This window comes from Planctomycetaceae bacterium (assembly GCA_041398825.1).
Lineage (GTDB): Bacteria > Planctomycetota > Planctomycetia > Planctomycetales > Planctomycetaceae > F1-80-MAGs062.
Genome location: JAWKTX010000004.1, coordinates 1 through 57,671, shown reverse-complemented (window position 1 = coordinate 57,671; position 57,671 = coordinate 1). Strand labels below are relative to the sequence as shown.

The 57,671-nt window shown below is 53.8% G+C and carries 47 protein-coding genes (1 of these 47 running past the window's edge); 22 read left to right on the top strand and 25 right to left on the bottom strand.

Going from position 1 to position 57,671, the window contains the following annotated elements:
* The 4 genes from R3C20_08645 to asnS form a co-directional block, all read left to right on the top strand.
* Positions 1 to 60, top strand: the 3' portion of a protein-coding gene (locus R3C20_08645; GenBank protein MEZ6040561.1) for a hypothetical protein. The gene continues 951 nt to the left of window position 1, outside the view; the window shows 60 of its 1,011 coding nt (coding positions 952–1,011); the start codon falls outside the window, past its left edge; its stop codon occupies positions 58 to 60.
* Between the two features lie 292 nt (positions 61 to 352).
* Positions 353 to 1,615 carry a GTP cyclohydrolase II gene (ribA, locus tag R3C20_08640; GenBank protein MEZ6040560.1) on the top strand — a complete coding sequence of 421 codons (1,263 nt, stop codon included), beginning with the start codon at positions 353 to 355 and terminating at the stop codon, positions 1,613 to 1,615.
* Positions 1,616 to 1,989: 374 nt separating this feature from the next.
* Positions 1,990 to 3,939 carry a sulfatase-like hydrolase/transferase gene (locus R3C20_08635; protein MEZ6040559.1) on the top strand — a complete coding sequence of 650 codons (1,950 nt, stop codon included), beginning with the start codon at positions 1,990 to 1,992 and terminating at the stop codon, positions 3,937 to 3,939.
* A gap of 209 nt (positions 3,940 to 4,148) precedes the next feature.
* Positions 4,149 to 5,540 (top strand): asparagine--tRNA ligase, encoded by a 1,392-nt coding sequence (asnS, locus tag R3C20_08630; GenBank protein ID MEZ6040558.1) that lies wholly within the window; start codon positions 4,149 to 4,151, stop codon positions 5,538 to 5,540.
* Positions 5,541 to 5,576: 36 nt separating this feature from the next.
* On the opposite strand, the gene R3C20_08625 is transcribed toward asnS, so the two are convergent.
* The 5 genes from R3C20_08625 to R3C20_08605 form a co-directional block, all read right to left on the bottom strand.
* Entirely contained in the window at positions 5,577 to 6,155 is a 579-nt protein-coding gene (locus R3C20_08625; protein ID MEZ6040557.1) for a signal peptidase II, read from the bottom strand.
* Positions 6,155 to 6,544 carry a TraR/DksA family transcriptional regulator gene (locus R3C20_08620; protein MEZ6040556.1) on the bottom strand — a complete coding sequence of 130 codons (390 nt, stop codon included), beginning with the start codon at positions 6,542 to 6,544 and terminating at the stop codon, positions 6,155 to 6,157. The genes R3C20_08625 and R3C20_08620 overlap by 1 nt, the downstream gene beginning before the upstream one ends.
* 290 nt (positions 6,545 to 6,834) lie before the next feature.
* Entirely contained in the window at positions 6,835 to 9,528 is a 2,694-nt protein-coding gene (locus R3C20_08615; protein ID MEZ6040555.1) for a hypothetical protein, read from the bottom strand.
* Positions 9,525 to 10,550 carry a YdjY domain-containing protein gene (locus R3C20_08610; GenBank protein MEZ6040554.1) on the bottom strand — a complete coding sequence of 342 codons (1,026 nt, stop codon included), beginning with the start codon at positions 10,548 to 10,550 and terminating at the stop codon, positions 9,525 to 9,527. The genes R3C20_08615 and R3C20_08610 overlap by 4 nt, the downstream gene beginning before the upstream one ends.
* Positions 10,547 to 11,149, bottom strand: a complete 603-nt coding sequence (locus tag R3C20_08605) for an RsmD family RNA methyltransferase (GenBank protein MEZ6040553.1) — start codon at positions 11,147 to 11,149, stop codon at positions 10,547 to 10,549. The genes R3C20_08610 and R3C20_08605 overlap by 4 nt, the downstream gene beginning before the upstream one ends.
* Positions 11,150 to 11,600: 451 nt before the next feature.
* Between R3C20_08605 and R3C20_08600 the strand changes: the two genes are divergently transcribed.
* Positions 11,601 to 11,915 (top strand): HU family DNA-binding protein, encoded by a 315-nt coding sequence (locus R3C20_08600; GenBank protein MEZ6040552.1) that lies wholly within the window; start codon positions 11,601 to 11,603, stop codon positions 11,913 to 11,915.
* Between the two features lie 320 nt (positions 11,916 to 12,235).
* Here R3C20_08600 and R3C20_08595 read toward each other — a convergent pair whose 3' ends face one another.
* From R3C20_08595 to R3C20_08580, 4 genes are all read right to left on the bottom strand, one after another.
* Positions 12,236 to 13,642 carry a DUF6605 domain-containing protein gene (locus R3C20_08595; protein MEZ6040551.1) on the bottom strand — a complete coding sequence of 469 codons (1,407 nt, stop codon included), beginning with the start codon at positions 13,640 to 13,642 and terminating at the stop codon, positions 12,236 to 12,238.
* A 135-nt stretch (positions 13,643 to 13,777) separates the two neighbouring features.
* Positions 13,778 to 15,211, bottom strand: a complete 1,434-nt coding sequence (locus R3C20_08590) for an ABC transporter permease (GenBank protein MEZ6040550.1) — start codon at positions 15,209 to 15,211, stop codon at positions 13,778 to 13,780.
* Positions 15,204 to 15,464, bottom strand: a complete 261-nt coding sequence (locus R3C20_08585; protein MEZ6040549.1) for a DUF4162 domain-containing protein — start codon at positions 15,462 to 15,464, stop codon at positions 15,204 to 15,206. Before R3C20_08585 ends, R3C20_08590 begins: the two co-directional genes overlap by 8 nt.
* A 31-nt stretch (positions 15,465 to 15,495) precedes the next feature.
* Positions 15,496 to 16,116, bottom strand: a complete 621-nt coding sequence (locus tag R3C20_08580; GenBank protein MEZ6040548.1) for an ATP-binding cassette domain-containing protein — start codon at positions 16,114 to 16,116, stop codon at positions 15,496 to 15,498.
* A 637-nt stretch (positions 16,117 to 16,753) separates the two neighbouring features.
* Between R3C20_08580 and csrA the strand changes: the two genes are divergently transcribed.
* On the top strand, positions 16,754 to 16,942 hold the full coding sequence (gene csrA / locus R3C20_08575) for a carbon storage regulator CsrA (protein MEZ6040547.1): 189 nt from the start codon (positions 16,754 to 16,756) through the stop codon (positions 16,940 to 16,942).
* A 360-nt stretch (positions 16,943 to 17,302) separates the two neighbouring features.
* The gene (locus R3C20_08570) at positions 17,303 to 19,690 is read left to right on the top strand and encodes a M1 family metallopeptidase (GenBank protein ID MEZ6040546.1); all 2,388 of its coding nucleotides are present in this window, start codon (positions 17,303 to 17,305) and stop codon (positions 19,688 to 19,690) included.
* A 234-nt stretch (positions 19,691 to 19,924) separates the two neighbouring features.
* On the opposite strand, the gene R3C20_08565 is transcribed toward R3C20_08570, so the two are convergent.
* The 4 genes from R3C20_08565 to R3C20_08550 form a co-directional block, all read right to left on the bottom strand.
* The gene (locus tag R3C20_08565; protein ID MEZ6040545.1) at positions 19,925 to 21,457 is read right to left on the bottom strand and encodes a DUF1501 domain-containing protein; all 1,533 of its coding nucleotides are present in this window, start codon (positions 21,455 to 21,457) and stop codon (positions 19,925 to 19,927) included.
* 100 nt (positions 21,458 to 21,557) lie between these two features.
* The gene (locus tag R3C20_08560) at positions 21,558 to 24,488 is read right to left on the bottom strand and encodes a PSD1 and planctomycete cytochrome C domain-containing protein (protein ID MEZ6040544.1); all 2,931 of its coding nucleotides are present in this window, start codon (positions 24,486 to 24,488) and stop codon (positions 21,558 to 21,560) included.
* Positions 24,485 to 26,137, bottom strand: a complete 1,653-nt coding sequence (locus R3C20_08555; protein ID MEZ6040543.1) for a LamG-like jellyroll fold domain-containing protein — start codon at positions 26,135 to 26,137, stop codon at positions 24,485 to 24,487. Before R3C20_08555 ends, R3C20_08560 begins: the two co-directional genes overlap by 4 nt.
* A 118-nt stretch (positions 26,138 to 26,255) precedes the next feature.
* Complete coding sequence (locus tag R3C20_08550; GenBank protein ID MEZ6040542.1) at positions 26,256 to 26,777, bottom strand: sigma-70 family RNA polymerase sigma factor; 522 nt, start codon at positions 26,775 to 26,777, stop codon at positions 26,256 to 26,258.
* Between the two features lie 298 nt (positions 26,778 to 27,075).
* Here R3C20_08550 and R3C20_08545 point away from each other — a divergent pair, with 298 nt between their 5' ends.
* From R3C20_08545 to R3C20_08515, 7 genes are all read left to right on the top strand, one after another.
* Entirely contained in the window at positions 27,076 to 28,116 is a 1,041-nt protein-coding gene (locus R3C20_08545) for a DUF1559 domain-containing protein (GenBank protein ID MEZ6040541.1), read from the top strand.
* A gap of 127 nt (positions 28,117 to 28,243) precedes the next feature.
* Entirely contained in the window at positions 28,244 to 28,711 is a 468-nt protein-coding gene (locus tag R3C20_08540) for a hypothetical protein (GenBank protein ID MEZ6040540.1), read from the top strand.
* 437 nt (positions 28,712 to 29,148) lie between these two features.
* On the top strand, positions 29,149 to 29,502 hold the full coding sequence (locus tag R3C20_08535) for a metalloregulator ArsR/SmtB family transcription factor (protein ID MEZ6040539.1): 354 nt from the start codon (positions 29,149 to 29,151) through the stop codon (positions 29,500 to 29,502).
* A gap of 55 nt (positions 29,503 to 29,557) precedes the next feature.
* Positions 29,558 to 30,223 carry a carbonic anhydrase gene (locus R3C20_08530; GenBank protein ID MEZ6040538.1) on the top strand — a complete coding sequence of 222 codons (666 nt, stop codon included), beginning with the start codon at positions 29,558 to 29,560 and terminating at the stop codon, positions 30,221 to 30,223.
* 110 nt (positions 30,224 to 30,333) lie between these two features.
* Entirely contained in the window at positions 30,334 to 32,490 is a 2,157-nt protein-coding gene (locus tag R3C20_08525; GenBank protein ID MEZ6040537.1) for an ABC transporter ATP-binding protein, read from the top strand.
* Positions 32,487 to 33,953 (top strand): toxin secretion protein, encoded by a 1,467-nt coding sequence (locus R3C20_08520; GenBank protein MEZ6040536.1) that lies wholly within the window; start codon positions 32,487 to 32,489, stop codon positions 33,951 to 33,953. Before R3C20_08525 ends, R3C20_08520 begins: the two co-directional genes overlap by 4 nt.
* Positions 33,954 to 34,123: 170 nt before the next feature.
* Positions 34,124 to 35,983, top strand: coding sequence for a TolC family protein (locus tag R3C20_08515; GenBank protein MEZ6040535.1), 1,860 nt, complete (start codon positions 34,124 to 34,126; stop codon positions 35,981 to 35,983).
* A 47-nt stretch (positions 35,984 to 36,030) separates the two neighbouring features.
* Here the strand turns inward: R3C20_08515 and R3C20_08510 are convergent, their stop codons facing one another.
* Both R3C20_08510 and R3C20_08505 read right to left on the bottom strand, forming a co-directional pair.
* Positions 36,031 to 38,379, bottom strand: coding sequence for a penicillin-binding transpeptidase domain-containing protein (locus R3C20_08510; GenBank protein MEZ6040534.1), 2,349 nt, complete (start codon positions 38,377 to 38,379; stop codon positions 36,031 to 36,033).
* A gap of 75 nt (positions 38,380 to 38,454) precedes the next feature.
* Entirely contained in the window at positions 38,455 to 39,159 is a 705-nt protein-coding gene (locus R3C20_08505) for a hypothetical protein (GenBank protein MEZ6040533.1), read from the bottom strand.
* A gap of 1,414 nt (positions 39,160 to 40,573) precedes the next feature.
* Between R3C20_08505 and groL (R3C20_08500) the strand changes: the two genes are divergently transcribed.
* The 7 genes from groL (R3C20_08500) (at position 40,574) to R3C20_08470 (ending at position 47,677) form a co-directional block, all read left to right on the top strand.
* Positions 40,574 to 42,265, top strand: coding sequence for a chaperonin GroEL (gene groL / locus R3C20_08500; GenBank protein ID MEZ6040532.1), 1,692 nt, complete (start codon positions 40,574 to 40,576; stop codon positions 42,263 to 42,265).
* A 132-nt stretch (positions 42,266 to 42,397) separates the two neighbouring features.
* Positions 42,398 to 42,685, top strand: coding sequence for a co-chaperone GroES (groES, locus tag R3C20_08495; protein MEZ6040531.1), 288 nt, complete (start codon positions 42,398 to 42,400; stop codon positions 42,683 to 42,685).
* Between the two features lie 63 nt (positions 42,686 to 42,748).
* Entirely contained in the window at positions 42,749 to 44,365 is a 1,617-nt protein-coding gene (gene groL / locus R3C20_08490) for a chaperonin GroEL (protein ID MEZ6040530.1), read from the top strand.
* A gap of 254 nt (positions 44,366 to 44,619) precedes the next feature.
* Positions 44,620 to 45,774, top strand: coding sequence for a molecular chaperone DnaJ (gene dnaJ / locus R3C20_08485; GenBank protein ID MEZ6040529.1), 1,155 nt, complete (start codon positions 44,620 to 44,622; stop codon positions 45,772 to 45,774).
* Positions 45,775 to 45,777: 3 nt separating this feature from the next.
* Entirely contained in the window at positions 45,778 to 46,341 is a 564-nt protein-coding gene (gene grpE / locus R3C20_08480; protein ID MEZ6040528.1) for a nucleotide exchange factor GrpE, read from the top strand.
* A gap of 118 nt (positions 46,342 to 46,459) precedes the next feature.
* A complete protein-coding gene (locus tag R3C20_08475; GenBank protein MEZ6040527.1) occupies positions 46,460 to 46,753 on the top strand; it encodes a zinc ribbon domain-containing protein in 294 nt (97 codons plus the stop codon).
* Positions 46,754 to 46,774: 21 nt separating this feature from the next.
* Positions 46,775 to 47,677: a triphosphoribosyl-dephospho-CoA synthase gene (locus R3C20_08470; protein MEZ6040526.1), complete on the top strand. Its 903-nt coding sequence runs from the start codon at positions 46,775 to 46,777 to the stop codon at positions 47,675 to 47,677.
* A gap of 21 nt (positions 47,678 to 47,698) precedes the next feature.
* On the opposite strand, the gene R3C20_08465 is transcribed toward R3C20_08470, so the two are convergent.
* The 10 genes from R3C20_08465 to R3C20_08420 form a co-directional block, all read right to left on the bottom strand.
* Positions 47,699 to 49,102: a hypothetical protein gene (locus R3C20_08465; protein MEZ6040525.1), complete on the bottom strand. Its 1,404-nt coding sequence runs from the start codon at positions 49,100 to 49,102 to the stop codon at positions 47,699 to 47,701.
* Complete coding sequence (locus R3C20_08460) at positions 49,099 to 50,454, bottom strand: ATP-binding protein (GenBank protein ID MEZ6040524.1); 1,356 nt, start codon at positions 50,452 to 50,454, stop codon at positions 49,099 to 49,101. Before R3C20_08460 ends, R3C20_08465 begins: the two co-directional genes overlap by 4 nt.
* A gap of 610 nt (positions 50,455 to 51,064) precedes the next feature.
* Positions 51,065 to 52,663, bottom strand: a complete 1,599-nt coding sequence (pckA, locus tag R3C20_08455; GenBank protein MEZ6040523.1) for a phosphoenolpyruvate carboxykinase (ATP) — start codon at positions 52,661 to 52,663, stop codon at positions 51,065 to 51,067.
* A 296-nt stretch (positions 52,664 to 52,959) separates the two neighbouring features.
* The gene (locus tag R3C20_08450) at positions 52,960 to 53,373 is read right to left on the bottom strand and encodes a heavy metal-associated domain-containing protein (GenBank protein MEZ6040522.1); all 414 of its coding nucleotides are present in this window, start codon (positions 53,371 to 53,373) and stop codon (positions 52,960 to 52,962) included.
* 256 nt (positions 53,374 to 53,629) lie between these two features.
* On the bottom strand, positions 53,630 to 54,691 hold the full coding sequence (locus tag R3C20_08445; GenBank protein MEZ6040521.1) for a M42 family metallopeptidase: 1,062 nt from the start codon (positions 54,689 to 54,691) through the stop codon (positions 53,630 to 53,632).
* A 138-nt stretch (positions 54,692 to 54,829) separates the two neighbouring features.
* The gene (locus tag R3C20_08440) at positions 54,830 to 54,970 is read right to left on the bottom strand and encodes a hypothetical protein (GenBank protein MEZ6040520.1); all 141 of its coding nucleotides are present in this window, start codon (positions 54,968 to 54,970) and stop codon (positions 54,830 to 54,832) included.
* Positions 54,971 to 54,973: 3 nt separating this feature from the next.
* On the bottom strand, positions 54,974 to 55,198 hold the full coding sequence (locus R3C20_08435) for a hypothetical protein (protein MEZ6040519.1): 225 nt from the start codon (positions 55,196 to 55,198) through the stop codon (positions 54,974 to 54,976).
* Positions 55,149 to 55,379 (bottom strand): hypothetical protein, encoded by a 231-nt coding sequence (locus tag R3C20_08430; GenBank protein ID MEZ6040518.1) that lies wholly within the window; start codon positions 55,377 to 55,379, stop codon positions 55,149 to 55,151. The genes R3C20_08435 and R3C20_08430 overlap by 50 nt, the downstream gene beginning before the upstream one ends.
* The gene (locus R3C20_08425) at positions 55,376 to 55,834 is read right to left on the bottom strand and encodes an MBL fold metallo-hydrolase (protein MEZ6040517.1); all 459 of its coding nucleotides are present in this window, start codon (positions 55,832 to 55,834) and stop codon (positions 55,376 to 55,378) included. Before R3C20_08425 ends, R3C20_08430 begins: the two co-directional genes overlap by 4 nt.
* A gap of 5 nt (positions 55,835 to 55,839) precedes the next feature.
* Positions 55,840 to 56,223, bottom strand: a complete 384-nt coding sequence (locus R3C20_08420) for an MBL fold metallo-hydrolase (GenBank protein ID MEZ6040516.1) — start codon at positions 56,221 to 56,223, stop codon at positions 55,840 to 55,842.
* 305 nt (positions 56,224 to 56,528) lie between these two features.
* Between R3C20_08420 and R3C20_08415 the strand changes: the two genes are divergently transcribed.
* Positions 56,529 to 57,671 (top strand): DUF1549 domain-containing protein (locus R3C20_08415; GenBank protein ID MEZ6040515.1); only part of this gene is annotated, 1,143 nt, incomplete at its 3' end.

Here is a 57,671-nt window from a genome sequence, read left to right as displayed (position 1 = left end):
GAAACCCCGAGTCAACTGGACCTGTCCCAGCTCAAAATCCGGATGGAATCACTCAAATAGGCGGCATCAGAGAAAATGGAACTCAGGTGCCGTTCAGTCAAGGCTCGGTGATTGCTTTCGGTCGGTCGTTGCACTGGGGATCAAACTCTGCACGTATTGAAATTCCAGGAACTGACTACGATTGTCGATACTTTGGGGCGTTTCTGATGTGGCATGGCTACCGTGTTGGATCGCTCTCGGATCACGCGTAGAATTCTGCTGCGACCGCGAACCCGTGGCGGTTTCGTCCCTCTGGTACTGTTTATCGATGGATCTCCAACGATTACCTTGAATCGAGTCAGGAATTTCAGCCTTGCCACTCCAACCAATCGAAACAGCCATCGCTGCCTTGCAGCGAGGCGAGATGATCATCGTCGTTGATGACGAAGACCGCGAGAACGAAGGTGACTTTATTTGTGCGGCAGAATGCATCACGCCGGCGCAGGTGGACTTCATGCTGCGCGTTGGAAGAGGAACTTTGTGCGTTCCGCTGACGGGTGAAGAAGCAACCCGACTGAAACTGCGTCCCGTTGTAGATGAGTCCTTCAATACCGCCCCTAACAAGACCGCTTTTCTTCGCGCTGTCGACCACGTGACGGCGGGAACTGGGGTCAGTGCTGAAAACCGCGCCCGAACCATTCGAGCGCTGGCGGATGCTTCTGCCAATGCCGAAGACTTTTTGCAGCCCGGCCACGTCAACCCTCTGCTGGCAATGGATGGCGGAGTGCTTCGGCGTGCAGGGCATACAGAGGCCACCATCGATTTACTTCGCTTCGCCGGCAGGACTCCCGTCGGTGCGCTGATCGAGATTTGCAGCCAGCATGGCCATGGTATGGCGGACTATGCCGAACTGCAGCAGATTGCGGAAGAATACAAGATTCCCATGATTTCGATCGAAGAACTCATTCGCTATCGACGCACCCGCGAACAGCTGGTATCACGCGTTGTTGCAGTGCAGATTCCAACAGCTCACTACGGTGTCCCCACGATGGTTGGTTATCAGGTGGCCCACGAAGCACAGGAACCCCTGGCAATCGTCTGGGGCGACCTCAGCAAGGTTGACGCACCACTGGTTCGTATGCATTCGTCCTGCTTCACAGGTGACGTTCTGGATTCGCTGCGCTGTGACTGTGGAGACCAGTTGCATCTTGCCATGCAAATGATTCATCACGAGGGCGCTGGTGTTGTTGTGTACCTGCCGCAGGAAGGTCGAGGGATTGGACTTCTCGCGAAACTGAAGGCCTATCGTCTTCAGGATGAAGGGTTGGACACCGTTGAAGCTAATCACAAGCTGGGTTTCAAGGCCGACATGCGCGACTACATGGTTGGTCTACAGATTCTGAAAGATCTCGGGCTGACTCGGGTTCGTCTCCTTACCAACAATCCCAAGAAGACAGAATCGTTTGTTTATGCGGGAGTCGACCTGCAGGTCGTCGAACAGGTCCCGATCATTGCCCCGGCCCAGCAGGCACGACAACAGTACATGGCCACGAAACGCGAAAAGATGGGGCACATTCTGCCAGATGAGGCCGTGACACCGCCCATCGGATGCCGAGATGGCGAGATGCACCATTGACTCTGATTGTCTGCCCTGATTTGGGCATGCCATCGAAATCGCTCAAGTCCCTGTCCCTCGGAAATGCAGCGGGATTCTCACGAGTTTTGACACGAGTCGTGGTGCCAGATCCAGGACGTCTCCGGTTGTATCGGCTTACCGGCGGACGCTAAAATTTTCCGGGGGCGGGAGGCGGCGGCTCCAACGTACGGATGGAAAACGTTCATCGTTGTCGCACAGTAGCTGGAACTGGAATTCAGTTGGCAGCCTGCCTTTTCATCTGCGTTACGCCAATTCATCTCGTGTCGTTTTGACACCTGTTTTCATCTGCGTTTTTTCATGTGCAGGCAGCAGGGCAACGACCAGACCATTCGATTCTTATAAGCCCAAACTCAATGTTGCGATCTGGAACGATTCCCTTGCAAATCTCCACGACAGCGCTCCTGCTGCAGTTTCTTTTGCCCGTTGCTGCCGTTGCAACGACACCCTCCAGTGATGTCAGTCCCATCACTCGACCAAACATTGTCATGATCATGGTGGACGAACTGGGGTACTACGAACCCGGTTTCAATGGTGGCCGCAATATCAGGACGCCGCATCTGGATCGGATGGCTGCAGAAGGAATGATATTCCGCAATATGCTGGCGGGATCATCGGTTTGCGCACCAACTCGTTGCTGTTTCCTGACCGGAAAACACAGTGGTCATACTTCGGTGCGAGTCAACGGTGGGGGGACGCCACTGCGAGCAGACGAAGTAACGGTTGCATCCATGCTGAAACCGCTTGGCTATGCGACCGGCGGATTTGGCAAATGGGGAAACGGTGGCCGCGATTCATCCGGAGTGCCTGAGAAACATGGCTTTGATGTTTTCTTTGGGTATTACGATCAGGTTCATGCGCACAGCTATTATCCGCCGTATCTGATTCGCAACAGCGAAGAAGTCCCCCTCGAAGGTAACAATGGCGGGTCTGCCGGAAAGACGTATTCGCATTATCTGATCCACGAAGCAGCGATGGACTTTATCCGTCAGCACCACGATCAGCCTTTCTTTGCCTATCTGCCTTACACGCCACCGCATGGCATTTTCAGTATCCCCGACGAAGACCCTGCGTGGCCGCTCTACAAGGATGAGCCATGGCCCGAAGATGCTCGCCGCTATGCCGCCATGGTCAGTATGGTCGATCGTCAGGTGGGTGAAGTCCTTGGGCTGCTCAGGGAACTGGGGCTTGAGGAGAATACTCTGGTTATCTTCAGCGGTGATAACGGGGGAGCTGATTATTTTTCGTCGAAGGAGTATCCGAGGGGCGTGCACTCGGCAAATAAGAACCCTGAGACCGGTGTTGAATATCGGGGAAAGAAGGGCACGCTCTACGAAGGCGGACTACGGATCCCGTTCATTGCCCGATGGCCTGGCCGAATCAAAGCCGGCACGGTATCGGATTTTCTGGGATACTTTCCGGACTTGATGCCTACATTCGCAGACTTGGCCAGGACCAGTCCCCCGGCAGATACCGATGGTGTTTCCATCGTGCCAACGCTGTTCGGTGAACAGTCGGACAAGGCTCAGAAACAACACGAGTATCTGTACTGGGAAATGGGAAATGCCGCTGCAATTCGACAGGGCGACTGGCGCGCGGTCAGAAGTGGCAAACAATGGGAACTGTTCGATCTGAGCAGTGATCCTTCTGAATCGATCAACCAAGCCGAATCGAATCCGAAAGTCCTCGAAAAACTGAAGCAGCTTGCCGCGGCCGCCCATGAAGACGCCGTTGAGGGGACGTTTGAGCGGACCGATCGCCACCAGCGAGATCGTCGGGCCAAAGTTGGGACGCATGATGATCCGTCAGCCCCGGATCCATTGGCTCCAGCACGACGACGAGCAAAGCGGGCTGCATGGGCGCCCTCTGACGGGATGATTCCAAACAGAAACTTCAGCATTGTCCGGGTGAGCAGCGAGAATGCAGGCAATGGAAAATTCGCAACGAACATCATTGATGGGGATGCAAATTCTCACTGGCACAGCCGGTTTGCTCCTCAAAAGGACGAGTTTCCTCATGAAATTATCGTTGATTTGGGGGCCGAGCATTCCGTCCGGGGCTTTGTCTGTCTGTCTCGACAGGACGGAAGCTGGAATGGAGCCATTCGGGATATTGAGATCTCGGTGAGCCAGGTGCCGGACAAGTTCGATTTGATTTCTGCAGGGACAACTCTTGAAAAATCACGAGAGCTTCAAACGATTCCATGCCGTGGGACAAAAGGTCGATATATTCGAATCAAGGTCCTGTCCGGCTACAGCGAATCCGGACTGGCCTCTTTGGCAGAGTTTGGTGTCATCGGAGAATAGCGGCAAGTGGGAAAAGGCCAGCCAGGCCGTGTCACGTAAGCTCAATGCCTCTGTTGATCGAAGCTGGTGCTGATCGAAGCCACCGTTGATCAATCTTTGTCAGTCATGTTTGATTCAGCGGGTGTCCACCAGGGTCAGCCGCTCCTTCAAGAAAACTCAGTCTTAAGCTTCTGCGTTCATCGTTTCATTCATCCGGAAAGCATTTCACCATGCCCGTTGTTCGTATCGCATCGTTACTTGCTGAGGGTCAGCCGGAAGCAACAGTTGTTGCCAAGGGCTGGGTACGAACACGCCGTGATTCGAAGAACGGATTCTCGTTTATCGAACTCAACGACGGCAGTTGTATGAAGAACCTGCAGATTGTCGTTGATTCTGCGGTTCCGGGGTATCAGGCGATCATCAAAGATATCACGACCGGTGCCAGTATTTCTGTCGAGGGGACTCTGAAGGAATCGCCGGGTAAGGGGCAACGGATTGAACTGCATGCGACTTCACTGGATCTGCTGGGCATTGCCGATCCAGCCTCATTTCCGCTGCAGAAGAAGGGACACAGTATGGAGTTCCTTCGAGAGATCGCTCACCTTCGACCACGCACCAATACTTTTGGAGCCGTTGCACGCGTGCGTAATCGCATCAGTCGCTCGATTCATGACTTTTTTCAGTCGCGCGGTTTCCTTTACATCAATACTCCAATCATTACGGCCAGTGACTGCGAAGGCGCAGGGGAGATGTTTCAGGTTACAACGCTCGACCTGGTAAAGCTCGCACAGTTGAAGACGGAGATTGACTGGAAGCAGGACTTCTTCGGCAAACCCGCTTCGCTAACGGTAAGCGGTCAGCTGGAAGCGGAGATTTACGCGACATCGGTGGGTGACTGTTATACCTTCGGTCCCACGTTTCGGGCTGAAAACAGCAACACGACGCGACATCTGGCCGAATTCTGGATGGTGGAGCCGGAGATGCCGTTCTACGAATTGCCCGACAATATGGATCTGGCAGAGTCCTTCATCAAAACCATGATCAATGATGTTCTGAACGACTGCGGCGACGACATGCAGTTCTTCAACGATCGAATCAACAATACTGTCCTTTCCACACTCGAAAACATTCGCAGCAACCAGTTCGTTCGACTGCCCTACACAGAGGCTATCGAGCTGTTGAAGACATCGGGTCGTCAGTTCGATTACGCTGTGGAATGGGGCTGTGACCTTCAGACGGAACACGAACGATTTCTGACGGAAGAACACTTCAGGCAGCCTGTGATCCTTTTTGATTATCCCAGGACACTCAAGCCATTTTACATGCGTTGCAACGAGGATGGCAAAACGGTTCGTGCCATGGACGTTCTTGTGCCGGGAGTCGGCGAAATCATTGGTGGCAGCCAGCGTGAAGAGCGACTGGATGTACTGCTCGCGAGAATCGAAGAATGTGGCATGAATCCAGCCGATTACTGGTGGTACATCGAATTGCGAAAGTTCGGTAGCGTGCCCCATTCAGGATTTGGTCTTGGGCTCGAACGCGCGGTCCTGATGATCACCGGCATGACCAACATACGCGACGTGATTCCGTTTCCACGGACACCTGGCCACGCAGATTTCTGACACCTGCAAAGGGGGATGTCTCGTTATGCCGACCAGTCAGGCGATTCGGTCCGCAAGCGGTGGCTGTGCATTCTCACTGACAGCTTCGCTGGCCGTATTGGGCTGAAGCATGGATTGGATCATGAGCATGATCGCGCCGGTGACGAGACAGATGTCTGCGACATTAAAAATGGCCCAGTCGAACGAACCCAGCTGGAAATGGAAAAAATCACGAACCGCTCTGGCTGGCACATCCTGTCCAGGCAGGCACACATCGTGCATGCCGAGGCGATCGTAAAGATTGCCGAGCGTTCCTCCGGTGACGAACGACAGCGCTACGGTAAGCCACAGGCTGACAGCGGCTTTTCGGATGAAGAGATAGTAGATGATGCCGACAAAGGCTACGACGCTCAATGCTGCAAATACGCCGGCAAACCCCTGCCCCATTCCCCAAAGCGCGCCCATGTTCAGGTTTGTGTGCAGTTCGAACTTCACCCAACCGTCCAGCAGCCACCCGGTTCGATTGAATAGTCCCAGTTCCGCGAAGACGCGATCTTTCGACCAGAGATCCAGCCAAAGGCTGCCACTCGAAAGAAATCCAAAAATGAAATAGCGGTTTCGCGGGAGACGATCCATCAGAATCCTTCTTCTCGCAACCTCTCACACTCAACACAATTGCGAGCATAGGGGATTGCCTGAAGTCGAGCTTTTGGGATGCGCGCTTTCGCTTCGCTCACCCCTTTTTCGAGACATCCTTCACACAGACCAAATGTACCAGCATCCAAACGCTTGAGCGCTGCTGAGATCTCTTTCATGACTTCCTGATCGTTTTCGACCAGGTGGAGTGAGAAGTCGAGATCCCAGGCATCAGAGCCCATTTCCGCCATGTGATTTGAGGAACGCTGATCATTGCCCGAATTAGAACCAGAAAGGGCCTCCTCCTGCAACTGCTCTACGTCACCGCGCAGGCGAGCCTGAAGCACATTCAGCAGAGTACGGAATTCCGCAGTATTGTCAGATTTCATGGACTGGTCTCATTTCTGGATGGTTGCATTGCGGGCGTTGATCAACCCGCGGCGGGGGTGGGATTATGGAACCCGTGATGGACACCGTCAAGATTCCCGAACGCCTTGATACCAATCTCGGATACGCATAATTGAGCAAATTTGCCTGAAAACTAAGATTCGGATTCAGAACTTCGATCAAAGAATCGATTTCATCGTTCATCTCCCCGCCGGGAAAGACAATGCACTGGCCAGACGAACAGTATTGTGGGTGTGTACGTATTGCCATGTCTGCTGCTCACTCTGCGCATTTATCGCAGCGATTCATTTCGCAATGCGACTTCAGTGGCAGTCTGTCCGCGACTTGCAAGCTCGATCGGCGAGCCCTGAGAAACGATTTGACCTCCGCCGCCACCACTTTCGGGGCCAACATCAATAATCCAGTCCGCAGACCGCATCAGATCGGTTTGATGTTCGACAACCAGCACGCTGTGACCATCTGTCACCAAACGCTTCAGAATGGCAATCAGCCGATGGACGTCTGCCGGATGCAGTCCCGATGTGGGTTCATCGAAGATATACAGAGTGGCCGCTGATTGTTTGGTGGCAAGTTCTGTGGCCAGGCGAACTCGTTGTGATTCGCCTCCCGAGAACGTGCTGGAGGGCTGTCCCAGTTTCAGGTATCCCAGTCCCGCATCCTGAAGCGACTGGAGCACTGTCACGATGCGATTGAACTCAGAGAAAAACTGACAGGCTTCGTCGACGCGAAGGTTCAGTACATCAGCCACATTCCTGCTGTTGAAGCAGATGGATAACGTGGCTCGGTTGAATCGCTGTCCCCGACACGTGGGGCATGGAACGGTTGTTTCCGGCAGGAAGCTCATGTGAAGATTTTGAACACCTGTTCCTTTGCAATCGCCACAACGCCCGTCGCCGGAATTGAAGCTGAATCGATTGGAGGCATAACCACGAGATCTTGCCTCGCGGGTCTTCGTAAACAGCTGCCGAATGATGTTCCAGACGCCCGTAATCGTCGCAATGCACGACCGTGAACTTCGACCAATCGGACTGCTGTCCAGCGAAACCACTCGGTCGATACGATCCAACCCTGTAATGGCTTCGCACTTCACGTCCGAAAGGATCTGCGCCAGCGTCTGGAGGTGTTTCCCGGAGGTGGCCCCTCCCTTGATATCGCAACAGGCCGCAGCGTAAGGCAGCAGCGTCTCCATGATCAGCGAGCTCTTTCCGCTGCCGCTGACTCCTGTGACACAAACGAGCTGCCGGAGCGGAATTTCAACAGACACGTTTTGCAGATTGTTCAACGCAGCATTGTTGATACGGATGACGCCGAAATCTCCTGGACCCTCGACAGGAAACAGGCTTCGTCGATTCGAATTTTCTGCGTGGGTTCTGAATTCCGGCTGGCCTGACGGGACGTTCTTCAGTCTGCCGGCGAGAAAATCTCCTGTCGGGGAGTCGACGGATACGGCGTCGGCCGGTCGGCCCGAGAACAACAAATGCCCGCCATCAATACCGGCCCCGGGCCCCAGATCAACGAGCCAGTCGGCATCCCGCATGATGCCCCCATCATGCTCGACGACAACAACTGTGGCACCAGAATCTCGAAGTCGATTCAGCGTATTCAGCAGGCAAGCCGTATCGCGAGGATGCAGCCCGGCCGTCGGTTCATCGAGTACAAAACATGCACCATTCAGACCGATACCGAGGCACGCAGCGAGGCGCGCTCGCTGAAATTCGCCACCGGATAAAGTTCGTGTGGCTCGATCAAGGGACAGATAATCCAGACCGACATCCAGCAGGCATTGTAGTCGCCGCTGAATATCCGGCAGTGTCCGCGATGCGACCAGTCGTGATTCCTGCGAAAGGTTTTCGAACGCACGCTCATCTTTCGGCGAATCCGCACTGGCCAGACATGCGCTCCATTTTTCGATCGTGGCAAAGGCGCTGGCAATGGATTGACCTGTGAATTCCGAAATGGTCACGCCGAAGAAGGTGACGGCGGCAGGAAACTTCTTTAGTCGACTCCCGTGGCAGTCCGAACAGGCCTCACGCAGAAAGCGAATATTGGCACCATCCTCTTCGATGGCCCCTCGCGCTCCATGGCCTTCACATTTCGGACAGGCTCCCCAGGCAGAGTTAAAACTGAACGAACGGGGTTCGGGGGTCGGAAAACTGAGGTCGCATTTTGCACAGCTGAATCTGGTGCTGTAGAAGGCCTCATCCCAGTGGTCATCTCTTTGAAAGCAAACGATGCACGTGCCGTCACTTTCGCGACACGCCAGTTCAACCGATTCACGGATTCGTTGCTCAATACCCTCTTTGATAATGATTCGATCAATTACAGCTTCGATTGTGTGGTTGCGTGTTTGAGCGAGATCCTGAATGTCAGCAAGATCCACGAGTTCTCCATCGACTCTGGCCCTTACAAATCCATTGCGGGCAATGCGCTCAAGAATTTCTTTGTGTGCTCCCCGACGGTCTCGAACCATCGGAGACAGGATCATCAGTTTCGTGCGGTCGGGAAGTTGCAGTGTGCGCTGGACGATTTGATCAATCGTCTGGCTGCTGACAGGTTGTCCGCATTCCGTACAGTGAGCGGTTCCTGCACGTGCATAGAGGACGCGAAGGAAATCATAGATCTCGGTTGTAATCGCCAGGGTTGTACGAACCGGAACGCTGTTGGTCCGTTGGTCGACGCACACTGTGGGAGGCAGTCCGGAAATGTCATCGACATCAGGGCGAGGCAGTTGTGAAATGAAGGATCGTGTCTGTGCTGAGACGCTTTCCAGATAGCGACGTTGTCCTTCAGCAAATAAAGTGTCGAATGCGAGACTGCTCTTTCCGGAGCCGCTGACTCCTGTCATCACGATCAGCTTACCGCAGGGCAGATCGACATCGATGTTCTGAAGATTGTGCGTTCTCGCGCCGCGAATACGGATGATCGATCGACTCTCCCGGCTGCCGTTGGCTTCTTCTGAAATCATTTTGCGGGAACAATTTCAAGCAGGACGGGCGTGTTCTCAGCCGGGATGTGTTCTGTCCAGGCTTCATAAGCCTGAGCACCGTCACTGGCCGAACTTTCCTCACGAACATCGATCATGGAATCACCAAAATTGGCAACACAAATCAGGTAGCCTCCTTCCGCCTGATAGGTCCTCAGATTTGTCTCCGGATCCGTATAAAACTGACTTCCGGCAAAGACAAAGTCAGCTTCCATTCGGCGACTCTTTGAATCAGCATGAAACGACCGAATGGCATCCTGAAACTTAACGTTGTCCCATTTGCTCAGCAGATCGTCTCGATCAGTATCTGACAGGGGGCCGTACCACAGAATTTCGTTATTGAATTTATCCCAACGCAGTTCCTTGTAGGGCAGCTTCAGACCTGGTGGGGGCGAAGATAACGGGGCTGAATAGTAACGATGGATGTTATGACGAACCCAATCTCGAACATCTTTTCGCTGGAGTTTCCCGTCCTCATCGACCCACGCAGCGTAAATACTGAGCTTCGTACCGCTTGGCGGTTCAAACTGTGGAGAAAACCGCGCAGGTCTGCCGGGCTCTGCCCCCAAAGCGACGAGCCCGGTATGAATCACGTAAGCTTTCGTTTTGACTCTAAGAATGGTTTCATGCTCCTTGATCCCTTCGGGCACGCAAAGCATCTCAAGAATACAGTTTCGGCAGGCAACCTCGGTCTTCACAATCAGCCGTCCGCCTTTCAGGTCAAGCATGACGGTCTTCTCTGGATTTAACGCAGTCGCTGATTGCGTGAGCTTCAGCAATTCGGCTGGCAACTCTGTTTTTTTCTGTTCAGCCTTCTCCGGTTTCGGAGCCGGAACCTCCTGAGAATCCGACTGCGTCGTTGTCTGCTCAACGATTTCGGATGCGGAGGGAACTGTGTTTTCATCTGCCCTGGCCGCGATGTGCATGACGAGAATGGCTGCCATTGCTACTGCCATCGCGGTTGCAAGTTTTCCTGGGCGGCGGCCGAATCGTTGGCTTCTCATGGCGAGGTTTCCGCTGTTGATGGTTTGCGAAGCTTCCAGATAATCATCGTGGAGATATCCCACCGTTCATCCAGTTCCCAGCCTTCGAAGATTTCGAGATCTGTCTTTGCCGGGGTACGCAGTATGAGAACGGCATCGGGGGAGCTGATCGATTCTTTTGATAGTCGTCGAAGGCTCTGGCTAAGAGGCTTGCCCGGCAACAGTTGATTGACGTCAGCATAAGGCGGATCAAAGAAAATCAAAGAATACGGAAGGCAGTCTTCTCCTCCGTTCGGTCGAAATGAAGTCCGGCGAATATCCGTTCGCCAGCAGATCGACCTTTCATCCGGCGCAATGGCCTCGAGGTTTTCTTTCAGTGATGCATGGACATCCTGGTCACCTTCGAAGAATACGCACGATGAAGCCCCTCGACTGAGTGCTTCCATCCCCATCGTGCCGACGCCCGAGAACACATCCGCCACACGAGCAAACTCCACAATGTCGGATATCCGGTCGAAGACAACCTGTCGAACGCGATCCGTGTATGGGCGAGTTGACAGGCCGTGCGGAGTTCTCAACAAACGTCGTCGATATTTTCCAGCGATCACTCGAAGTGCCATAAACAGCCGCATCCAGAAAGAAAACCTGCAACACCGAAAGTTGTGTCCGATTTGAATCGATGTGTGAATTGTAGCTATCCGCTTCGACAAAGCCGAGTGCATGCATGGGATGGCAGGGCGAAGAAGCAAACGCGATGCTCGCAATTCGCCTGTGCTGCGCTTTCAGATCCCTGACCTGGCGCGACATCTCCGACCACGGCGGTCGCACTTTTGGTGTGCAACATCAACGCGTGAGATTCTCTGAACTCCGTCGACATCGACGAAAGACGTAAAAAACCTGAAAAACTCAGGGAATTGAGCATTTTCAATACGACGAACGATTGACAGTTTTTACGAACAGATCTTTACTCCGTGCAAAAAACACAGGGGATTTCCGGCACTGCCGGTGCTTCCCTGCCAAACGGGATGACTTGAAGTATTACAAACCAAACTAACAGGGAGCGAATTGAAGATGGCAAAGAAAGCTGCAAAGCCGATCTCAAAGACGGAGATTCTGAATGCACTGGCAGAAGCAACCGGCCAGAACAAGAAGGATGTCAATGCAGTTCTGGAGGCTCTGGAAGCTCTGATCGAATCCAACCTTAAGAAGGGTCCTGGCATCATCAATCTGCCCGGCCTGATGAAGATCTATGTGCACGAACGCCCTGCCACCAAGGAACGCATGGGCAAGAATCCAAAAGATGGCACACCGATGCTGATCGCTGCAAAGCCAAAGACGAAGGTTGTCAAAGTACGACCACTGAAGAAGCTGAAGGAAATGATTTAATCATACCGCTGGCATCCAGCGTGCCAGCATCATTTTCAAAGTCGAGCTACCGCTCGAATTTGTTGTGTCGGTCCCGTTAGGCGTTCGCCAACACCCACAGCTCGTTCGGTACAAATAGCAGCGGCTTTTGCCTGAAATCGGCGAAGGGAAACCTCCGCCGATTTTTTGTTTCGCTGTCAATCCGCTCCAACAGGGTCAAACTGCTCCAACACGCTCAATCCGCCCGTACAAGGCCAAACTGCTGGAACAAGACAGTATCCCCCAACTGCTGAAGCGGTTACTTCAAGGACAGCAAACAGGTACTCACAGATTCGTAGAGCCTATCTTGACAGGCGATTCAGAACATTTCGTGTGATCTGCACAACAGCAGGATCATTTCCTCGAAGTCCATGTGACCAATCTGTTGCACCACATGTGAAAACCGTGCCGCCTCGCGTGTAGATCCCCATGACGGCGGCTCCGACGCGGTCTTCGGGAAATCGTTCATAGAATAAGCTGTCGCCGGGATGCCACTTTGCCGGGCAGGTTCCGAGAATCGTAAACGATTCAGGCGTTCCATCTGAATGCGTTGGAAACGGTAGTCCATCTTTCCAGACCATTTCGCAACCGTCACATTCGTAACCGACAATCGTGTCCTTCCCCCCGAAACGGTCATCGCGTGCAAGATTCGTCCCTTCATAAACCCAGTGATCCGGGCGATGGACGATATAGGATGCCGGGCCGTCCATGAACTGACCATGGCTGCGGTGGTAGCCTCCCCAGAGAAACCCGACGCCAGTGAGTTCATTTTCCGGACGGCCGATAAGATGGTGGCTCCACAACGTCGCCAGCAGTTTTTGATCACCAACGCGATACATCGGATCGACATTGTACCACTGTTTCCAGCAGGTCAGTGAGCGGCCGTTCGAATCACTGCGAACCTGCCAGCAGCAGGTGTTTCCACTGAAGAACGCTGCATTGCCGCCCTCCGCGATGAATGCCTCCAGATGATCCCGCATCGGCGATGACCAGTATTCGTCGTGTCCGACACTCAGCACCAGCTTGTAGTGTCTCAGTATTTCCGGATGAAACTCCAGATCGCTGTTGGCTGCATAGTCGATGGAGTACCCATTTGATTCGGCCCAGGCCACAAATGGGCGTTCCCAATTATTGAATTGTGAAGTCACGGGACGATCAAACGACACCTGATGTCCCTGGAGTCCATCACGATCGTGGTACGCATAAAGGCTGTGGCCGCCCCAGTTGGTGTAGGCGTTATAGGTATTGGTGGCCAGCTGAATCAGGATCGACGTGTCTCTGCCGGGAGCTGCCGAACGAACGATGAAGAACAACGTTGAGGTCGCCGTTTCATCCTCTTTTCTACCGCTGAGCGTCACCTGGTAATATCCGCTCTTCCAGTCTTTCGAAACGAGAAACGTTGTCGATGCTGGCCAGCCGCAGCCGTCCGATGATGCGCGATCCGGGATTCGCTGTTCGGTAACGACAACATCCTGCTCTTCAAGGACCGTTGTTGCCTCCTTTGCAATCCGCTGGACGAGTATCGATGCCGACCCGCAGTTGGATGAAAGATGCAGATGGACTGTTTCACCGGCCACATAGCTGACTTTGTCTGAATACCCGGCCACGTAAGGTTTGGCGGGAGGAATCTGGTCGGCTGTCAACTCACAGCAGCTTCCAGCAGAAACCGTGCAAAACACCAGAATTCCAAAGTGCAATCTCGCGTGCATCTGTTTAACTCCCACAGCAATTCCCTGGTTGTCTCAGCCGATGAGGGCGTTGAAGAACCAGAAGAATAACTTCAGATGACTGGCGGGAGAAGCAGCGCTGGGGAGCAGGACTGATTGAAGTGGCGGTCCCGGAGATTATTTTGTCGGATCTCTCACAATCCAGCCTAACATGTCGCTGACTCGGGGCGTCTTGCCCTGCCAGAGAATACCAACACGATAAATTCGGCTGGCGAATGTCACTCCGATCCATGTGGCCGCGATCATCAGGAACACGCTTGTAACAATCTGCCAAATGGGTATCGTCGCTCCCGTAGCCAGCCTCAGTGTCATCATCAATGGCGTGGATGGCGGAAAAAATGATAACGTGGTGGCAAGCGTACTATTGGGCTCTCGCACCACGTTAAACCAGACCATCATCGGAAGCAGCATAACCATCCAGACGGGCAGTAACAAACTTTGAGCTTCTCGCAACTGTGAGACCGAAGCGCCGATGGCCATAAAGACCGAGCTGAACATCAATACGGCCAATAACTGATAGACAGTGAACCAGGGCAGGATATGAAATGGAATCCGATCGCTCTGTCCGTTCAGATTGGCGACGGCGTAACCTCCAGCCGCATAAAGGGCGAAAACCGTCAATGATCCGCCCACGTTACCGAGCAGTTTGCCGGTCATCAACTGCCTCGCATTGGCTGATCCCAGGAGCACTTCCGAAATCCGCTGCGTCTTTTCTTCCAGAACACTTTCAAGCATGGGCTGAGCTGACATCATTACAATCATGAACATCAGCATCATGATGCCCATCGGCAGTAACATTTGTGTAATCTCATCGGGCTTATCTTCGCTGACGATATCGCCAGCATCATTTCGTTCGAATAACCCGGAAGCCTTCAGTGGCGTCTTCCTTTCGAGTTCCAGCAGTACAACAGGAGACACACCTGCATCTGCCATTCTCCGCGCCTTGACAAGTTGATTGATTGCTGAGCCAAGCCAGCGTTTCGCATCAGACAATGCGGCGTCCTGCGCGCAGTACGTCACAGCGGGCAACGATGATGATTCAGGATGGGCTGGATCCATCGCAGGGGCAGTCAACAGATCGGCGGGGATCTCCAGGAATGCATAGAGCTTTCCGTTCCTGATTTCTTCAGACAGTTCCAGTCGCTGCTCGTCCCCAAATCCTTCCGTCGGATGCGATTTCAGGACGTAAGTATTGATGTCGTTTAAACCCATTGATTCCAGGGCCTCACGTCTGTCCCGGCTTTCCTTCGATTCCCTGGCGGTCACGGCATCATCGGTTGACTCACTGCTTTCGCTGTCTCCTGCGCTGACAGCAGGTTTGACAATCGCGTTCCGTTCATCAGTAATCTTCTGAAGCAGCGGCAGCATTTCGCCACTGTGGTCGATGACGGCAATCGTGCGTTCGCGCGATTTCTCCAGCCCTTTCAGCATCTTCGGCAACCACATTCCGCCAAGCATCAGGACGGGCATCATGGCCATCCCCAGAACGAATGCTTTGGTTGCGACCATTGCCTGATATTCGCGGCGAGCGATTGTCAGAATCTTATTCATTGGAAGGCCCCGCGATGCGAACAAAAATGTTATGCAAAGATGGTCGCACCAATTCAAAGTGTTCAACGCGACAGGAATTCACAAGGGTTTGCAGCAATTCGTCGAGATTTGCATCGGGCGACAGCTTCAGCAGAGAAAACGACCCCTGTTTCTCACGTGAAATCACACCTCGCATCTGGCCGGGCAATTCAGAATCGCTCGAAAGCCTCAGCTTCACCTGATCGGCCGGATACTGAGCCTGAATTGAAGCCACCGTACCGTCCAGACCTTATCGCCGTTGTGAATCATAAACACGGTGTCACACAGTCGCTCTGCGTCCTTTTCGTGGGTGGAAAAGATGATCGTCGTGCCTGCTGACGCACCTCAAGAATAGCGTCTCGCAATGTTTCCAGATTGACCGGGTCGAGTCCGCTGAACGGCTCGTCCAGTATCAGCAGCTGCGGTTTCGCGATGACGGCGGAAATGAATGAGATCTTCTGAGCCATTCCTTTGGATAGTCCCTCAATCTTCTTCTCTCCCCAGTCACCTGCACCGAGACGTTCCAGCCACCGTGTAATCTCGTCATCGCAGTCTCGAAAGCCTTTGAGGCGGGCGTAGTATCGAAGGAGTTCGCGAACTTTCATTCGGCGATACAGACCACGTTCTTCGGGCAGGTAGCCCACACGATCATCTGCACAGTCCCCGACCTGCTCTCCGAGCACGCTCACCAGACCTTCATCCGGTCGAAAGATTCGCAGAATCATCCGGATGGTGGTTGTCTTGCCGGAACCGTTAGGCCCAATGAAGCCGTAAATCGAATTCTTTGGAATGCGCAAGTCGAGATTTCGAACCGCAGTGTGCTTTCCAAAACGCTTGGTGACATTCGTGAGCTCCACAGCCCAAGAATCCGCTTCACCAGATGTCATTGTGATTTACCTTCGTAGACAGGATGCCGTGTAGTCCTGAGCGATGCTGCCGCAATCAGAGTCTGATTCGTTGTCGAGCTTAATTTCCTGGGGACTGTTCCGAAAACACCGCAGTGTCTCCTTCAGGGGTCGCCTGTGCCAATGGTCGAACTGCGAGTCGCCCCCGACCTGCTCAGGTGATGTCATCGATTGAGTGCCTTTTCAGTCGCACAAAAGACTCAAGTTCAGTTGCACAAAAGACTCCCGAGACACAACGCCAGACAGCTTTGGTCAACTCAATTCGTGCTTTTTCACGTCACTGCACGGGGCGAATTGAACTGCGAATCGTGGGACAGTTCCACCGTGGAGCAACGCATTCATGCAGAAAAATCGGAACAAACGAACCCGTTACTACGCTCCCCGCCCATACAAACCGGCAACATCTGCTGCCCAGTCGCCACACGAGCGGCAATTCTTGCAGATTTTTGGTGACTCCAGTCGAAACTGTTCTACGTTCGATTGCCGAAGGACGCACGGCGTCAACGGAAACGTGTATTTACAGCTACCCGGACGCATCTGCCCTTTGTGGGGCGGGGCATTTTAGAAGAGTGAATCGGGTCGCAATCATTCACGATGAAAGATTGACCAGGGACTGGACATGTTAGTACTCAGCCGAAAAAAAGATGAGAAGATCGTAATTGGGGACTCCATCACTCTGATGGTCATTGAGATCCGCGGCGACAAGGTGCGTCTGGGCATCGAAGCTCCTCGCGACGTCACTGTTCATCGTGAAGAAGTCTACGAAGCGATCAAACGCGAAAATACCGACGAGAAAAAGAACGCCTGAGAGTTCTTTTCTTTACCGAAGAAACATGGGCCTGAATCATCTGTTCTGGCCCCGGCGTGGTCGGGCGCGCCTACCGCGGGAAATGATCGATTTTTCTTCGACTGTGTGATCGCCTCTCGAAACGGGATGGCTTGATCCACTTTTGCTTCCTCTCATCTTCCCCCCTATTCCTCCCGTGCGGAATTCCTCATTCTCGGATTTCCTGCTTTTCGAGCATTGCGCACTTTGACGGTGTATACGCCCGCTGAGGGTCGCTATCTTTTGCACTTTGGCCAGGCGAGTTTTTCCTGCCATTCTGCCGTTTTGACGATCAGAGTTATCTGGATCGATTGAAACACCAGCCCTCGAGAGATCCTGCCCATGCATCGTGCAAACTGTCACCCCGTGGCATTGATTGCTTTCGCAGCTGTTATGAACGTCGGTCCGTTGTTGATCGCGCAATCGGTCGTCAATACGAAATATGCTCAGCCGGATAAGTTTCGGCAGCTGGAAGAAATTCTTCCGACACCGAATGACTATCGCACCGCTTCAGGAGCCCCTGGTCACAGGTATTGGCAACAGAAGGCGGACTACGATATCAACGTCGAACTGGACGACGAAAAGCAGCGGATCGTTGGCAGCGAAGTCATCACGTACCAGAACAATTCTCCCGATTCGCTTCGGTATGTTTGGTTGCAGCTGGATGCAAATCGGTTTCATCCTCAATCAGCCGCCAATCGATCACAAACCGCGCCGCGTCTGTCTCCATCCATGTCGTTCAAGGACATGGATTCCCTGGTACTGGCATCCCGATTTCCCGGAGGCACGAAGATCAGGGATTGTCGCGACGACAAGTCCAATCGTGTTCTGCGCCACACTGTTGTTGGAAGCAACATGCGCATCGATTTGAATGACGAGTTATCTCCCGGGCAATCTACGTCCATCAGGATTGCGTGGGAATACAATATTCCTGAGGTGAATCGTCTGCGAGCTCGCGGTGGTTGCGAGCATTTCCCAAAGGACGACAACTATATCTATGAGATCGCTCAGTGGTTTCCTCGCATGTGTGTCTACAGCGATGTCACTGGCTGGCAGAATAAGGAGTTTCTGGGCAAAGGTGAGTTCACGCTGGAGTTTGGTGACTATGTCGTACGGATCACGGTACCGGAAGACCACGTGGTAGCGTCCACCGGCGTGCTGCTGAATCCAACGGAAGTGTTGTCAGAAGCCCAGCGTAAACGCCTTCTGGACGCGAAGACCTCGAAGAAGCCGGTATTCGTGATTACACCTGAGGAAGCAATGGCGAATCAGGCAGAGAAAGCTGAAGGGAAGCGAACCTGGGTGTTTAAAGCAACCAATGTCCGTGACTTTGCCTTCGCGTCTTCACGCAAATTCATCTGGGACGCGATGGGGCACGATTCCGACGGCAATCAGGTAATGGCGATGTCGTTTTATCCGAATGAGGCTGAGCCGCTGTGGAGTCGTTATTCAACACACGCCATCGTTCATACCCTGCAAGTCTATTCCCGTTACACATTTCAATATCCTTACCCCACGGCCATATCGGTAAACGGTCCTGTTGGGGGTATGGAATATCCCATGATCTGCTTCAATGGTCCTCGCCCAGAGGAAGACGGAACATATACCGCGCGAACCAAGTACGGATTAATTTCCGTCGTGATTCATGAAGTTGGCCACAACTACTTCCCCATGATCGTGAACTCGGATGAGCGACAGTGGACATGGATGGATGAAGGACTGAACACATTCCTTCAGTATCTGGCCGAAGTTGAATGGGAGGAAGATTATCCATCCCGACGCGGCGAACCGAAGGATATTGTGGAGTACATGCGAAGCACTAACCAGGTGCCGGTGATGACGAATTCAGAATCGCTGCTGCAGTTCGGCCCCAACGCCTATTCAAAGCCTGCCACTGCTTTGAATATTCTTCGTGAGACGATTCTTGGACGCGAACTGTTTGACTTCGCGTTTCGCGAATACGCACAACGATGGAAAAATAAGCGTCCTTACCCCGCCGACTTCTTTCGCACAATGGAGGATGCCAGTGGAGTCGATCTGGATTGGTTCTGGCGAGGCTGGTTTTACAGTACTGATCACGTAGACATCGGCATCTCCAATGTTCGGCACTACACCATTAATGACGGCAACCCTGCAAAAGACAGCGAGTTCAAACGGGCTGAACGGGATGCAAAACCCGAGACAATGTCACAACAACGCAACGAAGGAATTCATAAGCGGACCGACGATTTCCCGGAGCTGAAAGACTTCTACAATTCGTTTGACGACCTCGAGGTGACTGACGCAGAGAAAAAGAAGTTCGATAAATACCTGAAAGACCTGCCAGAGGATGAACGGCGACTGCTTGGGCAGAAGACGAATTTCTACATCGTTGACCTGGAAAACATCGGCGGCCTGGTGATGCCCGTTATTCTGAAGCTTCACTACGCCGACGGGACAACTTCGGAAGTGCGGCTGCCTGCCGAAATCTGGGCTCAAAACTGCGAGGAGACATCCAAACTGATCATGAGTCCGAAAGAGATCGAATCGATCGAGCTGGATCCACATCTGGAAACAGCGGATACAGTTCTCTCGAACAACGTATTTCCGCCCCGAATTACGAAAAGTCGTTTCAAGTTGTATCAGCAACGCAAGGAAACGAATGAAATGCAAAAGGCAGGTCTGGGCAGCAAGAAAGAAGCTAACGCAAAAGGTGATGATTCAGAGAAGAAGGAAAAGGCGTCTGAATAGCATTCATTGGGCAGCCGTCATCCAGGACGGTGACAGGCGGCAGGCAGCCTGAATTCCTGCCCGCCGGGCATTCGATTTGAGCTGACAGATCGCCAGCAGTCCGCATGGCGATTGTTGCGACCTGCTTACCTAACGAACCGACCGTTGAAAAACCGGGACAGGCATGCTGGACGGCTGGAAACCGTGGTGTTTTAAGGTCTCCTGCTCGAGCCGGTCCCGTTCTTCAGCAGGCTGCTAACTCATGATTTCCTGAATCACCCGTGTCGGCTTGACGCCGATCAATTTTTGATCGAGCCCCTGAAAAGGGATGCTCAGCCGCTGGTGGTCAAGACCCAGCAGGTGCAGGACGGTCGCGTGGAAATCTCGCAACGGAACGGGATCGATGGCGGCTGAATATCCAACCGGGTCTGTTTCACCGAATGTCATTCCCCCTCTGACACCGCCTCCGGCCAGCCACATAGTAAAGGCTTCCGGATTGTGGTCGCGTCCCACAAATTTCATTTCGGTACCACCTCGGTTTTCGCGCATTGGGGTTCGACCAAATTCACCGCTCCAGACAACCAGCGTGTCCTGAAGGAGTCCACGTTCTTTCAGATCCGACAGTAAGGCGGATATCGGCTGATCGATCTGCTGACACTTTTTCCTGAACCCTTCGTTCAGAGCTTCGTTCTTGTCAGCTCCGTGTGAATCCCAGCCCCAGTCAAACAATTGAATAAAACGAACATCGCGTTCTGCAAGTCGCCGTGCGAGCAGGCAGTTGTTTGCAAACGATTGTTTTCCGGGTTCGGTGCCGTATTTGCTGTGGATGTGCTCGGGCTCATCGGAGAGGTTCATCGCATCAGGCACGGCAGACTGCATCCGGAACGCCATTTCGTACTGCGCAATTCGCGTCAGCGTTTCCGGGTCCCCGAATTCTTCGTAGGACTTCTGATTCAGGCTGCTGAGCGTATCGAGCATTGCTCGACGATCTTCACGAGAGACGCCCTCCGGATTAGAGATGTTCAGGATAGGGTCTCCCTGAGATCGGCATTGCACACCCTGATAAACGGATGGCAGAAATCCAGCGTTCCAGAGCGCATTGCCGGCTCGAGGCGGTCGGCCACCAGACAGGAGGACAATGAATCCCGGCAGTTCCGAATTCTCCGTTCCCAGTCCCCATGTGACCCACGATCCGACAGATGGATATCCCATGCGGGCCTGGCCGGTATGAACCATCAACTGGGCTGGACCGTGATTGAACTGATCTGTCTGCATTGTCTTAATGAAGCACAGGTCATCCACATGCCGGGCCAGTTTTGGAAGTCGATCCGAAACCCAGGCTCCGCACTCTCCATGTTGTCGAAATGGATACTGCGGCCCAAGCATCAGAGCTGTTCCCTGAATGAAGGCAAATCGTTTGCCTTCCAGAAATGATTGCGGGCACGGCTTCCCGTTGAGTTCTTTCAGGTCCGGCTTGAAGTCGAACAATTCCAGTTGGCTGGGAGCGCCCACCATGTGCAGATAGATCACACGTTTCGCTCGCGCCGGCAGCGGCGGCTGAATGACGCTTAACGGATTGGAAGCTTCGTGAAGCGGTAGCGCCCGATCAGCAGCCCCGGCACCATTCATTGCCAGCCAGATCGCCCCCATGCCTGTTGTGCAGTGACGAAGAAAATGCCGCCGCGTGGACTGCCGCAACGCAGTTAGATGGATTTCGTCGCGAAGATTCAATGGATGACGCAAGCTGTTTCGCCAGTCGTTTCGGAACTTCTGTTCTGAACGTTTCATGTCATTCTCGTCTGGATTCAATTTTCAATTTGGACGCGTGCCATTCATAACAGCGGGATATCCGGTGTGGCACATCTGAAAGCATACGTGTCGTCAAATCCTATTTTGTCTGGACTTCATCCAGATTCAGAATCACTGCTGCAACGGCCTGTAAGTCGCTTTGAGGATTCTTTGAACCAGAAGACTCACAGAGCTTCATCAATTCCTTCAGTTCAGTCGGACGAATGTTGCGACAGGTTGCCAGCAGGAAGCCGTGTTGGATTTGTTCCTGTGGCGAAGGATGGAATGACGCCATGCGTCTTGCCAGAGCCGAGGTGCATTCGACGAATACAGCGTCATTCAGCGTCATCAGAGCCTGCACCGGTGTATTCGACGGCAGGCGTCTTGGCGTGCAGAATTCTCGTGATGGTGCGTCGAAGGCGGCAAACATCGGGTACTGAATGCTGCGTTTGGTGTATGTGTAAATGGAGCGACGGTAACGGTCTTCATTGCCGGGTTCAGGCGTTACCCATTTGTCTCCGCCTGAAAACGGCATCCAGACACCGTCCGGGATTGGCGGATGAACCGGCGGGCCGAACTGTTTGTGCGAGAGGAGCCCGGAAATGGCGAGAGCCTGATCACGGATGAGTTCGGCCGACAACCTCTGCCTCGGCCCGCGCGCCAGCAATCGGTTTTGAGCATCTCTTTCCTGCAGCTCCGGACGAATGGCTGAGCTTTGCCGATACGTTCTGGATAATGCGATTTCACGAACAACACTCTTGAGTCGCCATTCGTAATCACCCTGAAATCGAATCGCCAGTGAATCCAGCAGCCTGGGATGAGACGGAGCTTCGCCGGATGAACCGAAGTCTTCTTCAGTGGCTACGATACCCACACCGAACATTCGAGCCCAGACTCGATTCACAGCGACGCGCGCGGTTAGTGGGTTCTGCGGGCTGGCCATCCAGTATGCGAGTGTTAATCGATCGACAGGCTTGTCGGCAGACAACGGAGGAAATGATTCTGGAGTGGCAGCTTTGACTTCTTTGCCTTTCGTCAGGAACAATCCGCGATCAAAAACATGCATCGGCCGAACCAGCGATTTCGGGCGTTCGGCCAACACTGGCACGGACGTCGACGGGATTCCGCCGCGTTGTTTCTCCAGAATGGCAAGCTGTCTGCGTTGTTCCTTCAGGTCCGCGTTGGTGAGTAATGCGGTGAACTCCGGAGCATCGGAAACCGCCAGATGCCCTCGCCTCGCAATCAGGCTAAACGCTGCCAGAATGAAAACCCGATGTTTGAGGGTCACCCGGATCGACGCTCCTTCGGGAACATCCATTGGCGACTGGAGAATGAACGCTGCCTGCCGCGGATAATTAATGCGAGTGTATGCCGCAAATCCACTGTTCGACTTAGGGTTGAGACTCTCTTGCGGATCATAAAACGGATTGGGTTCATCGATCACAACGCGTTCAAATTCAATCGCCTTCGTCGCCTTTTCATTTGGCACAACGACGGCGGCTTCAAACTGCGACAGGACAAATCCCCATTCGGAATCAGAAACCGCCTTTTCCGGTTCCAGAGGCATTCCCGTGAATCGAATGGCTGTCAACCTTCGGATCCCCGGGGGCAACGGGGCTTCCAGGGTCAGGTCTGCATCGCGGCTGACCGTTCCAACGGTATGAAATTCGTCATGACCTCCCTGAGGTTCGACCGCCAGCTGAGTCGCATTGTTGCTGGACGCTTTTAATCCCTTTAAAGGCTTCCAGAAAGACGATTCCTGCAGTGCACGGAACTCCTGCTGCCAAATGGCATCCCGCAGGGATCCTATCTGCTGGTCCAGTTCCGATGCCTCAGCATACTTCGACGGATCAATCGGAGCCTGCACGATTGGCCAGTCCTGGTCGAGGTCGCAGTCCTTCGTGTTATTGAAGAATGCCGCAAACTTGTAGTATTCCGAATGCTGGATGGGATCGTACGGATGATTGTGACATTGGGCACACCCAAACGTTAACCCCTGCCATGCCTGCCAGGTTGTATTCACTCGATCCAGGACGGCTGCGACGCGAAACTCTTCGTCGTCCGTTCCGCCTTCCTCATTGGTCTGTGTGACCCGATGAGCCGCAGTCGCAATAAGATCTTCGATGGAAGCGTTCGGCAGCAGGTCGCCGGCAATTTGCCGAATGGTAAACTGATCATAAGGCAGGTCGCGGTTGAACGCATCGATCACCCAATCGCGGTATTTCCAGATGTTGCGTTTTCCATCGAGTCCCAGTCCTTTGGAATCGGCATATCGGATCTGGTCCAGCCAGACAGTTGCCCAACGCTCACCAAAGTGCGGTGACATCAGAAGTCGATCCACCACCTTTTCGTAGGCCGCTTCTGTTTCTGCCGACGACTTGCGTGTGTGCGCTGACTCAGAATCGGGGGCCGTGTGGGACTGGCCGAGATCTTTCAGGAAATCTGCCCGTTCTTCGAGTGTAGGAGGCAGACCGACCAGGTCGAGAGAAACGCGACGCAGCCATCGTTCAGGATCGGCATCCGGTGCAGGTTGAAGGTTCAGCTTCTCGAGCTTCGAAAGGACAAACGTATCCAGCGGCTTTCTGGCCCAGTCTCGGTCCTGCAACTCTGGCTCAGACGGCAGGATGGGAGCCGTCAGAGCCCAATGCTCATCCCACGGCGCCCCCTGACGAATCCATTCCGTCAGCAGAGCGACGTCCTGTTTCGACAGAGCTTTCCCGTGGTCCGGCGGAGGCATGCGAAGTTCGGGATCATCAGACGTGACACGTTCCAGTAAGACAGATTCTTCCGGCTTTCCTGGTTCCACTACCCAGCCATCCGGAGGGAGTACCTGATGGCGATACACAAAAGAAAGATCACCTGCCTGTTTCACGCCTCCGTGACATGCAGTGCAGTGTTCGGTAAAGATGGGACGAATTTGCTCACCAAATGAAATATTCTCCGGTGCCTCCTGTGCCTCTGCAGACATCGAGGTCACAACGATGAAAGCGACGAAGATCCCGGGGCGAATCAATAGAGTCAGGGATTTCATTGGCCATCTCCCGGGAGTGTGGTTTGTTGCGTCGTGTCTGGATTCTGGGTTCGAATCAGTTCGAAATGTCGTTGAACGTCATCAGACGTCAGAGCACGTCGGTAAAGTGCCACTTCATCCAATGCACCAGAGAATGGGCGATGCGTGTTTGTTGACATGCGCAGTTGTCCGAGAATTACGTGAAATCTGCCCTCGCAGTTTTCCTGCTCAACTTCGACGTGCCCGGCAGCCATTCCATTGAAGTACAGCTGAATCTTTCCGGTATCCCAGACTGCGACGACATGCTGCCATTGCCCGGGAGTGACCAGACCAGGTGTGAAGGCATTGACTCCGAGAGCAAAATCATGTGCGGGTGGAGATCTCACGAGAAATCGAATCGCCCCTGGTTCATGTACCAGAAATGTGTCCGTAGCAACCTCCAGCACGCTCAAATGGTTTCTACCCGGATCGGGGTCATCGTGAATGAGACCCAAACAGGTGGAATGCTGCAAATCGTCCGGGCGCATCCAGAGCTCCAGAGTCATTGGGCCTCGACCGAGTCCGTCGATGGGCCGATCTGTCAGGACGTACCGGGAGCGGCGCTGGTCGCGGCGGAAGCGAATGTTACCATCGCGGATGACAAGCGATTCCGGTTCTGATTTGTTGGTCACGGTCGCCTGGACCCCGCCATCGATTTCATTCAATACGGTTAAAGCGTCCTGTTGCTCGAATCGCCAGTAGATTTCCGGCCCCAGTGAAATCACGTCATTCACATATTGCAGACTGACATGGAGTGGCGGTTCCGGCAGGTAGCGAGCCTGCAGCGCAGTGTGGCTCTTATCGAAGGAAATATTCTGCACTTCACCATTCAGCCCGTTCAAACGAACGGCACCGGATTCAACTAATCGCTGACTGACCAGTGTGTTGCCATCGTCACCCAGCATCGACAGCTCAATTTCGCCGTTCGAGACGGCCACTTCCGTGACGCTGTGGTCGTTTACATTGATCTCGAACTCCGTACCCAGATCAACGATGGCAGCACCGGGGGCATTCAGTACAAATCCACGCGCACGTGGCGGCACATACGTCGCAACTCGACCGAAAAGCAGCGTCGCTTTCTGAGATGATTCAACTCGTAAATTCGCAGGACCTTCAATCGCCACCCTCGCACCATTGAAAAATTCAAGGTGAACAACCCCCGTGTCAAATTCAAGGATGCCCGGCCCAATGCGCTGGCCGGTCCGGAGGCTGGGATGCACGTCACCACTCACGCTGACAACCACTGCCACGGACGGGGCATCGAATCGATCTGGTTTGTAAAACGGTGGCTCATCCGGGATGGTTCCGACCGTGTCGTGGTCCGCCCGATTCAAACGAACGTTCTGCGCTTGCAGGATCAGAAGCAACGCAATACATGCGGAAAGCACTATGATTGTCATCAGGGGCCAGTTACGGCCGGAAACATGGACTGGTTTTGCCTGCGGGGCAGTTCCGCAATGTTCGTAAAGCTGCGATTCCATGTGCGACAATTTGACGTAACGCACCCGAAAGGCCGGGTCATTCTTCAGCCGGGCATTGAATGCGCAGAACTCTTCCTTCGACAGCTGATCATCCAGTTGTCGCCTGATAAGGCGGTCGTCTTCAGGTTCATTCCCGCATTGAATTGACATCGTTCGACTTTCCCCCATCGATTTGCAGCCCCGATCAGCCCCAGTGCAGAAGCGCCCTCCTCAGATCGAACAAGCGATCCCGCTCCCATCAAGTGCCCAACCGTTGCGAGGCCTGGCTTCAGAACTGCCCCGAGGCCTGTGTCTTTCGATCAATACACGTTGCCAGCAATTCCCGAATCCTGTCCAGACGCCGGTACAAAGATTTGACCGTACGTCCTGTTTCTTCGGATAGAGATTTGATTGTCGCCTCCTCACTGTAGCGACGTTGTAACAACAGGTGATCTTCCGATCCCAACTCCGAAAGACATTCCTGCAGAATTGACTCTCGAAACTGTAGTTCGACAGAAAGTTCCCTTTGAGTATCCGCCAGGGCCTGCATCACGTCCTCCGAGTAGAAGACTCGGCTTCGAGCCCGTTCCTTTCGATAATTCAACACCTCAAAGTAGGCAAACCGAGTTGCCCACGGCAGGAACTCCCGACTGGTATCGAATTCATCAAATTTTTCCCAAAGTGCTGCCGCCGTCTGCTGAAGCACTTCCTCCACATCTGCTCGGCGTGGAAGGAATAACGCGATGTACTGCCGAAGACTGCGGTCGTGTGCCACGAGTAATCGTGCGAAAGTTTTTCCATGATCCTGCATAGACAGTGTGCCTGAACGCCTGGTGAGACCGCTTCCGAAATCCGGCCTTTCAACAATCTCCACAGGAGACGGCAATTCCCCCGCGAAGTTACCTGAAAATATCTCATTCGATTTTTTGAGACGATGTCAGGGCTGTGCCGTGACCTGCCTGAAAACCGATGATGCTGGGCAGATTTCGATTTGTCCGCAGTCGGTTCTCTAAATCGTTGGGAATTCTTTGATATTTCGAGGGGAATTTTGCTTTCCGACGGAGAGAACACCGAGTTCGTCCTGTGTCTTAATTCTTTCGGAGCAGCAAATGAGAACTCAACCGTCGGCCCGTTCACGCGGCTTTACACTGATCGAACTGCTTGTCGTCATCGCGATTATCGCCATTTTGATTGCCTTGCTGCTGCCAGCAGTTCAACAGGCTCGCGAAGCTGCACGTCGGACTCAGTGCAAGAACAACCTCAAGCAACTTGGGTTGGCGATGCACAACTACCACGACGTATTCAGCACATTCCCGCCAGGGGCGGTGCATTCCAGCGTGCCAAGGTCTGGTTCCGGAAACACGAGCTTCGGACCAAGTTTTTACGGAATGCTGTTGCCATATGTTGAAAGGGCCACGCTTTACCAATCGATGGTTTGGGTTGGGCGATCACCGGGTTATATCAATGAAAGTTCTCCCAGTGCGGGGGCGACAAATCATGATATTGTCCTTCAGGCGGGGCCCATGTCGTTCATGCGTTGTCCTTCTTCGCCGGGACCAGTCAACGATCCGACATTTTCAGCCGGCCGCGATCCATTCGCCCATTATGCCGGAATCGGCGGTGCTGTCGACCCAGTCTCGTTTACAGAGACTCGCTTGTATGACGATGGAGTGCTGGGTTTGATTTCGGGGGGAGGTATGGCCGTAGCAAACAAACCTATCCGAATTCGAGACGTCACTGACGGGACCACCAACACAATTCATCTGGGTGAAATGTCCGGGAATCTGCTTCGACTCGACGGAACATACTCCTGGGTGGCGGGGTCCGGCACTGTCCACGGATGGCTCATGGGTACGCGAAACGCGGGTACACCGCCAAATCTGGATACTGGTACCTCAGGCGGTGATCAGCGTTGCTTCAATATGGTTTCCATTCGATATAGTCCCAATCAGGAACCGTTTGCCAATCAGCTGTTTCCTGGCATGGGAAGTAATCAGGGCGCGAATAATCCCCTGAATTCTGAACACGTTGGGGGAGTGCAGATTCTGCTCGCCGATGGCTCTGCACGATTCCTTTCCGAGAATATTGACCTGGAGACTCTGAAGAAGCTGTCGACTCGTGACGACGGGCAGGTGATTGGAGAGTTCTGATTGGCGGCACTCCCAACGAATTCTGCATCACGTGACTGTCCGGAAGTCAGCTTTCGGAGCTCACAGGCTTTTGCTTTTCTACATCCCATTCTGTCCACCGAATCCGCTCGGTTTTCCAGAGGATCGTATGCGTTTCCAATTATTCTGCGTCGGCATCATTGCGTTTTCTACCTCGATCATTGGCTGTGGCGGGACAGATTTCGGTCCCATGGGCAGCGTATCCGGTCGATTGACCATGGACGGGCAACCTTTGGCTGAAGGTACACAACTGCTGTTCATGCAAATGGAGAAGGGATATGCCGCGTTTGCCAGGACAGACGCTGAAGGTAATTACAAACTTCAGTGGATGCGGGAAGGTAAGACCTGGGATGAAGTGCCAACGGGCATGTACAAGATTCTGGTGCAGCCGCCAGAAGTAAAGAATGTGGAAGAGCTCGACGCTGAAGCAATGCTTGCCGGAGCCGACCAGGATATTCAGCCCGCCGCCGCTGTATTTCCCCGGAAATACCAGCAACATTCCACCAGTGGCCTGCAATTCGATGTGAAGGAAGGCACGAATACCAGCGACATCAACCTGGATTCAAAGTTCAAATAAGACGTCTGGATATCAGATCGCGGAGACCTGCGACAGTTTGGACATTTCAGCCGAAGACTCTCATACGCCGCTTCCGGTCATCCGGAAGCGGCTTTTTTTGATGCCCGAAGCCTGAAGAATCAGGAGAATTTTAAGCAGGCTTCGATCCGGGTACGACGAGTTCGCTTGCTCGCCCACTACCGGTTTCTGTTCATTTGACCACGCAATGGTGAGATTCCGTCGGGAAATCGTTCCTGACAGCAACTTTTAATTGTAATGTTCAAATGTTTGAATACGACAATTACTAGATCCTGCTGACGCCTGACCATGAAACCGTTCTCTTCGTTTGCCTGGTGGTTCAAACGGAGATTGCTTTCGTTGGTTCCCAGTCAAACAGACGGAAAACGAAACCCATCGCGCGATCGCTGAATCCGGGATGTTTTTTGAAGGGGCTGAGTATGCCGCACCGTGATTTAGTAACGAAGGAGCTTGCCGATTTCCTGAAATCGCTTTCACACGCGCATCGGATTCGAATTATCGAAGAACTCAGAGACGGAGAACACGATGTGAATTCACTCCAGGATGCACTCGGAATCAGTCATTCCGGGGTTTCACAGCATTTGATGGTGTTGAGAGCCAATCGAATTGTTGCCGAACGACGTGAGGGACGTCAGGTTTTCTATCACCTGCGGCAGCCGGAGATTTCGGCATGGCTGCTCGAAGCGACAAAACTTCTTGAGCGAGGCGCAGCAGAAGCAACTGCACTCCGAAAGGCCATTGGAAAAACCAGAAAAGAGTGGTCCGGAAGCTGATTCGGGGCATTCATCGCAGACATTCATCCAGAACTTCCAGAGGCACCACGCACCAATGCAGAAACTCATTCAGGGAATTCATAAGTTTCAGAATGAAGACTTCCGTCCACTACAGAATCTATTTGAGCAACTCTCGAAAGGACAGAAGCCTGAAACGCTGTTTATCACGTGTTCCGATTCTCGTATTGATCCCAGCTTACTGACGCGGACTCAGCCGGGCGAACTGTTCATTCTTCGGAATGCCGGAAACATCATTCCTGCCCATGGGGAGGCCAATGGGGGTGAGGCGGCGACAGTTGAATTCGCCGTGGCAGCTCTCGGGGTCAAAGACGTGATCGTTTGTGGGCATTCTCACTGCGGCGCAATGAAGGGGTTACTTGATCCGGATTCCGTCAAATCTCTTCCCGCGGTTTCATCCTGGTTATCGCATGCAGAAACCACCCGGCGGATCGTTCTGGACAATTACTCGCATCTCAGCGGCGCAGAGTTGGTTGCAGCGACTGTTGAGGAGAATGTTCTGGTACAGCTGGAGAATCTCAAGACTCTGCCAGCAGTGGCGTCACGGATTGAAGGGGACGACCTGCATCTGCACGGCTGGGTCTACATGATCGAAACAGGCGAGGTTTTTGCCTACGACGCAGACGTTGAGCAGTTCGTGAATGTTGCGCAGTGTCAGTCTCCCGGTGCCGCATCATCCCGGCAGACAAATGTGTCGATCTGATTGCTTCAGCATCAGAAGAACGTCCTGCCGGTGTCTATAACGTTAACTCCCAGTGATTTCTTCCCGTTTGACTACCAAAAGAGGCTGTCCAGATTCTGGGCATGGGATCCATGACCGTAAATGAATTAAGAAGCGTCGACGATGGTTCATGGGTGCTGGAGCAGCTTTCGCTGTTGATACCGGACGTCGAGATGGCGGCCGCCAGACGGGCATGGCATGAAGCGAGGCTCGCTCAGCCGGGTGAACCTGCTGGCTGCTGGTGGAAATGGTTGTCGGTGGCTGCACACAGCATTGGCATGCGAACGCTGGCCATTGAATGCACAGTAAAGGACGCTGTGCGACTCGCAATGGAAGGTGCGCGAGTCATCTGCTTCGACGTTTCGGCAGATGGCGGGTGGCTGATGGCATCGCCATCAAAACATGGCCGCGTGCAGGTGATCCGCTCCGAGCATTCTGCGGAAGTCCGGGTGCTTGCGAAGCGACCGTTTGAAAAACTTCTGAACCAGTACATGGATGACGGTCGCCTTCGATGCGTTGTCGTGCGATCAGATTTCAGTTCTGGGCTTGCTCAGTCCGTCTCCCGCCAGCCATTCGCTCGCCTGATGGCTTTGCTTAAACCGGAATGGTCAGACATCTGGATCGTGATGGTCTTTGCGTTTGTGGTTGGTCTGCTGACACTGACGACCCCAATTGCGGTGGAAGCGCTTGTCAACACTGTGGCGTTTGGCAGGTTCCTGCAGCCGGTGTTTGTTCTGGCTTTGATCCTTTTAACGTTTCTGGCATTCGCGGCTGCAATGCGAGGCCTGCAGACTTACGTGGCGGAACTGGTTCAACGACGACTCTTCGCGAGGATCGCCGGGGATCTTGCGTTTCGATTGCCCCGGGCTCTGACAGAAGCGACTGACTCCGTCTATCTGCCGGAATTGACGAATCGCTTCTTTGACGTTGTCACGGTTCAGAAGGTTTCAGCTCAACTCCTTCTGGACGGCATTGCGCTGGTGCTGAGTGCTGTGATTGGGATGCTCGTCCTGGCGTTTTACCACCCGTGGTTACTGGGCTTCGATGTTGTCATGATCATGGCCATCGCGTTCATCATCGTGGTTCTTGGACGTGGTGCCATCAGCACAGCCATCAAAGAGTCGAAGAACAAATACTACATGGCGTCGTGGCTTGAGGACATCGCGCGCTGCCCGACGCTTTTCCGCACCAACGGCGGGGCCGACCTGGCCCTGGAACGAACAGATCGCCTGATTCATGAATACCTTGAAGCACGCCAGAAACACTTCCGTATTCTGATGCGTCAAGTGCTTTTCGCACTGGGGCTGCAGGCCGTCGCAAGTACCGCATTGCTGGGAATTGGGGGATGGCTGGTGATTGACGGTCAGCTGACACTGGGGCAACTGGTGGCAGCCGAGTTGATTGTGACCGTCATCGTGGGTGCGTTTGCAAAACTCGGTAAACATATGGAAAGCTTTTACGACCTGCTGGCGTCGGTCGACAAGCTCGGCAATCTATTCGATCTGCCGATTGAACCGCAGGATGGACTGCTGAGCCTTCCCACTGCGAAGGCCGCACAGGTCGTTGTGAATGAACTGCGTTACGAAAAAAACAACTCGGCCATGGGCCACCCGGAAATCAGTTTCAATGCCGAACCGGGGCAATCGACTGCCCTGCTTGGTGGCTCGGGGAGTGGATCTGATACTGTTCTGGATTTGATTGACGGTCTTCGCGTGCCAACGTCCGGCTACGTAACAATCGATGGCTTCGATCCTCAGGACATCCGCACGGATGTTCTGAGAAAGCACGTGGCTCTTGTTCGGCGGGAAGATGTCTTTCATGGAACCATCGAAGAAAACGTCCACCTGCATCGTGTCGATGTGACGTCCGCGGATGTTCGAAGATCCCTGGCGGAGGTGGGTTTGTATGATCGAATCGTGTCATTGTCTGATGGGTTTGAAACCAAACTCCTCGGCAACGGACGACCGTTGTGTGATTCCGAACTGACACTTCTGTCTCTCGCACGAGCCATTGCCGGAAACCCCAGACTGCTCCTGATTGATCGTTCCCTGGATGGCCTACCGGACGCAGATCTCGATCGGGTCATGAATGTTCTGGTTTCCACACAGCGTCCATGGACGCTGATCGTTGCGACAGGAAAGAAAGTCATCGCGCAGCAGTGCGATCAAACCGTTGAACTTAATCGTGCCACAAGAAGCGTGGGCTTACCTGCATCTGACACAGGATCATCAATCGGAGAAGGCCAGTGATTTCCAGAGATGAAATGATCAGACTATCCGTGTCAACTTCTCCACGAATGCTTGGCCCGACAGCTTACAGAGAATCTTTGTTGCCTTCGCTTCGACTGGCCCGTTCATCACGTGTCGCTCGGCGACTTGGCAAAGCTCTGCTTTTGCTGCTCGTGATGGCCTTTATCCTCGTGGCTTTCGCGCCGTGGCAACAGTCGGTGACGGGAAGTGGAAATGTCGTGGCGTTCGCTCCCATTGATCGACAACAGACAATCGAGGTGCCTATTAAAGGTCGCATTCTCCGATGGGGAGACGGAGTCTTCGAGAATGCCTATGTGCGGGCCGGTGATTTGATTGCGGAAATTCAGGACATCGATCCGCTCTTGATGCAGCGGCTTGAAGACCAGGTCACGGCTTCACTGAACCAGGTCCTGGCGATGGAAGAACTGGTTGAGGCCAATCGGCGCAATCAGGATGCTGCGAAAACGGTTGTGCATTCGTTCGAATCCCAGCTGGCAGCCTACAACTCAGTTAAGCAGCAGATCGTCGCGAGTGCAGACGCCGCGATTGCCAGTGCAAACAACAAGGTAGAAGCCGAGCGGCGGCAACTGCAGGAATACGAAGCCACGTTGTCACAGGCGGAGGCTGATTTTCTGCGTCAAAAACAACTACAGGAAGAGGACATCATCGGCCTGGGTAAGTTTCAACAGGCTGAGCAGAAATATCTGGAGGCAAAAGCGAAAGTTGAACGAGCGAAAGCCTACGTCGATGCAGCCCTCAATGACCTGAAGGGCAAGCAACGAGATCGAGATGCCAAAGAGCAGAAGGCGAATGTTGACATCGACTATGCCACCGCATCCTTCCGGAAAGCCGGCGCTGATGTAGCGAAGGCAGAGAGTGAGGTCGCGAAAGCTCAGTCAGAATTAACAAAAGCTCGCAAGACCCTGCTGGAAGCGGAGACAAAACTATCTCGACAGCAAAGCCAGATGGTGATGGCTCCCTTTGATGGCTTCCTGACTCAGATTCTTCCGAATCAGGGCAGCCAGATTCTGAAAGAAGGGGACACTTTGTGCGTTATTGTCCCTGATACTGCGGACCGAGCGGTTCAGATCTGGCTGGATGGAAACGACGCATCACTCGTCTGGCCAGGTCGACATGTCCGGCTGCAGTTTGAAGGTTGGCCTGCGGTTCAGTTTGCCGGATGGCCGTCGGTAGCTGTAGGGACTTTTGGAGGAACCATCGTTTCTGTCGATGCTACCGATGACGGCAAAGGGAAGTTTCGAGCGTTGATTCAACCAGACGATGATGTGCATGAATGGCCCGAGGATCGATATCTGCGTCAGGGGGTTCGGGCGAACGCATGGGTGCTTCTGGAACGGGTTCCGCTTTGGTACGAAATCTGGCGAAGCATGAATGGCTTTCCGCCAAACGTTGATCCGTCAGATGGCAAGGATAAGACGAAGAAGCCGAAACTGCCGAAGTAGTCGTACCCGAAAAGCTTCGTTAATCGGACCACCCCGCAAAGGTGGTCCGCGCTTCATGCATACCGTGCGTCAGTTGGTTGATGGCAAAAACATGCGCATCCTGGCGATCCGAAGATTAGAGCAGGAGACGTTCTCGACACGAGACAAAAAGCCAAAGGAATGGCGCAGCCGTGCAAGTACCCACGTATCATTCAAATGCCCCGGAACACCCACCGGCAGAGCAGAGCAGACCTTCCATCTGCCGCCTGATGGCTATGCTGTTGCTTGTCGTCGGGACCTCAGGCTGTCACGCGACGAAGCGTTCGGTTACCAAACTCGATTGGCGAGCCGACTCTGAAGTCTCACGGCTTCACACGAACGACTCCATCGATTCGGGTGATGTGCAACCCGGGGCCGGTCATCAGATTCGCTCACCAGAAGTCGCGGTGACGGCCAACATTGCCAATCCGGACACGCCGGACCCAAGCATCCCCAATTCGGATGTCGAATCATCTTCGGATGTCGAATCATCACTGTCAGTCATTCGAGTTGTCAGCGCATCCTCAAGTGAAGTCGCTGGGTCGCCGTCGGTCGTTGCCGATACGGCAGATTCCGTTTCGGATCCGGAATCTGTGGCTCTGATGACCGAATTGCAAACGTCATTCACAGAGTCCACAGACGCGAACGGAGTACCATCACCGATCACTCTGGAGCAGGTAATTACATCGCTGCATCAGTCATATCCTCTGGTCGCAGCCGCCTATATGGAACGACAGATTGCCAACGGAAATCAACTCTCTGCCTGGGGAGAATTCGATACGAAATTGAAAGCGTCCTCCGAGAATCAACCGACTGGTTTCTACCAAACCTACCGAAATAGTGCCGGCATCTACAAACCGTTGTATGGTGGTGGCGAAGTTTTTGGCGCGTATCGCTACGGAGACGGAAGCTTTGAACCGTGGTACAAGGAACGCGAAACGGACGAAGGAGGAGAGTTCAAGGCGGGTGTTCAGTTGCCACTGATTCGAAATCGTGAAATCGATGCGCGTCGTGCGCAGCTTTGGAGAGCGACCTACGATCAACAACTGGCCAACCCTGTCATCCAGGCCAGCCTGATTCAGTTTTCACGGGATGCCGCAATGGCGTACTGGAAGTGGGTTGCGGCAGGGCAGAAAGTTCGACTGGGAGAACAATGGCTCGAAATCGCGGCCAGCCGCAACGAAGCGATTGAGCGACGTGTTGAGCTGGGGGATCTGGATCCGCCGGAACTTGTCGACAATAATCGCGCTGTCGCGAAGCGGCAGGCAAAGCTGGCCGATTCCACTCGGGAATTTCAGCAGGCAGCCGTCAAACTCTCTTTGTTTCTTCGAGACGGAAGTGGTGTTCCACTGGTCCCATCGATTGATCAGTTGCCGGTCTTTCCGGAGTTGCGAAATATCGCTGAGAACCAGGTGAATGCAGATATTCAAAGAGCCCTTCAGAATCGGCCCGAACTGACTGCACTCGACGTTCAGTATCAGCAGTTGCAGGTGGACTACTCGGAAGCCTGCAACATGACACTACCGGCACTGGATGCTCGTCTGACGGCCGGCCAGGATGTGGGAGCACCTGCAAGTTCCAAGCGGGATAAGTCACAGTTTGAAATGGAAGCAGCCGTGTTCTTCGACGTTCCGGTTGAGCGGCGTAAAGGCCGCGGAAAAATGCACGCTGTGCAGACAAAAATGGCCCAGGTCGCTGCAAAACGCAGAATGACGCGGGACAAAATCACGGCAGAAGTTGGGACAGCCTATGCAGGCATGATTCAGTCCCGTCAGGAAGCATTGAATGCCCGAAAAGCCGTTGAACTGGCGACACGGATGGCGGAGATTGAACGACGCAAGTTTGAAGTGGGTGACAGCGATCTGCTGAAGGTCGCACTGCGCGAGCAGTATGCACTGGAAGCAGCTGAAGAAGAAATCACTGCCACCTGGAATCACTTTGTCGCCTATACAGATTACATGGCAACACTCGCAATTGATCGCCCGTCAGAAGCAGTTCTGGATCACGACTAAACAACCGCGCTGTACCTTTGGCCTGGCCTTCGCTCTCAGGCAATTCATCATTGGAAGCCGACTGCAGATGATTGTTCCGGAATGAGGAAACGGACCACTTCTCTTGCCAGCGGACCGGCCGCGTGACTTCCTGATCCGCCGTGCTCCAGGACGATTGCAAAAGCAAATCGGGGCGCATCCGCCGGTGCGTATCCCGCAAACCAGGCATGGTCGGGCTTGTCTGGAGCTGATTCTGCCGTGCCCGTTTTTCCGGCGATGCTGACGTGGTCCAGGTGCACAGATTTGTAGCCCGTCCCCCAAGTCTCTTCGCAGACCGCAACCAAACCGCGGTGCACGGCTTCAATGGACTCAGGGGTGAGGCTTTCAATCCGCATTCGAGGGAAACCGGGACGTCTGGAACTCACGTCGTCGGCGCGCCTGGCAAATCCTTCCTCGCTGACAACATGCGGCGTCACCAGCCATCCTCCATTCGCTATTGCCGCCATCATTCGAACAAGTTGAAGCGGAGTCACCGTAAGTCGTGACTGTCCAATCGCATACCCCAGCGCCTCTCGCTGAAAGCGACGCAGTGTCGTCTGACTGACCATTTGTTGAGCTGATCCATCATCAGATTCCCCGACACCGCCATTCGCGGTTGCTGCCATCGCCAGCCGGACAGTATCGGCTCGGACTGGCAGCGTCCCCGACTTCTCGAACGGAAGGTCAATCCCCGTCTTTTCGCCGAATCCAAATCGCTCCGCCCATTCAGCAATCGGCAAAATGCCCATTCTTTGTGCGGCATCAAAGAAATAAACATTGCACGATTGTGCCATGGCCGCGGTGAGCCCGACATTCCCATGCCCTTGTCCGAATTGCCGAAAGATAAGGCAGCGATGTTCGTTTGGACTGGTCAGAAATCCCTGACAGAAAAACGTTTGTCGGCTTGTAAACGTACCTGTTTCCAGCGTTGCGATCGCACTGAGTGGTTTGAACGTGGAACCCGGCGCCAGCGCCATCGCGCTGAATCTTGAAACAAATGGACGTCGCTGATCATTGTTGGCGGCAGTCCATGCGTCTGCAGACCCGCCGGTAAACAACTGAAGGTCAAATCCTGGCCCACTACTGGCGGCGAGCAATGCGCCTGTTTCGACATCAATAACGACGATGCTGCCACCCGTCGGGACAACTCGAGTACCATCATCTGCTGTCGATTCCTCCGTATCGGTATTATCACGGAGGGCATTCTCTCGCCCGGCCGTAAGTTGTGCCGGACGATCGGTGAGAGCCTCAGCAAGGAGCTGCTCGCAGAAACGCTGCAGACTAACATCAATGGTCAGCACCACATCCAAGCCGCTCACTGGATTGCGGGTGACTTCTGAGCGGACGATCTGCTGCCGTCGATTTCGTTCAATCTGACGCAGGCCGAATGTTCCCTTGATTCGATCGCTGTAACTGAGCTCGACTCCGAATCGACCGTGTCGAGGTTGCTCTGGCAGTTCAGCAAGGACAGTCTGCGGAATTCCATTCTTCTGTGCCAGGGATTTCAATTCTTCGTCGGACAGTGTTGTTTGTGCGCCCACAATATGGGCGGCCAGCTGGTGTTCCGGGTAAGTCCGTCGAGTTACAGTGACGGCACGGGCACCAGAGAAACGTTCCGGCTGTTCCGCAATCTGTCCGGCAATCACCAGGGGCAATTCCGAAGCGATCGTGTGCCATGTTTCTTCTTCACGAACGATAATTCGTTGACGTGTCTCACGGCGTGGAGGAGTCGTGAGTGCATTTCGAATGGCGGATGCGATATGCATGGCCCATCCAACGTTTCCTTCCGTGTCGTCGCTTCCTTCGTTCAATTGCCGGTTCATTGGCGAAAAATGGCGACGATTGACAGAATCCGCAATCCGTTGCACACGCGTTTCGATGGCCTCACAGGCCTTTTCGAAATCTTCGTTCGTCATGCCACAAAGACTGGCAAGTTGTCGCCGGGTTTGAGTTCGTTCGAGAAGGATCTGCTCCCGGGTTCGTTCGACCAGCGCAATGTCACGGCGTTCCTCGCGAGTAAGACGCGAACGAATCTGCCGAGTGAGCCAGTCCTTGTCGGCGTCTTTCTGAATCCATCGGTAGTGCAGCTGAACAGCGTATTGTTCCACATCAGCCGCAAGGACGAGTCCCCCGGAAAGAATTCGCCCATCCCGGGACGGTAGGATTTCGGTTTCTGTTGTTGTTGCTTTCAATGCAACCAGATAGCGTCCCGGCAGAATCACCTGAACGTGGGCAAGTCTTGCGAAAACAACAACCAGCCCAATCGTAAATCCAATGCCTATCAGGCGTATTCTCCATACGCTGGCCGCCGGGATCAGATCGTCATCTGAATCCGCTGCATCCTGAGAAAACAATGAAGTCAGAGGGGCGTTGCGCATCCTTGAGTTCTGATCCTCGGTTACGTCTGTCGACGTTTCAGAAAATCAATCCATCCGTGTATCAAACAGGCTTGGTCAAAGGAGATAGATAAGTCGGCCGCATTCTCGACAGGCAATCAGCACGTCGGTGTTGATACGGACAACGTCCTGTGAGGTGATCCGGTTGTTACAGGCGGTACAGCATTGATCTTCAACCGATGCCAGTGCGGCCGCTCCATGAGCACCTCGGAGACGGGCATATGCGGCGGAATGTTCGCCCCACTTAATCGTCTTCTCTGCGGCGGCGACTTTTTCGCGAAGTTCATCCAGCTGCTGGCGCAGACCTGATTCTGCAGCAGCGACTTCCTTTTGCACCGTTTCAAGGTGCTTCTGGGCGTCAATCACACCGGATTCGACTGTCTTCAGATGCGCCTGGCTGACGTCAAGGGCTTCCATTGCAGCCAGAGCGGCATCTTCCAGCGTTGCCAAGTCCTGTTTCGCGCTGGCGATCTGGCCTTTGAAGATATCGTATTCTTTGTTCGACGAAGCCTGATTCAGTTGTCCTTCAATCTTCCGCAAGTCGGCTTCGCGGGTTCGCAATTTCAGGTTGCCTTCATCGGCAGTTTTCCGGCAGTCTTTAATTGTCTGTTTCTGTAATTCGACCTCGTCTTTCGACGCTTGCAGCTTGCGTTCTGCCGCCGCAATCCTTCGGGGGCCGTGAGCCAGTGAACCTTCGACATCTTCCAACTCAGTCAACAGAGAATGCAGCTTGTGAAGGGCGATCGACAGCTCTGATGGCATTCTGAAGGGATCCTTTTACGGGAGATGGTCGATGTTGGAACGCCCTGGATTCTATTTCTCTTTGCTGCTACGGGATACCGAACCGAACGCGGCAAAAACTAAAACCTCGGAATCAGGCACAACCCGCCTGAAGATGGTGAGTTTACCCAGGACTGTGAACCGGGGCAGAGCAATTGTGCAGGGAGACGTGTGCCTTTTCGAAGCGAGATCAGAGCAAAAGGCGTTTGCGGATTCGTGCAGAAGGAAATGGCGTGAGGAGGATCGACTCCGGTCTTGTGGCCCTTTCCAGACTTCGAACTTCGCTTTCGTTGACAGAACGGTGATTCGTGAAATGAGACGACAGTTGTGAAATCGTCGCGTACCATGAGTCGCCGATTCGAAGCAACCGGTGTTGGTACGCTCGCATCATGCGAAGAGGAAGCTGTGTGGGAGCGAACCGTGCCAGGCTTGAACGGGCACCACCGCAGGCTGCCTGAATCTGCAAGGATCAGGCCGGGAATGTTTCAGGGACAAAAGAATTTCGTTGGCGGCTGCCAAATCCGCCGAGCGTTCGTTGAAGCAGCGAGGCCGCAAACCGTAGGCAACGCCGGAGATCGGGGGGAACCTGCACGCAGGCCTGACAACACTGGAGTTGTCAGCGCTGGGGGCCGCCGCTTCGAAATGGGAATGCTCTGAATCGGAAAGGGATCAGCATGAACGCGGGGCGGAAGCGGGATGGGAACACTGAATTCCAGCCTGCGTTCAGATTCGATCAGATTCACACAGCGAATTAGGTCCGCGGACTGAATCACGCGGCGAAAATCCTGTACGAAGGCAGTCGCCGGTAACGACATGTTTCTCTGACACGTGGCTGCTTCAATGGCAGTGACGCATTTTCGTGGGCGATGTGTTCGCGAAGATTTTTTGGCGGCGTCCGTAGCCGCAAGGATGGTCGCGACAGGCTGAATCGACAGGCAGCAATCAAGGCCGTCAACGAAAACAGGACCGTTGGGCAAACCAACCTGCGGCGCTCGATCTTCGAATGATGCGAATCCAATGGGACACTTGCGCTTTGTGCCAGCCCGAAAAGGCCCAGGAAGCTCACAGATTCGCTCTCCGCCGGGCTCCGGTCAGCGGCACCGCCGCTCATTCAGGCGGGTGGTCAGGGTTTCTTGTGAGAGGGCGGTATTGGCGGTTCATGCGTCCGCTGCCAAAACGGCTGATGACTGCCTGGTTATGGCCCCACCTGAAAAATCGGGGATGGTATAACATGTTGTCTATAATCACGTTATGGCTTTTCAGTCCTGCGTGGCACGTTGTTTGCATTCTGGGGCGGCATCCTGTTTTCTCTGCCAGATTGAATCCGTAATGCAGGTGCACTCGGGTTGGATGGTTTGAACAGATTTGCGTCGTGTAGAAACATTGAGGAGAAGCCGTGGCTAAGTTACTGACGTTTGACGAAGAGGCTCGGAAGAGTCTGCTGTCCGGCGTTTCAAAGCTATCGAAGGCGGTCGCAAGCACGCTGGGCCCCCGTGGTCGCAATGCTGTGCTCGATAAGGGCTGGGGAGCCCCTAAGGTGACCAAAGACGGTGTCACCGTTGCCGAAGATATTGATTTGGAAGATCCGTACGAGAACGTAGCTGTCCAGCTCGTGAAGGAAGCTGCATCGAAGACAAACGATGTTGCTGGTGACGGGACGACCACCGCGACGGTTCTCGCAGAAGCGCTTTATCGATCCGGGTTGAAGTACATTGCGGCTGGTGCGGATGCGATGGCCCTGAGCCGCGGCGCGCAGAAAGCAGTGAATGCGGTCGTTGAAGCTCTGGCGAAGATGTCCAAGTCAGTGAAGTCAAACGACAAGGAATCGATTGCTCGCGTCGCGACCATTGCCGGAAACAATGACCCGGAAGTTGGCCAGATTCTGGCCGATGCACTGCTGAAGGTTGGCAAGGATGGCGTGATCACTGTCGAGGAAGGTCGGCATGTGACAACAGAGGTTGACCTTGTTGAAGGGATGCAGTTCGATCGGGGTTATCTTTCGCCGCACTTCATCACCAATGAAGACGAGCAGGAAGTTATGCTCGACAATGTTCGAATTCTGATCTACGAAGAGAAGATTTCCAGCGCGAAGCCGCTCGTTCCGCTGCTTGAGGCGGTATCGAAGGCTGGCGTCCCGCTCCTGATTATTGCTGAAGACGTGGAAGGCGAAGCACTCGCTACACTTGTCGTAAACAAGATGCGAGGCATTGTTAACGTCGCGGCCGTGAAGGCTCCTGGGTACGGCGATCGTCGCAAGGCGATGATGGAAGACATTGCAATCCTCACGGGTGGCAAGGCCTTCTTCAAAGATCTTGGGATCAAGCTTGAGAATATCCAACTGTCGGATCTGGGCAAGGCGAAGCGGATTCATGTTGACGCTAACAAGACGGTCATCGTTGAAGGCGGCGGCAAGAAGGCCGAGATTAACGGCAGGACTGAGCTGATTCGTCGGGAAATCGATTCCACTGACAGCGACTATGATCGCGAGAAGTTGCAGGAGCGTCTGGCGAAACTGGCTGGCGGCGTTGCTCAAATCAAAGTGGGTGCGGCCACCGAAACCGAGATGAAGGAACGGAAGGATCTGATTGACGATGCTCTTGCCGCAACCCGTGCGGCTATTGAAGAGGGTATTGTTCCCGGCGGTGGAGTTGCATTGCTGCGTTGTGCGGCTGCTCTGGACGAAATTTCCGTCAAGGGCGACGAGGAGCTGGGAGTGGATCTGGTTCGCGGTATTCTTGAAATGCCGTTGCGAATGATTGCCAGCAATGCTGGTTTGGATGGTGCTGTCGTCGCGAACCGTGTGAAGAAAGAGAAGAAGGCCAGCTACGGCTACGACGCGATGAATGATCAGTACGGCGACATGTTCTCCTTCGGAGTGGTCGATCCGGCAAAGGTCGTTCGGACTTCACTGCAGAACGCTATCAGCGTTGCATCCCTGCTGTTGACCACTGACTGCATTATCGTTGATGAGCCAAAAGAAGCCGAAGACGGCCATCACGATGACCATCATCACGACATGGGCGGTATGGGAGGCATGGGCGGAATGGGTGGCATGGGAGGAATGGGCGGCATGCCGGGGATGATGTGATTCCGGTGCTGATTGCCGTTCGTTGACTTGCGGGCACCGTGCCCGTTGTCGTTGAGAATCAAAGTCGTTGAGAATCAAAATCTGAAAACAAAGTCGAGTTCGTCTCGCAATTACCATACGGAGTAAATCAATATGAAAATTAATCCTCTTGACGATCGCGTAGTTGTACGCCCCCACGAAGCCGAAGAGAAAACAGCCGGTGGCATCGTGCTTCCGGATGCGGCGAAAGAAAAGCAGCAGCGTGGTACCGTGATTGCGGTTGGTCCAGGCCGACTGCTCGATAGTGGAGAGCGGTCAGCGGTCAGTGTTCAGGTCGGTGATGAAGTCCTGTTTGGGAAATATGGCGGAACTGAAATCGAAGTGGATGGCGAAGAGGTGAAGATCCTTCGTGAGAGTGACATCCTGGCAAAGCTTGTCTGATCTTTCGTTCTTTGAATTCAGTTCTGTTTGTGGCAGCGAGTAAACGCTGAAGGAGCCTTTGAAGTGGCAAAGCAACTGTTGTTCGACGATAAAGCCCGCATCAAACTGCAGCGCGGCGTGGAAACGCTTGCCAAGGCGGTTGCGGTAACGATGGGCCCAACAGGTCGCAACGTGATCATTGACAAGAGTTTTGGCAATCCCGTCGTGACAAAGGACGGTGTGACGGTCAGTAAGGAAGTTGAACTCGACGACCCTTACGAGCACATGGGGGCGAAGCTGGTCAATGAAGTTGCCAGCAAGACGAGCGATCTGGCTGGCGACGGCACGACAACGGCCACGGTTCTTGCTCGCGCTATCTATGAGCAGGGTCTGCGAAGTATTACGCTGGGAGCGAATCCCACTGTGGTGCGACGCGGGATTGATCGTGGTGTGGATGCTGCTCTTGAGTCCATCGCCAAACTGGCAAAGCCAGTGGAAACCAAGAAGGAGATCGCTCAGGTTGGAGCGATCTCGGCAAACAGCGACAAAGAGATCGGTGACATGATTGCCGATGCGATGGAGCGAGTTGGCCGGGATGGAGTGATCACCGTTGAAGAAGGCAAGGGAAGCTCGACGACGCTTGAGTTCGCCGAGGGGATGCAGTTCGACAAGGGCTACATCAGTCCTTACTTCGTCACGCAGGCTGAAGACATGAAGGCCGTTCTGGACGACTGCCTGATCCTGCTATACGAAAAGAAGATTTCAAATCTTCGTGAATTTGTGCCGCTGCTGGAGAAGGTCGCCCAGACCGGTCGCCAGTTCCTTGTGATTGCGGAAGACGTTGACAGCGAAGCGCTGACCGCACTTGTGGTGAACAAGCTTCGTGGCATCCTGAAAATCTGTGCCGTCAAGGCACCTGGTTTCGGCGATCGCCGAAAAGCGATGCTTGGTGACATGGCGGTGCTGACCGGCGGAACGTTGATTTCAGAAGATCTGGGAATCAAGCTGGATTCGGTTGAGCTGAGCCACCTGGGGCAGGCACGCCGAATCGAAGTCATGAAAGACAGCTGCACCATCATCGAAGGTGCGGGCGAAGCGTCTGCCATTCAGACTCGCGTTCAGCAGATTCGTGACCATATCGAGAAGACCGACAGCGACTACGATCGCGAGAAGTTCCAGGAGCGACTTGCGAAGCTGACCGGTGGTGTTGCAGTCATTTCTGTTGGTGCATCTACAGAAGCAGAGATGAAGCAAACCAAAGCTCGAATGGAAGACGCATTGCATGCGACTCGTGCTGCTGTGGAAGAAGGAATTCTGCCTGGTGGCGGCGTGGCATTGCTGCGTTCAATTGAAGCTGTCCGTAAGGTGAAAGCTAAGGGCGACGAGGCGATTGGCATCGAAATCCTGGCGAATGCTCTGCAGGCTCCTCTTCGTCAGATCGCAGCCAATTGCGGCAAGGACGGGGCGGTTGTTGCTGACGAAGTGCTTCAGCTGCAGGGTACGATGGGCTACGATGCGTCAAAAGACGAATATGTCGACATGCTGAAGGCTGGTATTCTCGACCCCGCAAAGGTGGTGCGGAGTGCTTTGTCTCATGCAGCTTCGATCGCTGGATTGATGTTGACGACTCAGGTTCTTGTCACGCGTTCAGACGATGCAGACGGTGGAAAACGCCCAACAGTCGAAGGCGCAATTCACTAGTTTCGACAGGATCTCGGCCGCGGGCGGTGTTCTATTTCGCTCGCCCCGGACGGTGGTTATTCACTCGGGGCACCAGTAATGGTGTCCCGATTTTTTTCCGGTCGTTCGGCTGGTTGCCAAAGCCTCGCAGACTCTGCAAGTTTCTCGTCTTCTGCGTGGCCGGTGTGAAGAACAAACGGTGGGATGTTGTTCCGGCGACCGTTGTTGTCGTTCTGCAGAATTAAAACGGATCTGTGATCCCGGTAGATAACATGATGACCGAACAACGATGTTATTACGAAGTCCTGGGAGTCGTTCGGACAGCTTCGGGTGAAGAGATCAAGAAGGCCTACAAGAAGCTGGCTATCAAATACCATCCGGACCGGAATCCGGATAACGAAGAAGCGGTTGCAGCGTTCAAGGAGGCTTCTGAGGCATTTGAAGTCCTCAGCAACGAGGACAAGCGTGCTCGGTACGATCGCTTTGGTCATTCCGGCGTCAAAGGCAGCGGAGGTGGAGGCGCTGGCTTTGGTGACGTGAACGATATCTTCAGCGCTTTCGGCGACATCTTTGAAGGTTTTGGGTTCAACTTCGGGGGTGGTTCCGGAGGTGGACGACGGCGCGGCGGAGCGAGTAAAGGAGCTTCCCTCCAGACCACGATCAGCATTGAACTTCCGGAGGCTTACTCCGGCTGCCGTCGTGAACTCCACATTTCCCGCCACGAGACGTGCCAGACCTGCGCTGGATCGGGCTCAAAACCCGGAAGCAGCCCGATCTCCTGCAGTACCTGCGGCGGCCATGGTCAGGTCATTCAGTCGCAGGGTTTCTTCCGTGTCCAGACAACCTGTCCCACTTGCCGCGGCGCAGGCAAAACGGTCAAAGATCCCTGCCAGGAGTGTCGAGGCGGTGGACGAGTGATGGCGGATGTCGTCCGCGAAGTCGTCATCCCTTCTGGTATTGATTCCGGAATGCAGCTTTGTCTGCGTGGAGAAGGTGAAGCGGGTGCCGGTGGCGGTCCGCGGGGAGACCTTTATGTCGACATCGAAGTGAAGCGGCATCCGCTTTTCGATCGCGACGGATCGGACTTGATGTGTCGAGTTCCAATCACATTTTCTCAGGCAGCTCTGGGGGCTGAGATCGAAATCCCGACGCTTGCTGGTCCGGAAACAATGAAGGTCAAACCGGGGACCCAGCCTGGAGACGTGACAAGGCTCAAAGCTCGGGGAATGCCTGACCCGCGTGGTGGCGGGCGTATCGGAGACCTTCTGGTAGAAATTCAGGTGGATGTTCCAAAGAAACTATCACCAGAACAGGAAGATCTGCTGAGGCAACTGGCTGAACTCGACCACAAAGACGTGACGCCCCACCGCAAGTCATTTTTTGATCAGGTGAAGCAGTTTTTTTCGGGCGACGAATCAGAGGAAAAATAAGAGATGACTGATCCAGAAAACGACGAACAATGCCCGTCACCAGAACCCGCGGTTGAGTCTAAAAGCGGAACCGTTGAGTCACATCCTGAAGCCAGCGGTGATCACGCCAGCGTGAACGCACTGAAGGAGCAGGTTGCTGAATTGCAGGATAAGATGCTGCGAATGCAGGCGGAGATGGAGAACTCTCGCCGTCGAATGCAGCGAGAAATGGAAGATGCCAGAAGATTTGAATCGTTCCGACTGGTGCGAGACCTGCTTCCTGGCCTTGACGGATTGCAGCGTGCAGTGGATTCCGCCGAACAGACAGGTGACACTCAGGCGTTGCTGAACGGTATTCAAATGGTTGCCCACCAATTCCGCGATATCCTGAAGACGCACTCAGCGGAGCCAATTGACGCATTAGGCAAACCATTTGACCCGAACCTGCACGAAGCGCTGACACAGGTGCCGTCGGCCGACCACGATCCAATGACAGTGATGCAGGTTGTGGAAATGGGCTACCGTCTGCACGATCGCGTTGTTCGGCCTGCTCGCGTTATCGTCTCATGTGCCCCGGCTGAAAGCTGATTGCACCGTCGGTCAAGCAGATCATTCCGTCGATGAATCTGTTTGACGTGGTTGCTTCTTTGTCTTGATACTGTTGTTTCTGATTAAACTTGAATTTGTTCTGCAGGATTCAGCGGCTATGCCAACCTACGAATATCGTTGCAATGCGTGTAGTCACAAGTGGGATGAGTTTCAGTCGATCACTGCGAAGCCCACTAAGAAATGTCCGGACTGTGGAAAACTGAAGGCCGAACGTATTATCAGCGCCGGTGGAGGCATCATCTTTAAGGGGTCTGGGTTTTATCAGACCGATTATCGAAGCGATTCGTACAAAAAAGGCGCTGAAGCTGCGAAGAAATCCTCTGATTCATCAAGTAGCTCTTCAAGTTCCACAAGCGAATCGTCTGGCAGTAAATCAGGCAGCACAGACTGACTTGAACGGTCTTCGATTGTGGTGAGCGAATTAACTGCCTGGCAACAGAAGTTGAGCGACTGGGTCCGTACGGCGTGCTACCTGGAGGTATCCGCTCCGAAACCGGGAAACGTGAACCCGGAGTATTCATTTTCATCTCTGGATGAAGCCGGCGTTCCTCGCGATGTCGCAACGGTTGAGGATTTTCTTCGATCAGCTGATGCTATCTGTGATGTCGCCGCGAGAGTAACACCGCAGACCGTTGGATCGACGATCCTGGAATGCATCCGAGCCACACGCCTCGTCGTGCCGCACAATACAAATCTTGGCATTGTGTTGCTGTTGATCCCATTGGCAGCTGTGCCCGAATCATCGTCTTTGCAGGACGGCATCGAACGGATTCTTGACGACCTGACGGTCGATGACAGCATGGCTGTCTACGAGGCAATTCGTCTGGCAGCACCCGGAGGTCTTGGGAACGCTGACGATCAGGATGTCAGTAATTCACCGACACTTCCGCTGAGAGACTGCATGCGACTGGCGTCAGAACGTGACACGATTGCCATGCAGTACGTGAATGCCTATCAGGAAGTGTTTCGAGCTGTCGATTGGCTGGAGAATTCTCCATGGATTGATTCAAAGACTGGCGGAATGGAATCTGCTTCGACGTGCATCACATGGCTTGCCCTGCGATTACTCCAGTCGATACCTGACACGCTGATCATCCGAAAATGTGGCGTCGAAGTGGCAACGGAAGCTCGGAGACTGGCTGATCAAGTGCTGGTCAACGGATGGCCCGAACAACCATCATCCGAGGCGGCCTATGAGGCACTGAAAAAATTCCTGTGCGAAGATGGTCATCGTCGCAACCCGGGAACGACAGCGGATTTGATCGTGGCTGCCTTGTTCTGCGGGTTGCGAAGTGGACGATTGCGTCTTGATTAGTTCGCCTCCGCTTCGGAGATCTTACTTCCTTTCGGGAATGACTGTGATCGCAAGGCCAAGCCATGTCGAGTATGCGATCCCTCGCAAAGCAGCAATCAGTTGCGACAGATAGTTGGAAACTTCGGTGCTGGCAGCGTCCTTGATGAATTGGATTTCCGGGTCGTCTACGGGCAGTACCGTGGACTGTCCGGTTTCCGTTGTTGATGACTCTTCCAGCGAACGAATTCCCTGAACTGTACTGATGATCTGGCTGGTAAGCCGGGTGGCTGAAAAATTTGCCTGAAGGACAAACCAAAGAACTCCGACGCACCAAGCCGAGGCGACAGCCTGACGCATGCCTTTTGATTTCGCAGCCGTTGCGACAGGGATCACCATGCCGGGAAAAAGCAGAGCGGCCAGCATGCCCAGCCATGCCGCCTGTGGTAAGTCGTTCGAAAACCAGATGATCATGGCAGACAGCGGGCCCACTGCGACACAAATGCCCGCCAATGATGCTTCCAACCGTTGTTTCGGAGTTAAAGCCAGACGCCCGAATCGATTGGCCATCAAAACCAGGTTAAACAACGACGATGAGGTCCAGGTCATCCACGCAAACAGGATGTATGTCAGGCTGATCAGTACGGCGAACGGTTGCAGAAAGGGCACGGTATTCAGAACTCTGGATAACAGCCCCTGACCAAACATGATGCCAAGCACCAGTAGAATCTGAACACGTGGGCTGAATGAATTCAGCCAGAGAAAAAAACTGAGCATCCAGCGATAGATAAAATGCCGAGCCTTCATCGCTTCGACAATGCCCGCTCTGGCCCATTCATTGCTGGCATCCAGTCGCAGGGCTTCCTGAAAATGCAGCATGGCCTTCTCAGGTTCGTGGCGTCCCAATAGCCGCCAGCCTTCGTTTGCATGAGTAATGGTGTTGTCCGGGTCGCGCTGTAGTGCCTCGCGAATCGTTACGCCTGCTTGTTCGCGATCACCCATACTGGTCATGGCAATGGCGAGAAGGTTTGTGCAGTCAACATCTTCCGGATCAATTTCCAGGCCGCGTTCTGCCGCGATTCTGCAGGACTTCCATTGATTGGCCTTCGCTTCGATCGAGGCCAGCATCGCGAACGAATTTACGTCGGCCGGGTCAATTCGGATGGCCTCGTTGATGGCCGTACGCGCTTCGGTCAGTCGATTTCGCTCTCGCATCACCCAGGCCATCGCATAATGACCGATGGCCAGGTCAGGACTATGGAGGATTGCTTGCTGTGCCTCATCCGTCGCGGCCGCGTGCTGATCACGCTCTGATAAGCACATTGCAAGAAAGGCGTGCGCAATTGCATTGCCGGAATCTTCCGCCAATGCAAGACGCAACTCCGATTCTGCCAGTTCATAGCGTGATTGCTGCATCAGAAACGTTGCACGCCGCAGATGTTCATTCATTTGTTGATTTTCAGGTAGCGAAGGATGTCGTCGTACAATCCACTTTGGTTGGAATACAAGGCGTAATTGCGAGCGGAATTGAACCAATCCTGGGTCGAAGGACGTACTTGTTTCGCCGCACCAATCAGGTCTTTCGTGCCAATTGGTTCGGGGCGACCGGTCCTGAGAGCCGCTGCCAGTTTACCTTCAATGCAAACGTCGACGACTGCCTTTAAGTCTGCTCCCGAGAACTGGTCTGTTTTTCTGGCAACTGCATCATGATCGACGTTGTCCACCGGCTTGCCGCAGAGCAGTAAGCGTAAGATATCGGCCCGGCCTTCTCGATCCGGTGGCGGTACGAAGATTATGCGATCGAAGCGTCCAGGCCGCCGAAATGCGGAATCCAGATTCCACGGGGCGTTCGTTGCTGCGAGAATCAGCACACCGTCATTTGATGATTCCGTCCCATCCAGTTCTGCAAGAAACTGATTGATCAAGTGCCGTCCAGCGCTTGTCTTCATGTCGGAACGAGATGCTCCTAACGCATCCACTTCATCAAAAAACATAACACTGGGCTGGTTGCGTCGAGCAGTTTCGAAGAGACCATGTAGGGCCTTTTCGCTGCTGCCAATCCACATATCAAGGACGTCGTGAATTCCGATACTTATGAACCCAGCCCCGATTTCGCCGGCGGTGGCTCTGGCCAGATGCGTCTTTCCACATCCGGGCGGCCCATACATCAGAATTCCACCCCCAACAGCCTTTCCGTAGGCCTTAAACATATCTGCGTGCTGAAGTGGATAGATGATCTTCATGCGAATCTCTTCCTTCAGATTCGTCATGCCACCCACATGTTCAAAGTTGATCCGAGGCCTTTCCACAACGCGTTCTGTTGCAGCATCGGCTATATTCTCGTCCCCCTGCCATGACGCTCTGACCTTGCCTTCAATCACTTCCGACTGCTCGCTTGAATCAATCCCCAGACGGTCTGCCAGTTCATCATCCCGAAGGGAAGGGTCTTCGCTGATTGCTGCCCGATACTCAGAAATTGCAAACGGCACATCTCCCTGCTGAAAAAGTAGTCGGGAATGCAGCAGGTAAGCCGCTGCGGGGGTGTCACGTTTCGAAACAAGGTCTTCAATGATGACCATCGAAGGGGAGTACTTGCCCTGTTGGAAAAAACACTGGGCAAGTGAAACACGATACCGCGTTTCTGCCGGGTCTTGCCGAACAAGCTTTTCCCAGTGGAGTTCTGCGGCTTCCGGCAATCCAGCTTTCATCAATGATTCGGCAAGGTGGCTCCGCAGGGGAGCGTTGTCCGGCGATACCCGGAGCGCTTCCTCAAGTGCACGAATGGCTGGGTCATTTATCATGGCAATTCCGGGACTGAAACAGCAAAACCTGTACCGACGGGGGATGATGACTCATTCGGGTTCTCGAACGTGACCACTATATCCCAATGACAGTCCTTCCGAAACACACGGGCTGCACAAATGAACCAGCTGATGATCCCGGAAGTGGCCGCGTGGTTCTTCCTCGGCCTGCAAGGCCAGGGCATTCCTCTGGAGACCGATGGCGTTTAGGATTCGCTGTGTTGAAACAGATTTCGTGTCTGGCAGGTTCCGAACAGACAGACAGCTCGCTAACGGCGGAGAAAGCAGTTCGTCGCAACTCTGCCTGCTTTCCGGGTTCGCGATCCGGAATTGCCAACGGACGGTGTTGGGTTCGGGAGACGGCGGAAGTATCGGACGTCGACGGATGCGAATCCGCAACATCTGAATGCTGTTTCTGGTGCTTTTTCTGTTGAGTGGCCGACGGCAAGTGCAACTGTTCGAAGTGATGTCAGGAACATCCGAACTCTGGCAGTCAGGCTGGACGACTTCACCGCTTTGAAGCAACGGCCAGAGCAATGCCACACCCTATGCGTCGATTGGTTTAGGGTGTGGCATTCCTGGGCTGGCAATTGCGAAACATTCAGACGGGTTATCCCTGAGGACCAGCTGCAGTCACTTCACCGGCGACTTGTGCGGCATAGGCTTCAAAATTGCTACGGAACAGACCTGCAAGTTTTCGCGCGGTCTTCTCGTAGGCATCGGTATCTCGCCACGAGAGGCGGGGGACCATCATTTCTGCGGGCACGCCGGGACACTGACTGACGACATCAAGCCCGAGAATGTCGTCGCGTTCTGTCGGGGCGTTACGAAGCTCGCCCGAGTGAATTGCATCAACAATGGATCTGGTGAAACGAAGAGGCATTCGGCTACCGACGCCGTAGGCCCCGCCGGACCAGCCTGTATTGACCAGCCAGACAGCAGCTCCGTGTCGGTCAATTTTTTCTGCAAGCAATTGTGCGTAGCGAGACGGGTGGCAGACCAGAAACGGACCACCGAAACAGGGTGAAAATGTCGCTTCCGGTTCTGTAACGCCCATTTCGGTGCCAGCGACCTTTGCCGTGTACCCACTAATGAAGTAGTACATCGCTTGTTCTTTTGTCAGGCGGGCGACGGGCGGCAGCACGCCAAATGCATCACACGTCAGGAAAATTACGTCAGATGGGTGTGTGGCGACGCACGGGATCTTTGCATTCCCCATGAATTCGATGGGATATGATCCTCGTGTGTTCTGAGTAATCGATGTGTCATTAAAATCGACATGGTGGTGTGCTTTGTCGTAGACGACATTTTCCAGAACAGCGCCGAATCGAAGGGCATCAAATATCTCAGGTTCAGACTCACGAGTCAGGTAAACAGCCTTCGCATAGCAACCGCCTTCAATATTGAAAATGCCATCGTCTGACCAGCCGTGTTCATCGTCTCCGATCAGGTAACGATTCGGATCAGCAGACAGCGTTGTTTTTCCTGTGCCGGACAATCCAAACAGGACAGACGATGTACCATCGTCCTTGCTTGTCGTTGCCGAACAATGCATCGACAGGATGCCTTTCATCGGCAGCAGATAATTCATGTAAGTAAAGACTGCCTTTTTCATTTCACCGGCGTATTCGGTGCCAAGCAGCACGACTTCTCCATGCTCAATACTCAAGTCGACACTTGTTCGTGAAGTCATTCCTGTGGTGAAGCGATTTGCCGGGAATGCGCCAGCGTTGAAAATGACGAAATCGGGCTCCTCGAATGTCTCGAGTTCTGCATCTGTCGGGCGAATGAGCATGTTATGCATGAATAATGCGTGATAGGGGCGAGCACAGATGACGCGTACTTTCAGCCGCGTGTTGGGCTCCCATCCTGCGTAAGCATCAACGCAGTAGATACGATCACGTGTATTCAGATAGTCAATGGCACGTTCGCGATTGATGGAAAAGGTCATTTCATCCAGTGCGAAGTTGACCGGCCCCCACCAGACATTGTCCTGAGAATCCGGGTGCCTGACTACGCGCTTGTCTTTTGGTGATCGTCCCGTCTTTTCACCGGAATAAGCAATCAAACACCCGGCGTCTGAAATGCTGGTTCCGGGTTCGTGGCGGATCGCCTCTTCGTACAGAGTGCTTGGTGCCAGATTACGAAATACGTTTTCGACAGTGATTCCGTGTGAGGCCAGGTTAAACGTTTTCGGCACGCTGAACATCCTTTTGCTTTAAGTATCAGGTAACAACTGCAAACGCACGATAGCACATTCAGGAATCTGTGTCCGTGTTGTGCGGAATCGCCGGTCCATGGTGTTTTGCATGCTCCGAAACGGCCAGGCCGTGCTGATGCACACAACACTGTGCAGTCTGGAGCGTGACAAACGACATCTATCACCGCCGGAGAGCTGTCACAAATTCTGTTCCGCTTGCAATTGTGAAATCCAACGAGAATAGCCCGATCACTTATTCGCGATCGGGCTATGGTCAGGTGACTCTCAGGCTGTTCCGGAGGCAGTTATTCGAAACTTGAACCGGGATAACCGGCGCCGTCCAGGGCCGTCAGCGCTGCTGCGCCATCAACATCGCCGTCGAATTCAATTTTCACTCGGCGGTCATTCACCACCACTTCGTCTTCCTGTGGAACGAGTTCGACCGATTTGACTCCGGTAATCCCTTCCAGAGCTTTCTTGACTTTTGGGTAGCAATTAATCTGACAGGACATTTCAGGGACAGCCAGCGTCGCATTGTCTCCTGCTTTGTAAGCGACCATAACCGGTTCCTGACTCACTGCTGCCGCCGGAGTTTGTGATGCTTCGCCGTCTTCGGAAGTCGCGGCAGGCGTATCAGGATTGGTAGTGACCGTCTCCGTGCCGCTGTCTCCGCAGCCAGCAAGGATTGCAAAAGACAGAAGTCCGATGAGCTTCTTCATTTGAATGACTCCAAAAGTTAGTTTCAGGTGTTTTCGGTATGTACACAGTTTTAGTCGGTTCGCGGGATCCGTCAATGCCCGGTCCTGGTGTCAGTCGACTTGCCAGGAATCTCAACGCAGTTTTCTCAGACTTTGTTTGATTGAGGCAATTTCACCACATGTAACTGAAGCCCCGGATTGCCCGGATTTCTTCGGCCGGATACGTCTCCGGGCCGGGATTCGTTGAAAATCCCTGCCACGTGATGACAAGCTACGGTCAGCAGCTCGAAGAGGGGATAAAGGATGTTGCGGCGTCGACGGAGAGGCAGAATTCGGCAATCAGCTGTGCAGCCTGGGAAAGGTCGGATTCGGCGACAAGTTCGACTGGGCTGTGCATGTAGCGATTGGGTAGTGTCACCAGTCCGGCCGCACAACCGCCTCGAGTCAGCTGAATTGTTGCTGCGTCATTGCTTGCTGGATACCCAAGTGCATTCACCTGATAGGGGATGGAATTTTTCTCAGCTTGTTCGGTCAGCTGGCGAAAGACCTGTGGATTCGCGTTAGCGCCTCGAACGATCACCGGGCCTCCCCCGATCACAATCCGGCCGAATTCGTTTTGATCAATTCCGGGGCAGTCCGTGGCGTGTGTTACATCGACAGCAATGGCAACATCGGGATTGACATGATAAGAACTGGTCGTGGCACCTCGCAGGCCGATCTCTTCCTGAACCGATGAAACGGCGACGACTTTTGCGGTTGGTTCTCGCGCAGCGATCATTCGCAGTGCGTTCATGATGACCCAAACGCCTGTTCGGTCATCCATCGCGACTCCGGAAAGGCGACCATTCCGAAGTTCCCGGAGGCAGGGCTCGGGAGTAATGAAGTCTCCGATCCGCACAACTTCCCGAGTTTCGCTTTCGGAAGTCGATCCGATATCGACGAGCAGATCTTTGATCTTGGGGACGCTCTTACGTTCATCCGTATCCAGCAGATGAATGGGTTTTCGAGCAATGACACCGGGGATTGGTCCTGTCTTTGAGTGGACGAGGACTCGTTGACCCAAAAGAATCTGGATGTCCCATCCGCCCACGGCAGACACGCGGATGAAGCCCTGGCTGTCGATGTGACGGACGATAAGTCCAATCTGATCGCAATGAGCATCCAGCAAAATGACAGGGGAGCCCCCGCGATTTACGGTAGCCATCACATTGCCATGGACATCAGTGGTCACTTCATCAGCGAAAGTCTTCACGTATTCTCGAACGACATCCTGAACAGCCTGCTCGCCACCGGATGTTCCGGGTGTCTTCAACAGGTCTTTCAGAAACTGGTCTGCCATGGATTTGCTTTCTCTGGGAGAAGTGGGCTCGCGGGGTGAAGTACAGGTTGAACCAGGCTGTCAGGAGAATTGGCCGATCTTTCGAATCTCCCCGTCAGGCACTCTCTGCAGGTCAGGACAATTCGTGCTTTTGCGCGACTAGATTTCAAACGACTCACCAAACTTCGGAATAACGGGCGGGTGATCAGAAACATCGCCGACGATTTGCTGCAGGGAACGCATGGAATCTTCTTCTCCATGGACAAGGAAGATCTGTCCGGTTCCTCCCTTTCGGCCCATGCATCAAACCACCAGCGCGGAAGCCTCGGCATCTGCGTGGGCTGACAGCCCATTGATGATCTCGATGCGGGCGTTCAGCGGGTAACGTCGTCCGTAAATGGTGACGTTGTCACGGCGTTCTACCAGTTGCCGCCCAAGGTGTGCTGCCTGATAACCAATAATCAGATGGCTGTTTTCGTCAGCGACCGCATGTTTCAGGTGATGCACGATGCGTCCGTTCTCGCACATCCCGCTGGCCGAAATCACGACGAATGGCCCCCTGGGCTCGGTTCGCCGCGATACTTTCATCCTGCGATCGAATATAGGTGAGTCCGTCGAAATCGAACACATCATCGTCATATTTCAGCGTTTGACGCACTTCGTCGTCCATGATTTCAGCGTGATCGCGGTAAATGTCTGTCAGTCTCACGGCAAGAGGGCTGTCGATATAAACGGCACTCGGCACAAAGCATCTTCATTGCGAAGCTCGTTAAGCAAATAGACCAGCAGTTGTGTACGTCCGAGGCTGAAGGCAGGAATGATCACCTTGCCCCTTCGCCGTGACGCCTCGCAGATGATGCGTTGAAGTTTCGCCTTCACGTCACCCGCTTCCGGATGAACTCGGTTGCCATACGTTGATTCCGAGATCACAGCGTCACAGCGTTCCACAGTTTCCGGATCCGGTAGAATGGGAATGTTGCGTCGCCCCAGGTCGCCGGTGAAAACCAATCTCTTCCATTCTCCGTTTTCTTTAGCTTCCAGCTCGGTAATGGCGGCTCCCAGAATGTGTCCCGAATGGTGAAGGCGGATTCGAACGTCGTCCGAAATCTCCGTCCATTCGTGGTAGCGGACGTACTCAAAGCTCTGCGGAAACCTTCCGAGCATCTTCTTCAGGTATAGAGTGCCTCGAATGCCTCAAAACCGTATTGTTTGGATCGCCTGGCTGAGTATCTGGCATCTTCTTCCTGAATTTTCGCACTGTCACGCAGCATCATCGATGCGATCTCCGCGGTGGCCCGGGTCGCGAAGATGGGGCCATCGAAACCCGCACGAACCAGGCCCGGAAGATTTCCGCAATGATCAATGTGAGCATGGGACAGCACGACCGCGTCCAGAGTCCTGGGTGAACATAGAAACCGAATGTTCTTCGGACGCGTTTCTGACTCGCGTCCCTGAAACAGGCCACAGTCAAGGAGTAACCGGGTGGACCCCGTTTCGATCAGATGCTGGCTGCCAGTGACTTCACATGCCGCACCCAGAAAAGTTACCTTCATTTTGTCGGTGGTCCGTTCAGAGAAAAATGTTGCCAGTTTGAAACGTTTGGGGCATTTACTGGACGAGAAGGATAGCGACCTGCGGCAAATACTGGAAAGGATGTGTGCGCGTGGTCACCCGGAGATGTGAATCATGGCTGAATGCTTGAGAAAGCGACGAACAGTTCTGCATGAAAATGATGTACACTATCAGGAAAGCGATGTTGTCAGTAAGCGGTATGGTTGGCTGTCCTTGGCTGATTCTTCCGTGCCCTACTGCGGCACAGTTTTCGAGTTTCGCTTCCATGAACAGGGAGATTAGGAAGATGCAAAGTGCTGTGGTAGCACGAACGAAGGTCTTCTGGGCCGCATTGTCGATTGCAGGTGCGTTGACATTCAGCTTCAACTCGGATGGGGCACTGCGTGCTGACGAACCCACTGAGCAGGAAGTTTCGATCGTCGAATTTATCAATCAGCAGATTCGGCAGGGCTGGGAAGACAACGAAATCAAACCCTCTTCGGCCGCATCGGACGAAGAATGGCTGCGTCGGGTGTACCTTGATGTGCTTGGCCGAATTCCGACGTTGACCGAGGTGAAGGATTTCCTGAAAGACGAAAGTCCGCGTAAGAGGGCTGTCCTGATCGATTCGCTGACGGATCACGAAGATTTCGTGCGTCACTGGACGACCATCTGGACCAATAATTGTATTGGCCGGGGCGAACCCCGTCGCGTGAGCCGAAAGGGTATGGAAAAATTCTTTCGCGAAGCATTCGCGAAGAATCGTCCCTGGAACGAAGTCGTCATCGATCTGATTACTGCAGAGGGGCACTATGAAGAAAATGGTGCAACCAACTACATCCTTGCCCAGATGCAGAATCGGGACGAAGGAGTGCAGTTAACGGCGATGACGACACGTTTGTTCCTGGGTTTACAGGTCCAGTGCACTCAGTGTCACAATCATCCTTTCAACAAGTGGCAGCAGGACCAGTTCTGGGAATTCAACAGCTTCTTCCGACAGGTCAACAAAATTGATCATCGAAAGACCGATCCGCAGACCGGGCGTCAGGTCGACGATTTCTCGGAGGTTGTCTGGCAGAACTTTTCCGGACCCGTTTACTACGAGAAACGAAGCGGTCTGATGCAGGTTGCCTTTCCGAAATACCTCGGAAAAGAGGTTGACCCGGCCGGTCATGTTGACCGCAGGGCTGAGCTGGCAAAGTTGGTCTGCGAGCCTGTCGATGGTGAATCGACTCTGATCTCACAGGCGTTCGTGAATCGAACGTGGGGACAGTTCTTCGGGTATGGCTTCACTCGCCCCGTTGACGACATGGGACCGCACAATCCTGCATCGCACCCCGAAATCCTGGACCGTCTGGCTCGGGAATTTGTGGACCACGATTATGACGTTCGCTGGCTGGTACGGACCATTATTTCGACGGACCCCTACCATCTGACTAGCCAGTGGGGC

What these genes read in the sequence shown, in the direction of transcription:
- R3C20_08440 (MEZ6040520.1), bottom strand. Translation starts at nt 54,970, where the DNA reads ATGGGCCGAAAGGGAGGAACCGGACAGATCTTCCTTGTCCATGGAGAA.
- R3C20_08550 (MEZ6040542.1), bottom strand. Translation starts at nt 26,777, where the DNA reads ATGCAGGATCATGGAAAAACTTTCGCACGATTACTCGTGGCACACGAC.
- R3C20_08450 (MEZ6040522.1), bottom strand. Translation starts at nt 53,373, where the DNA reads ATGAAGAAGCTCATCGGACTTCTGTCTTTTGCAATCCTTGCTGGCTGC.
- asnS (MEZ6040558.1), top strand. Translation starts at nt 4,149, where the DNA reads ATGCCCGTTGTTCGTATCGCATCGTTACTTGCTGAGGGTCAGCCGGAA.
- dnaJ (MEZ6040529.1), top strand. Translation starts at nt 44,620, where the DNA reads ATGACCGAACAACGATGTTATTACGAAGTCCTGGGAGTCGTTCGGACA.
- R3C20_08595 (MEZ6040551.1), bottom strand. Translation starts at nt 13,642, where the DNA reads ATGCACGCGAGATTGCACTTTGGAATTCTGGTGTTTTGCACGGTTTCT.
- R3C20_08425 (MEZ6040517.1), bottom strand. Translation starts at nt 55,834, where the DNA reads ATGCTCGGAAGGTTTCCGCAGAGCTTTGAGTACGTCCGCTACCACGAA.
- R3C20_08460 (MEZ6040524.1), bottom strand. Translation starts at nt 50,454, where the DNA reads ATGATAAATGACCCAGCCATTCGTGCACTTGAGGAAGCGCTCCGGGTA.
- pckA (MEZ6040523.1), bottom strand. Translation starts at nt 52,663, where the DNA reads ATGTTCAGCGTGCCGAAAACGTTTAACCTGGCCTCACACGGAATCACT.
- R3C20_08605 (MEZ6040553.1), bottom strand. Translation starts at nt 11,149, where the DNA reads ATGGCACTTCGAGTGATCGCTGGAAAATATCGACGACGTTTGTTGAGA.
- R3C20_08475 (MEZ6040527.1), top strand. Translation starts at nt 46,460, where the DNA reads ATGCCAACCTACGAATATCGTTGCAATGCGTGTAGTCACAAGTGGGAT.
- R3C20_08580 (MEZ6040548.1), bottom strand. Translation starts at nt 16,116, where the DNA reads ATGACATCTGGTGAAGCGGATTCTTGGGCTGTGGAGCTCACGAATGTC.
- R3C20_08565 (MEZ6040545.1), bottom strand. Translation starts at nt 21,457, where the DNA reads ATGAAACGTTCAGAACAGAAGTTCCGAAACGACTGGCGAAACAGCTTG.
- R3C20_08540 (MEZ6040540.1), top strand. Translation starts at nt 28,244, where the DNA reads ATGCGTTTCCAATTATTCTGCGTCGGCATCATTGCGTTTTCTACCTCG.
- R3C20_08570 (MEZ6040546.1), top strand. Translation starts at nt 17,303, where the DNA reads ATGCATCGTGCAAACTGTCACCCCGTGGCATTGATTGCTTTCGCAGCT.
- R3C20_08535 (MEZ6040539.1), top strand. Translation starts at nt 29,149, where the DNA reads ATGCCGCACCGTGATTTAGTAACGAAGGAGCTTGCCGATTTCCTGAAA.
- grpE (MEZ6040528.1), top strand. Translation starts at nt 45,778, where the DNA reads ATGACTGATCCAGAAAACGACGAACAATGCCCGTCACCAGAACCCGCG.
- R3C20_08555 (MEZ6040543.1), bottom strand. Translation starts at nt 26,137, where the DNA reads ATGTCAATTCAATGCGGGAATGAACCTGAAGACGACCGCCTTATCAGG.
- R3C20_08600 (MEZ6040552.1), top strand. Translation starts at nt 11,601, where the DNA reads ATGGCAAAGAAAGCTGCAAAGCCGATCTCAAAGACGGAGATTCTGAAT.
- R3C20_08590 (MEZ6040550.1), bottom strand. Translation starts at nt 15,211, where the DNA reads ATGAATAAGATTCTGACAATCGCTCGCCGCGAATATCAGGCAATGGTC.
- R3C20_08420 (MEZ6040516.1), bottom strand. Translation starts at nt 56,223, where the DNA reads ATGAAGGTAACTTTTCTGGGTGCGGCATGTGAAGTCACTGGCAGCCAG.
- R3C20_08615 (MEZ6040555.1), bottom strand. Translation starts at nt 9,528, where the DNA reads ATGATTTCAGAAGAAGCCAACGGCAGCCGGGAGAGTCGATCGATCATC.
- R3C20_08525 (MEZ6040537.1), top strand. Translation starts at nt 30,334, where the DNA reads ATGACCGTAAATGAATTAAGAAGCGTCGACGATGGTTCATGGGTGCTG.
- R3C20_08510 (MEZ6040534.1), bottom strand. Translation starts at nt 38,379, where the DNA reads ATGCGCAACGCCCCTCTGACTTCATTGTTTTCTCAGGATGCAGCGGAT.
- R3C20_08620 (MEZ6040556.1), bottom strand. Translation starts at nt 6,544, where the DNA reads ATGAAATCTGACAATACTGCGGAATTCCGTACTCTGCTGAATGTGCTT.
- groES (MEZ6040531.1), top strand. Translation starts at nt 42,398, where the DNA reads ATGAAAATTAATCCTCTTGACGATCGCGTAGTTGTACGCCCCCACGAA.
- R3C20_08635 (MEZ6040559.1), top strand. Translation starts at nt 1,990, where the DNA reads ATGTTGCGATCTGGAACGATTCCCTTGCAAATCTCCACGACAGCGCTC.
- R3C20_08625 (MEZ6040557.1), bottom strand. Translation starts at nt 6,155, where the DNA reads ATGGATCGTCTCCCGCGAAACCGCTATTTCATTTTTGGATTTCTTTCG.
- R3C20_08610 (MEZ6040554.1), bottom strand. Translation starts at nt 10,550, where the DNA reads ATGAGAAGCCAACGATTCGGCCGCCGCCCAGGAAAACTTGCAACCGCG.
- R3C20_08465 (MEZ6040525.1), bottom strand. Translation starts at nt 49,102, where the DNA reads ATGAATGAACATCTGCGGCGTGCAACGTTTCTGATGCAGCAATCACGC.
- R3C20_08435 (MEZ6040519.1), bottom strand. Translation starts at nt 55,198, where the DNA reads ATGTGCGAGAACGGACGCATCGTGCATCACCTGAAACATGCGGTCGCT.
- R3C20_08560 (MEZ6040544.1), bottom strand. Translation starts at nt 24,488, where the DNA reads ATGAAATCCCTGACTCTATTGATTCGCCCCGGGATCTTCGTCGCTTTC.
- R3C20_08530 (MEZ6040538.1), top strand. Translation starts at nt 29,558, where the DNA reads ATGCAGAAACTCATTCAGGGAATTCATAAGTTTCAGAATGAAGACTTC.
- csrA (MEZ6040547.1), top strand. Translation starts at nt 16,754, where the DNA reads ATGTTAGTACTCAGCCGAAAAAAAGATGAGAAGATCGTAATTGGGGAC.
- R3C20_08505 (MEZ6040533.1), bottom strand. Translation starts at nt 39,159, where the DNA reads ATGCCATCAGAGCTGTCGATCGCCCTTCACAAGCTGCATTCTCTGTTG.
- R3C20_08545 (MEZ6040541.1), top strand. Translation starts at nt 27,076, where the DNA reads ATGAGAACTCAACCGTCGGCCCGTTCACGCGGCTTTACACTGATCGAA.
- R3C20_08445 (MEZ6040521.1), bottom strand. Translation starts at nt 54,691, where the DNA reads ATGGCAGACCAGTTTCTGAAAGACCTGTTGAAGACACCCGGAACATCC.